At 46.0% G+C, this 57,056-nt stretch carries 59 protein-coding genes, 1 tRNA gene and 1 pseudogene; 48 read left to right on the plus strand and 13 right to left on the minus strand.

The window, feature by feature from the left end:
- Positions 1-153 precede the first annotated feature (153 nt).
- The 22 genes from B0180_RS05540 to B0180_RS05650 all read left to right on the plus strand — a co-directional run bounded on the left by B0180_RS05540 (position 154) and on the right by B0180_RS05650 (position 17,667).
- Positions 154-585 (plus strand): hypothetical protein, encoded by a 432-nt coding sequence (locus tag B0180_RS05540; RefSeq protein ID WP_078256035.1) that lies wholly within the window; start codon positions 154-156, stop codon positions 583-585.
- Between the two features lie 135 nt (positions 586-720).
- Positions 721-1,149 carry an HNH endonuclease gene (locus tag B0180_RS05545; RefSeq protein WP_078256036.1) on the plus strand — a complete coding sequence of 143 codons (429 nt, stop codon included), beginning with the start codon at positions 721-723 and terminating at the stop codon, positions 1,147-1,149.
- A gap of 93 nt (positions 1,150-1,242) precedes the next feature.
- Complete coding sequence (locus B0180_RS05550; protein ID WP_078256037.1) at positions 1,243-1,719, plus strand: phage terminase small subunit P27 family; 477 nt, start codon at positions 1,243-1,245, stop codon at positions 1,717-1,719.
- Positions 1,716-3,455 carry a terminase large subunit gene (locus B0180_RS05555; protein ID WP_078256038.1) on the plus strand — a complete coding sequence of 580 codons (1,740 nt, stop codon included), beginning with the start codon at positions 1,716-1,718 and terminating at the stop codon, positions 3,453-3,455. The genes B0180_RS05550 and B0180_RS05555 overlap by 4 nt, the downstream gene beginning before the upstream one ends.
- Positions 3,452-4,723 (plus strand): phage portal protein, encoded by a 1,272-nt coding sequence (locus B0180_RS05560; RefSeq protein WP_143821280.1) that lies wholly within the window; start codon positions 3,452-3,454, stop codon positions 4,721-4,723. Before B0180_RS05555 ends, B0180_RS05560 begins: the two co-directional genes overlap by 4 nt.
- Positions 4,677-5,405 carry an HK97 family phage prohead protease gene (locus B0180_RS05565; protein WP_233424935.1) on the plus strand — a complete coding sequence of 243 codons (729 nt, stop codon included), beginning with the start codon at positions 4,677-4,679 and terminating at the stop codon, positions 5,403-5,405. Before B0180_RS05560 ends, B0180_RS05565 begins: the two co-directional genes overlap by 47 nt.
- Positions 5,406-5,470: 65 nt before the next feature.
- Complete coding sequence (locus tag B0180_RS05570; protein WP_078256040.1) at positions 5,471-6,718, plus strand: phage major capsid protein; 1,248 nt, start codon at positions 5,471-5,473, stop codon at positions 6,716-6,718.
- A 58-nt stretch (positions 6,719-6,776) separates the two neighbouring features.
- Positions 6,777-7,085: a head-tail connector protein gene (locus B0180_RS05575; RefSeq protein WP_078256041.1), complete on the plus strand. Its 309-nt coding sequence runs from the start codon at positions 6,777-6,779 to the stop codon at positions 7,083-7,085.
- A gap of 161 nt (positions 7,086-7,246) precedes the next feature.
- Complete coding sequence (locus B0180_RS05585; RefSeq protein ID WP_078256043.1) at positions 7,247-7,585, plus strand: hypothetical protein; 339 nt, start codon at positions 7,247-7,249, stop codon at positions 7,583-7,585.
- Entirely contained in the window at positions 7,582-8,007 is a 426-nt protein-coding gene (locus B0180_RS05590; RefSeq protein ID WP_078256044.1) for an HK97-gp10 family putative phage morphogenesis protein, read from the plus strand. The genes B0180_RS05585 and B0180_RS05590 overlap by 4 nt, the downstream gene beginning before the upstream one ends.
- A gap of 2 nt (positions 8,008-8,009) precedes the next feature.
- Positions 8,010-8,357 (plus strand): DUF3168 domain-containing protein, encoded by a 348-nt coding sequence (locus B0180_RS05595; RefSeq protein ID WP_078256045.1) that lies wholly within the window; start codon positions 8,010-8,012, stop codon positions 8,355-8,357.
- A 35-nt stretch (positions 8,358-8,392) separates the two neighbouring features.
- A complete protein-coding gene (locus B0180_RS05600) occupies positions 8,393-8,839 on the plus strand; it encodes a hypothetical protein (protein ID WP_078256046.1) in 447 nt (148 codons plus the stop codon).
- Positions 8,840-8,856: 17 nt separating this feature from the next.
- Positions 8,857-9,186, plus strand: coding sequence for a phage tail assembly chaperone family protein, TAC (locus tag B0180_RS05605; protein WP_078256047.1), 330 nt, complete (start codon positions 8,857-8,859; stop codon positions 9,184-9,186).
- Positions 9,187-9,263: 77 nt separating this feature from the next.
- Positions 9,264-9,521: a phage tail assembly protein T gene (locus B0180_RS05610; protein WP_078256092.1), complete on the plus strand. Its 258-nt coding sequence runs from the start codon at positions 9,264-9,266 to the stop codon at positions 9,519-9,521.
- 102 nt (positions 9,522-9,623) lie between these two features.
- Positions 9,624-10,436, plus strand: coding sequence for a hypothetical protein (locus tag B0180_RS05615; RefSeq protein WP_078256048.1), 813 nt, complete (start codon positions 9,624-9,626; stop codon positions 10,434-10,436).
- 60 nt (positions 10,437-10,496) lie between these two features.
- Positions 10,497-14,117 (plus strand): phage tail tape measure protein, encoded by a 3,621-nt coding sequence (locus B0180_RS05620; protein WP_078256049.1) that lies wholly within the window; start codon positions 10,497-10,499, stop codon positions 14,115-14,117.
- A complete protein-coding gene (locus tag B0180_RS05625; protein ID WP_078256050.1) occupies positions 14,117-14,446 on the plus strand; it encodes a phage tail protein in 330 nt (109 codons plus the stop codon). The genes B0180_RS05620 and B0180_RS05625 overlap by 1 nt, the downstream gene beginning before the upstream one ends.
- Positions 14,447-14,525: 79 nt before the next feature.
- Positions 14,526-14,918 carry a hypothetical protein gene (locus tag B0180_RS05630; RefSeq protein WP_233424936.1) on the plus strand — a complete coding sequence of 131 codons (393 nt, stop codon included), beginning with the start codon at positions 14,526-14,528 and terminating at the stop codon, positions 14,916-14,918.
- Between the two features lie 9 nt (positions 14,919-14,927).
- Positions 14,928-15,596 carry a phage minor tail protein L gene (locus B0180_RS05635; protein WP_078256051.1) on the plus strand — a complete coding sequence of 223 codons (669 nt, stop codon included), beginning with the start codon at positions 14,928-14,930 and terminating at the stop codon, positions 15,594-15,596.
- Between the two features lie 63 nt (positions 15,597-15,659).
- Positions 15,660-16,448 carry a hypothetical protein gene (locus B0180_RS05640; RefSeq protein WP_049237265.1) on the plus strand — a complete coding sequence of 263 codons (789 nt, stop codon included), beginning with the start codon at positions 15,660-15,662 and terminating at the stop codon, positions 16,446-16,448.
- Positions 16,445-16,831: a hypothetical protein gene (locus B0180_RS05645; protein WP_078256052.1), complete on the plus strand. Its 387-nt coding sequence runs from the start codon at positions 16,445-16,447 to the stop codon at positions 16,829-16,831. Before B0180_RS05640 ends, B0180_RS05645 begins: the two co-directional genes overlap by 4 nt.
- A gap of 53 nt (positions 16,832-16,884) precedes the next feature.
- On the plus strand, positions 16,885-17,667 hold the full coding sequence (locus tag B0180_RS05650; protein WP_078256053.1) for a C40 family peptidase: 783 nt from the start codon (positions 16,885-16,887) through the stop codon (positions 17,665-17,667).
- Here the strand turns inward: B0180_RS05650 and B0180_RS05655 are convergent.
- A complete protein-coding gene (locus tag B0180_RS05655; RefSeq protein ID WP_049237269.1) occupies positions 17,652-17,855 on the minus strand; it encodes a ribbon-helix-helix domain-containing protein in 204 nt (67 codons plus the stop codon). The genes B0180_RS05650 and B0180_RS05655 overlap by 16 nt on opposite strands.
- Before the next feature lie 395 nt (positions 17,856-18,250).
- Between B0180_RS05655 and B0180_RS05660 the strand changes: the two are divergent.
- The 10 genes and pseudogenes from B0180_RS05660 to infB form a co-directional block, all read left to right on the plus strand.
- Positions 18,251-18,841 (plus strand): annotated as a pseudogene (locus B0180_RS05660) (tail assembly protein); the annotation flags it as partial.
- A gap of 125 nt (positions 18,842-18,966) precedes the next feature.
- Positions 18,967-24,807, plus strand: a complete 5,841-nt coding sequence (gpJ, locus tag B0180_RS05665; protein WP_078256054.1) for a TipJ family phage tail tip protein — start codon at positions 18,967-18,969, stop codon at positions 24,805-24,807.
- A gap of 11 nt (positions 24,808-24,818) precedes the next feature.
- Positions 24,819-24,989, plus strand: coding sequence for a hypothetical protein (locus B0180_RS10165; protein WP_167366929.1), 171 nt, complete (start codon positions 24,819-24,821; stop codon positions 24,987-24,989).
- Positions 24,990-25,000: 11 nt separating this feature from the next.
- Positions 25,001-25,384: a hypothetical protein gene (locus tag B0180_RS05670; RefSeq protein WP_078256094.1), complete on the plus strand. Its 384-nt coding sequence runs from the start codon at positions 25,001-25,003 to the stop codon at positions 25,382-25,384.
- 1 nt (position 25,385) lies between these two features.
- Positions 25,386-25,685: a hypothetical protein gene (locus tag B0180_RS05675; RefSeq protein ID WP_078256055.1), complete on the plus strand. Its 300-nt coding sequence runs from the start codon at positions 25,386-25,388 to the stop codon at positions 25,683-25,685.
- A gap of 28 nt (positions 25,686-25,713) precedes the next feature.
- Positions 25,714-26,376 carry a M15 family metallopeptidase gene (locus tag B0180_RS05680; protein WP_143821282.1) on the plus strand — a complete coding sequence of 221 codons (663 nt, stop codon included), beginning with the start codon at positions 25,714-25,716 and terminating at the stop codon, positions 26,374-26,376.
- Positions 26,377-26,788: 412 nt separating this feature from the next.
- A tRNA-Met gene (locus B0180_RS05685) sits at positions 26,789-26,865 on the plus strand.
- A 254-nt stretch (positions 26,866-27,119) separates the two neighbouring features.
- Entirely contained in the window at positions 27,120-27,617 is a 498-nt protein-coding gene (gene rimP / locus B0180_RS05690) for a ribosome maturation factor RimP (protein WP_049237764.1), read from the plus strand.
- A gap of 93 nt (positions 27,618-27,710) precedes the next feature.
- Positions 27,711-29,192, plus strand: a complete 1,482-nt coding sequence (nusA, locus tag B0180_RS05695) for a transcription termination factor NusA (protein ID WP_078256056.1) — start codon at positions 27,711-27,713, stop codon at positions 29,190-29,192.
- A gap of 156 nt (positions 29,193-29,348) precedes the next feature.
- Positions 29,349-32,087: a translation initiation factor IF-2 gene (gene infB, locus B0180_RS05700; protein WP_078256057.1), complete on the plus strand. Its 2,739-nt coding sequence runs from the start codon at positions 29,349-29,351 to the stop codon at positions 32,085-32,087.
- Positions 32,088-32,321: 234 nt separating this feature from the next.
- Here infB and B0180_RS05705 read toward each other — a convergent pair whose 3' ends face one another.
- Together B0180_RS05705 and B0180_RS05710 are read right to left on the minus strand one after the other, a co-directional pair.
- Positions 32,322-32,819, minus strand: a complete 498-nt coding sequence (locus tag B0180_RS05705) for a YsnF/AvaK domain-containing protein (RefSeq protein WP_233424937.1) — start codon at positions 32,817-32,819, stop codon at positions 32,322-32,324.
- Positions 32,820-32,962: 143 nt separating this feature from the next.
- A complete protein-coding gene (locus B0180_RS05710; protein WP_192831317.1) occupies positions 32,963-33,811 on the minus strand; it encodes a DUF2382 domain-containing protein in 849 nt (282 codons plus the stop codon).
- Between the two features lie 475 nt (positions 33,812-34,286).
- Between B0180_RS05710 and B0180_RS05715 the strand changes: the two genes are divergently transcribed.
- The 5 genes from B0180_RS05715 (at position 34,287) to pnp (ending at position 39,212) form a co-directional block, all read left to right on the plus strand.
- A complete protein-coding gene (locus tag B0180_RS05715; protein WP_049237760.1) occupies positions 34,287-34,694 on the plus strand; it encodes a ribosome-binding factor A in 408 nt (135 codons plus the stop codon).
- Entirely contained in the window at positions 34,691-35,626 is a 936-nt protein-coding gene (gene truB / locus B0180_RS05720; RefSeq protein WP_420866057.1) for a tRNA pseudouridine(55) synthase TruB, read from the plus strand. Before B0180_RS05715 ends, truB begins: the two co-directional genes overlap by 4 nt.
- Before the next feature lie 172 nt (positions 35,627-35,798).
- Complete coding sequence (locus B0180_RS05725; RefSeq protein WP_078256059.1) at positions 35,799-36,434, plus strand: opacity family porin; 636 nt, start codon at positions 35,799-35,801, stop codon at positions 36,432-36,434.
- Positions 36,435-36,646: 212 nt separating this feature from the next.
- Positions 36,647-36,913 carry a 30S ribosomal protein S15 gene (rpsO, locus tag B0180_RS05730; protein ID WP_049237758.1) on the plus strand — a complete coding sequence of 89 codons (267 nt, stop codon included), beginning with the start codon at positions 36,647-36,649 and terminating at the stop codon, positions 36,911-36,913.
- A 202-nt stretch (positions 36,914-37,115) separates the two neighbouring features.
- Positions 37,116-39,212: a polyribonucleotide nucleotidyltransferase gene (gene pnp, locus B0180_RS05735; RefSeq protein ID WP_192831316.1), complete on the plus strand. Its 2,097-nt coding sequence runs from the start codon at positions 37,116-37,118 to the stop codon at positions 39,210-39,212.
- Positions 39,213-39,315: 103 nt separating this feature from the next.
- Here pnp and rlmH read toward each other — a convergent pair whose 3' ends face one another.
- Positions 39,316-39,798: a 23S rRNA (pseudouridine(1915)-N(3))-methyltransferase RlmH gene (rlmH, locus tag B0180_RS05740; RefSeq protein WP_078256097.1), complete on the minus strand. Its 483-nt coding sequence runs from the start codon at positions 39,796-39,798 to the stop codon at positions 39,316-39,318.
- Between the two features lie 142 nt (positions 39,799-39,940).
- Here rlmH and B0180_RS05745 point away from each other — a divergent pair, with 142 nt between their 5' ends.
- From B0180_RS05745 to B0180_RS05790, 10 genes are all read left to right on the plus strand, one after another.
- Positions 39,941-40,414, plus strand: a complete 474-nt coding sequence (locus B0180_RS05745) for an RDD family protein (protein WP_233424938.1) — start codon at positions 39,941-39,943, stop codon at positions 40,412-40,414.
- A complete protein-coding gene (locus B0180_RS05750) occupies positions 40,414-40,833 on the plus strand; it encodes a YraN family protein (RefSeq protein WP_078256060.1) in 420 nt (139 codons plus the stop codon). The genes B0180_RS05745 and B0180_RS05750 overlap by 1 nt, the downstream gene beginning before the upstream one ends.
- A gap of 67 nt (positions 40,834-40,900) precedes the next feature.
- On the plus strand, positions 40,901-41,653 hold the full coding sequence (locus B0180_RS05755) for a BON domain-containing protein (protein ID WP_078256061.1): 753 nt from the start codon (positions 40,901-40,903) through the stop codon (positions 41,651-41,653).
- Positions 41,654-41,788: 135 nt separating this feature from the next.
- Entirely contained in the window at positions 41,789-42,031 is a 243-nt protein-coding gene (locus B0180_RS05760; protein WP_078256062.1) for a BolA family protein, read from the plus strand.
- 15 nt (positions 42,032-42,046) lie between these two features.
- On the plus strand, positions 42,047-43,309 hold the full coding sequence (murA, locus tag B0180_RS05765) for a UDP-N-acetylglucosamine 1-carboxyvinyltransferase (protein WP_078256063.1): 1,263 nt from the start codon (positions 42,047-42,049) through the stop codon (positions 43,307-43,309).
- Positions 43,310-43,386: 77 nt separating this feature from the next.
- Complete coding sequence (hisG, locus tag B0180_RS05770) at positions 43,387-44,043, plus strand: ATP phosphoribosyltransferase (protein WP_078256064.1); 657 nt, start codon at positions 43,387-43,389, stop codon at positions 44,041-44,043.
- Between the two features lie 5 nt (positions 44,044-44,048).
- Positions 44,049-44,393, plus strand: a complete 345-nt coding sequence (locus B0180_RS05775; protein ID WP_078256065.1) for a gamma-glutamylcyclotransferase family protein — start codon at positions 44,049-44,051, stop codon at positions 44,391-44,393.
- Positions 44,394-44,590: 197 nt separating this feature from the next.
- Positions 44,591-45,898 (plus strand): histidinol dehydrogenase, encoded by a 1,308-nt coding sequence (gene hisD / locus B0180_RS05780; protein ID WP_078256066.1) that lies wholly within the window; start codon positions 44,591-44,593, stop codon positions 45,896-45,898.
- Between the two features lie 88 nt (positions 45,899-45,986).
- The gene (hisC, locus tag B0180_RS05785; RefSeq protein WP_078256067.1) at positions 45,987-47,084 is read left to right on the plus strand and encodes a histidinol-phosphate transaminase; all 1,098 of its coding nucleotides are present in this window, start codon (positions 45,987-45,989) and stop codon (positions 47,082-47,084) included.
- A gap of 132 nt (positions 47,085-47,216) precedes the next feature.
- A complete protein-coding gene (locus tag B0180_RS05790) occupies positions 47,217-48,743 on the plus strand; it encodes a fumarate hydratase (protein WP_049237747.1) in 1,527 nt (508 codons plus the stop codon).
- Between the two features lie 145 nt (positions 48,744-48,888).
- Here the strand turns inward: B0180_RS05790 and B0180_RS05795 are convergent, their stop codons facing one another.
- From B0180_RS05795 to trxA, 4 genes are all read right to left on the minus strand, one after another.
- The gene (locus B0180_RS05795; protein ID WP_078256068.1) at positions 48,889-49,302 is read right to left on the minus strand and encodes an Ohr family peroxiredoxin; all 414 of its coding nucleotides are present in this window, start codon (positions 49,300-49,302) and stop codon (positions 48,889-48,891) included.
- A 210-nt stretch (positions 49,303-49,512) separates the two neighbouring features.
- Positions 49,513-49,881 carry a hypothetical protein gene (locus B0180_RS05800; protein WP_078256069.1) on the minus strand — a complete coding sequence of 123 codons (369 nt, stop codon included), beginning with the start codon at positions 49,879-49,881 and terminating at the stop codon, positions 49,513-49,515.
- Between the two features lie 363 nt (positions 49,882-50,244).
- Positions 50,245-51,513, minus strand: coding sequence for a transcription termination factor Rho (gene rho / locus B0180_RS05805; RefSeq protein WP_078256070.1), 1,269 nt, complete (start codon positions 51,511-51,513; stop codon positions 50,245-50,247).
- Positions 51,514-51,747: 234 nt separating this feature from the next.
- Positions 51,748-52,068, minus strand: a complete 321-nt coding sequence (gene trxA / locus B0180_RS05810; RefSeq protein ID WP_049237741.1) for a thioredoxin — start codon at positions 52,066-52,068, stop codon at positions 51,748-51,750.
- A 181-nt stretch (positions 52,069-52,249) separates the two neighbouring features.
- On the opposite strand from trxA, the gene B0180_RS05815 reads away from it, so the two are divergent.
- Positions 52,250-52,978 (plus strand): RluA family pseudouridine synthase, encoded by a 729-nt coding sequence (locus B0180_RS05815; protein WP_078256071.1) that lies wholly within the window; start codon positions 52,250-52,252, stop codon positions 52,976-52,978.
- A gap of 48 nt (positions 52,979-53,026) precedes the next feature.
- Here the strand turns inward: B0180_RS05815 and B0180_RS05820 are convergent, their stop codons facing one another.
- The 5 genes from B0180_RS05820 to B0180_RS05840 form a co-directional block, all read right to left on the minus strand.
- A complete protein-coding gene (locus B0180_RS05820) occupies positions 53,027-53,353 on the minus strand; it encodes a protein tyrosine phosphatase family protein (RefSeq protein WP_078256072.1) in 327 nt (108 codons plus the stop codon).
- Between the two features lie 139 nt (positions 53,354-53,492).
- Complete coding sequence (locus B0180_RS05825; protein ID WP_078256073.1) at positions 53,493-55,202, minus strand: SulP family inorganic anion transporter; 1,710 nt, start codon at positions 55,200-55,202, stop codon at positions 53,493-53,495.
- Positions 55,203-55,205: 3 nt separating this feature from the next.
- Entirely contained in the window at positions 55,206-55,598 is a 393-nt protein-coding gene (locus B0180_RS05830) for a hypothetical protein (protein ID WP_078256074.1), read from the minus strand.
- Between the two features lie 69 nt (positions 55,599-55,667).
- A complete protein-coding gene (locus B0180_RS05835) occupies positions 55,668-55,988 on the minus strand; it encodes a BolA family protein (RefSeq protein WP_078256075.1) in 321 nt (106 codons plus the stop codon).
- A gap of 31 nt (positions 55,989-56,019) precedes the next feature.
- Positions 56,020-56,844 (minus strand): M48 family metallopeptidase, encoded by an 825-nt coding sequence (locus B0180_RS05840; RefSeq protein ID WP_078256076.1) that lies wholly within the window; start codon positions 56,842-56,844, stop codon positions 56,020-56,022.
- Positions 56,845-57,056 lie beyond the last annotated feature (212 nt).

Below are 57,056 nucleotides of genomic sequence, written 5' to 3' on the forward strand. Positions count from 1 at the left end.
ACCCTTCACACCCTTCACACCCTTCACACTTAATTTTAATAATAACAATATCAATCACTTAGAAAAATCAAAATGCTAAGGGTGTGCTAAGGGTTGCCAGTACCTTTCACAACATCAGATAATACCCATCACACATCATCACAGGGGAATTTTATGAGATATGCCACGCCAAGCCCACCGCGCCACCACTTGATCGCTGCTGCCGAAAGCTTTGCCAAGGTTGATGATTTCGCTGATGCTTGCTATCGCTATTATTTCTATGGTGATCAGATTTGCCGCGCCAAGCTATCATCATGCTTGATGAAGAACATGGCCGAAGAACTTAAAGCAGTGCCAACCAAATATCATCAAGCGGTTGTTGATGCAGCGCTTGAAGAAATCAGCTATCCGCTTAAGTCGGGCGAACGCCCAGCATTCTGCAGCAAAGATAGATCAGCCTGCCTTGGTGTCAGCCGCGCTCAGTATTATCGCATTCATGCTGACCAAGCTATTACAGCTATTATTGCTTACATCACCAATAGCGCCGAAGACGTCGCTAACTGCGTCCGTCAACAGCTGGGCAAAAAATGTGAATTTGGCTATTGACAGAATGAGACACTTTTTGATACTATTTTGCTATGATAGCTGATTAGTATATATTTAACAGCTGTATTAAATTCATTAAACATTAGCAAGCCCTTGCAGCGTCTAGCTGTAGGGGTTTTTTATTGGATAATTACCATGCCCATCGCACCAAGCACATTATGCAAGGCTGCTGGTTGCAATGCCAAAGCAGTTGCTCATGGCAGATGCAAGCTGCATCAGCTTAAGCCAGGTTTTCCAGATGCCATCGTGCCCAAGCAAAGATATAAAGACAAACGACCATCGGCGTCCAAGCGAGGCTATGACAGCAGATGGCGTCATGCTCGCCTAGCATTCTTGGATGATAATCCATTGTGTGTGATGTGCCAAGCCAATGGTCTCTTGGTAGCAGCCACTGTGGTGGATCACATCATTCCACACCGTGGCAATCAAGCCCGCTTTTGGGACATAAGTAATTGGCAAGCTCTATGCAAGACCTGCCACGACCACAAAACAAATACCATCGACCGAAAACTGACCACGGCACTTTTGCCATTGGCGAATAGGGATGGGGGTGTTTCAAAGTAAAATCGCTTGTTGCTAGGAACCCGCCGCCCCAAGCTTTTATTTGCGTGGTCAAAACTCCATAGGGGGTATACCCTAATTTTTAAGGAAAAAATAATGTCACGTCCTCGCAAACCTACCCAGCTAAAAAAGCTGGAAGGCGGTCGCATTCGTGGCGACCGCGAAGTTGCGCTTAAGTATCAAGCGCAGCCAGAACTCAGTTTACCAGCTTGCCCTGATTGGCTGGATGCCAAAGCTAAAAAAATTTGGCATAAAACAGGCCCAGAATTGGTTGCACTAGGATTATTGTCAGTCATTGATGGCGATATTTTTGGTAGCTATGCTGAGACCGCTGCCAGATATGGCGAAGTCTGCGAACGAATTGATAGTCTTGAGAAATGTATGGTGATCACACCAAACGGCTTTGAAGTGCAGTCTGTTTTATTTCAACTGAGAAATACTTTGCAAAAACAATTGGTTGCCTTGGGGCGTGAGTTTGGCATGACACCAGCGGCCAGATCATCCATCAAGGTAGATATAGAACAAGGCGACTTGTTCGCCAACGAATTTGACCAGTTTACTAAAATCTCATGAGTGATATTGTTGCTTATGCCAGCATTGCCAGTGAATACGCCAATGATGTATTAAGTGGCAAGATCGTGGCGTGTAATTATGTGCGTCAGGCATGTCAGCGTTTCATTGATGACTTGGCCAAAACTCAAAAATCTGGTTATGAGTTTGAGTTTGATGCCAAGCGAGTCGAGCGCGCTTGTCGCTTTATTGAGCTATTGCCGCACATCAAAGGCGAGCTTGCAAACAAAGGCGAGCTGATTTTACTAGAGCCTTGGCAAATTTTTATCTTAGCAAATTTGTTTGGCTGGGTTGATTTCGACGGTCGTCGTCGCTTTCGCTTTGCCTATGTTGAAGTACCGCGTAAAAACGCAAAATCAACTTTGGCGGCTGGCATTGCCCTGTATATGTGCTTCGCAGATGGCGAGCAGGGGGCAGAAGTGTATAGTGCGGCGACGACCCGCGACCAAGCGCGCATTGTCTTTGAGACGGCTCAAGGCATGGTGCGAAAACGCCCAGATATGCAAAAAGCTATGGGTATCAAGGTAGAGATGCACGCTTTAAGCTGTATGGCGAGCATGTCAAGTTTTAAGCCTGTTAGCCGTGACTATGGCGGCAACTTGGACGGCTTGAATATCCACTGCGGCATTGTTGATGAGCTGCACGCTCATAAGACCAATGACACTTATGAGGTTATCGCAACAGGTATGGGGGCTAGAACACAGCCCCTTTTGTTTGCTATCACCACCGCGGGCTTTAACTTGGACGGCGTGTGTTATCAGCAGCGGACCCTAGTGACCAAGGTGCTATCTGGGATTGAAAGTCATGACCGCTATTTCGGCATCATTTTTACGATGGATGATGGTGATGACTGGACCAGCCCGAAAACCTGGCAAAAAGCCAATCCTAACTACGGCATCTCAGTCAGCAAAGAAGCGCTGGATGCAGCGTGCCAGCGTGCCAAGATTGACCCTGAAGCCTTGACCGACTTTCTCACCAAGCATCTGTGCGTTTGGGTGGCGGCACGAAGTGGCTGGCTTAACATGGATCTATGGACGAAAGCAGGCGACAGCAGCCTAAAAGAGTCAGATTTTGCCGATGACCCTTGTTTTGTCGGTCTTGATTTGGCAAGCAAGCAAGACTTAGCAAGTAAAAACAAAATCTTTGTGCGCACGATTGACGGCGAACAACATTACTATTGGTTCAGTGATAATTACATTAACCGGGCACGGTTGGACGCCCAGCACCGCAACCAAAAGCTATACCAGATGTGGGAGCGTCAAGGGTGGCTGACTGTGACCGATGGCAATATCACTGACTTTGACCGCATCGAGCGTGATTTGTACAGTGACAACAGTCATTACAATATCATTGAGTGCGGCTACGACCCGTTTAACGCCATGTATTTCGCCATGCGCGCCATGGAAAACAATGTAAACATGGTGGAAGTACCGCAGAATGTGCGTCATTTGTCTGAGCCAATGAAATGGATCTCAGCGATGTTATTGGCTGGTAGGCTGCATCATAACAACAACCCTGTACTCACTTACGGCATGGGTAATGTCACGGTAAAGCCCGACGCCAATGGCAATGTTTTTCCGCGTAAAGAGAGTGATGACAGTAAGATTGACCCTGCCATTGCAGGTATTATCGCTAGCAACCGTGCGTACCACTACGCAGAGACGGGCGATTTGCCAAGTAATGATTTTAGCAGCCAATTAGATGACTATTTGGCAGATTTTGTGAGTATTAAAGCATGAGCGTATTTAACAGCATTAAAGCGTGGTTTGGGCTTGCACCAAGCGATCCTGCCACAGGCAGTCAGTACGCCACGCCCATCACAGGCACACCCAAAACCAGTAAGACAGTCACTTTTGACAGTGCCATGACGGTATCGGCGGTATTTGCAAGTATCAGATTGCTTTCTGAGACTGTATCAAGCTTGCCTCTTGAAATGTATAAAATTGATAAAGATGGCAATCGAGCCAAGGCAGACCATGAGCTGATTAATTTGCTTAGATACAAGCCTAATGCACGTCAGACACGCATTGAGTTTTTTGAGCAGCTTATGCTAAATCTTGTCAGTAGCGGCAATGCTTATATTATCAAGGGTAAGCTGAGTCAAAGCAGTGATCGCATTGTCAGCTTGGATATCGTCAATTCAGCAAATATGGATGTCATTGTGGAGCGTGGCAAGCTGATTTATCGGCGCACACTGACCGACAATCTCAGCGCTGGACTCACGAAAGACTACACGCCCGATGAGATTTGGCATGTCAAGCTATTTGGCACGGGCACGGTCGGCATGTCGCCACTGGCGCACGCACGCAAAGCCGTCGCCGTGGCTGATAGCGCTGATGACAAGGTAACAAGCCTAATGGTCAATGGTGCTAAGCCTACCGGCGTACTGATGACAAAAGGCAATCCGACGGCAGAGCAGCGTCAAGTATTGCGCGAAGAGCTTGGCGGACTGGTCTCGGGTAGCGAAACCAGTATCCCAGTGCTACCGCTGGATATGAAGTTTGAAGCGGTGAGTCTAACACCTAGTGATATTGAGCTGCTATCGACACGCCGATACAGCATCGAAGAAATTGGCAGGATTTTTGGCGTTCCGTCCATCCTGATTAATGACAGTTCGCAGTCGTCGAATTGGGGCACAGGTATCCAGTCGATGATTGATGCGTTTTACAAGTTCAACCTACGGCCGTATCTTGAGAAGCTGGAATTATCCATGCTGACCAATCTTTTGCCACGTAAAGACTGGGGTAAGTATGAATTTGAGTTCGACGCTGATGCGGTGCTCCGTGCGTCATTCAAAGAGCGCGTCGATAGCTACCGCTCAGCGATTGCCAGCGGGCAGATGACCCCAAATGAAGTACGTCATGAAGAAGGGCGACCGCAGAAAACAGGTGGAGATCATCTGTATATGCAGATTAACATGGGCACGCTTGATGCCATCAGCACTAATAGAGAGATTAACGATGTCAACAACCAAGAAACCAGCTTGTCGCAGTCAGATGAGGCGTGATTTACCTGTGCGTCTACTGCCTATGAATGACAGTAACATCCGATTTGTACAGGGCAAAAATCCCCGCGCGACCTATCAATTCACTGGCTACGCCGTCAAATGGGATAGCGTGAACACCTACGGGGAGCAGTTCGCCCGTGGTGCATTCGCTGAGCTGATCAGTCAGGTCAAAGCCCAAGTCAAATCCGTGTATATGTACTATAACCACGGATGGCGCGACTTCGTGGATACGCCGATTCGCCGCCGTATTGGTAAATGGGTGCGACTCGAAGAAGATGATATCGGTCTTAAAGTCACTGGTGAGCTGACCGCCAATCTAGCCATCGCCGAAGATGTCAAAGCGATGATGGCACACGGTACCATTGATGGATTGTCAATTTGCTTTTATCCGGTGGCACCGATGGACTATGATGAGCAAGATGATCGAATTATCATCAAGCGCGCTGATCTATACGAGATTAGCATCGTTGATGAGCCGTCAGATCGTGCGGCACGCATTGAGTCAGATCACAGCATTGATGCCATTGAGAGCGAAGCGGACGCCACACGAATGCTGAGCGCCTTTGGCATGAGCGAAGCACAAGCCAGATCATTTATTGGCAAGCTTGACGACATTCTACACCCTGAGCCATCTCAAGAAGTCGAATCACTCACCCGTGCCTTGGCACATCTTGAGTTATAACCTAGACCAAAACCCCAAGCCCGTCATCTGATGGGCTTTTTTCATACCAACCTTAAGGAAACTTTATGAAAAAAACATCTCTACACACTGCAATGCAAACTCGTGATGGCGGCAGCCCAAGCGACTTTGAAGCTATTGCCAAACAGCTAAAATTACGCCTAACAGAAGTTGATGGCTTGATTGAAAAGCACAAATCAGCGATCGACAGCTACGGCGAAGCCGACAAAGAAACTCGTGACGCACTCAAAGAGCTGACCGCTCAAGTTGAGCAGGCCAATGAGCTATCAGCCCGCCTAACCGAAGTTGAGCAAAAGCTGGTTGAAGGTGTGCTCGAGGGTCGCAATGACCCCAATGACATCGGTGCTTTGTTGGCACGCAATGAAGCGGTGCTAGATCAAGCCAAAGCCATCACCAAAGCGCGCGGCAAAATGGTGCTAGATGGCGAATTTAATGTGCGCAACACGATTGGCTTGGGCAGTATCAGTGGTAAAAATGCGGTGCTTGTCAAAGCTGGCAATGTTGAATTCATGCCGACGGTTGAGCAGCCTCTAACTATTGTTGATCTAATTAACTGGACGCCTGTTAGCGAGTCTTTAATCCCACTGCTTAAAGAGTCAGCGCATACTTTTATGGCTGATGTTGTTGAGGAAGGTAAAGAAAAACCGGAGAGCACACTAAACTTTAAGATTGAAGAGCTGACCGTCTCAGTCGTAGCCCACTGGGTACGCGTTACCAACCAGCTACTTGCTGATATGCCTGCGTTGGTGGCATATATCCGTGGCCGTATGGCGTACGGCATCCGTCTGAAGCTTGAATATCTGGTAATTAACGGCAACACCACGTCATTCAGCGGTCTGCTAAAAGAGGGTAACTCAGTCGTACTACCTGCCGATACAAATGCCATTGACACCGTATCAGCTGCTAAAGCCAAAGCATTTGCTAGTTTCGTACCGCCTGATGTAGTCATCCTAAACCCTGAAGATTGGTCAAAGATTGAGCGCACTAAGGGTACCGACGGCCATTACATCTTTGGCTCACCAGGTGCGACGGTGACACCTGTACTGTGGGGTGTGCGTGTGATCCAGTCTGCAGGTATGCCAGCGGGTAAATACTGGATTGGTAATATCACCATGGCAACTGATGGCTATATTCGGCAAGATGTGGCGGTGGAGCTATCGACCGAAGACCGCGATAACTTTGTCAAAAACTTGGTTACTATCCGTGCTGAGATGCGTGCAGCCTTTGGCGTGCGTATGCCTGACGCTTGCGTCACTGGCGATCTCACTGCAGCATCGGAAGTCGAAGAAGAGTAAAATGATAAAAAGCCCTGTTGATTGACCGACAGGGCTTTTATTGATTGGGAATATATCTATGATTAATCCAGAATTAACCTTGGATGAAGTCAAAAAGAGTCTTGCTATTACGCATACGATTAGCGATGAGTATATTTTAAGCTTAATACCTGTCGCCATACAATTTGTTGAAGATGACATAGATAGGCCGCTTGATGATGAAATCTGCTTGACAGCTACTGGGGAAACCAAAACACCGCTACGCCAAGCAATTTTAATGACGATTGGCACATTGTATGATCATCGTACCAGTCAGCAAGTCGAGCAGATGTATGACAATCCTGCCTATGATCGCTTAGTTCACAAATATCGAAAAATGGGAGTTTAATATGGAATCTTTGTTTTTTTATGTTTTATTGGCTTTAGTGTTAGTAGTGGCAGTTATGTTTTTCGCTTTTCTATTTGTATTTTTGCCTATGTTTGTGGCTGCCAAAAAAGAGCATGAGCGCGAGAGGCGAAAAGTCAAAGAACAAATAGAAAGGAGGCGGTATGGTACGTTTAAGCCGTAATAAACTCAAAACACCGATTAATATCATCCGCATTTCGCCGCCAACACGCAGTAAAACAGGGGCTGTGGTGGCAGGTCAGGATATCACAACTCAGACATTTTGTGAATTACTACCTGTCGGCTCAAGAGAATTTGTGCAAGCCAAAGCTCAGGGCATGAGCATGGATGCTAAGCTACACGTGGACTATGAGACGGACATTATACCGTCTGACAAGGTTCAGGTGCTGGACGGTACTAATATGCTGTACGAAGTGATCGGGCTGATGCCAGTGCCACAAGATAACAAAAAAATCATCATCGCCAAGGCGGTGTATCGATGAAACTTGAAGGCTTCAAAGAACTCAACGACAAACTGCATGAGTTGCGTGATGTGGTTGGTAATAGAGATACTGGCGGTACCTTGTACCAATCTCTGATGTATTCGAGCACCCCTATGCTAAATCAAGCCAAAGCCAACGCCCCATTTTTAACAGGTGTAATTAAAGCATCTCTTAAGCGGAGGAGATTAACAAAGGGGGCGAGTTCTAATATAGATGGCGCAGCCGTCGGTATTTATGTGGCATTAAAGGGTAAGCGTGAAGAGCGTACCAATGCTTATTACTTTATTTTTCATGAAGAATATGGAGCAAGGGGGCGTCCAGCCACCCCATTTATTCGACCTGCATTTCAATCAAACAAAGACAATGCAACTGACCGATTTGCCCAGAAACTTGGGCAACGTATTGATAAGATCATGGGGTAGTCATGCAAGCAAGTGAAAAAATTTATCAGCTGCTGGCTGACTTAGTTGATAAACGCGTTTATCCGCTGTTTGTGCCTGAGGTTGCAGAGAAAGCCGATAGCTATATTGTTTATCAAATTATCAATACCAATCCGGATAACACGCTTGATGGCGTGACAGGTCATGAATGGGTGAGCGTGCAAATCGATGTGTACCATGATCAATATGACAAGATGTTGGCGTTGACAAGCCGTGTCATCGGACGGCTAGACAGCATTACACCAAGCAACTACCTTGGCGTACAGCATCATTATGACAGCGGCCAATACCGTGCCATCTTAGAGTATGAATTTTGGCAAACTTTCTTTTAACCGCCCCAAACAGGGGTTTTTTATGGAGCAAAACCATGGCGACTCAAAACACAGTCGAAAAAACTAAAGACAGCTTTTATCAGGTGCTGGTCTCAGCAACGGGTGCAAGCTCAAGCTTTAAAAAAATTGAACGCTTAACTAAGTGCGGCGTACCATCTGACACCAAAGTGTTAGATGACATCACGGCGACTGATGACCGCAGACAGGTACAAGTACCAGTCGATTACAAAGAAAATTCGGAAGTTGAATTTGAGTATGTGCTCATTCCTGATGATGCCACCCACCAGCTTTTGCAATCATCTTACGATGGCAATAAAGAGCTGTATGTGCAGCTTAAATTTGTCGAAGCGCCGACTGAAAGCCGACAGTTTAAAGCAATCATCAGCGATTTAACCACTGATGCCGAAGATACGACCAAAAAAATTCGCAAAAAAGGCAAATTTTTGATCACTGGCGAAGAAACCAAAGAACTTACTGAGTAACATATTAAAGAGAGAATATGGGTATGAATAAAAAAGAATTGCTTGCCGCCCTTGGCAATTTGGGCGCACCAGCGGCTTATGAACTTGAGGGCGTGGGCACGGTATATATTAAAAAGCTGACAATTGCAGAGCAGAGCAAGCTGTCTGATGAGAGCATAGACAGTATTAAGACATCGCTAAAAATGGTAGCTTTTTCAGTATGTGATGAGAATGGCAAGCGTATTTTTGGCGAAACAGATATTGGTGAGCTTGGCAAAATGCACGCGGATACAATGACTGAGTTAGTTGGAATGATTAATGAAGTTAATGGCTTTGACAAGAAGATTGAAGAGCTAAAAAAGGATTAATTGTCGATTTGGACCGCCGGTTTTTGTTTAAATTGGCGGCTCATCTCGGCAAAACCGTCGGTGAGCTTGCGCATTCTATGAGTTTTTCTGAGTTTATGGAATGGCAAGCTTTTGACATCATTGATCCAATAGGCGGTTTTCGTCAAGACATCCAAACTGCTTATTGGATGTCTAGGCTGTACGGTGATAAAAACCACAGCATGGTTGACTTTATGCCTATAGACCCGAACCCTATGACCGAAGAGCAGCTTGCGGAGCTCAAAAACGCTCAAACTATTGCTGAAGCAAGGGCTGAAGTAATGGAGTTAATTGCAATGTTGAATAATAGGGCTTGAATTTTTCATAATGAGTTAAGTACAATAATTTTAACATTGTATCGAGATGACATTATGAAGAAGTTAAATGTACTTAATAAATTATTGGTCGGATTGATCTGCATGACTTCATTTAATGCAAACGCAGAAAATGTTCACAGTAGTGCAGATATTGATAGTATTGATACCCTGATTGAAGGTTTGATAGCTTCGTCTCAAGCCGCGCAAGTAAGAACCTCAAACGGCGTTAATAATAATGCTATTATTACGCAGAAAAAGATTGTTAACTTTGCCGATCAATCAGCAGATCGAACTAATTTATTATTGGAATTTGACAATACTGATGATAAATTAACACTAATTACTCGATGGAAAAAAGATGCTATATTTCCAAATCCACCTAAGTCAGGAGAGTATTCATCACCAATTTATAAATACAGTCAAGACGGAGTTAGCATTAATAGCACCAAAGATTATATTGAAATTAAGGCAAAAAATTATGCAACGCTAATCAATGCTTTTCCTTATGATTCAAATGGTTTTGGAGCGAGCATACCGATATTTAGCAATACCGGCTTTATTTATCCGAATATCAAGATGGACTATTATAGCTATACGGTTAGATTTAGCTTAAGCACGCTACATATTTTGGATAATTTTGGCTGGTCGGGCATAAAAGAAGAAGGCGATAAAGCATCATGGTTAGAAGCTAATACTGCAAGCGTCATTGGTTATCGCATTGGTCAAGGTGAGTTAAAGCCTATCTTACATGATAGCACCTACTATGACTACAAAGAGTTGCTTGATGCCGATGTATTCACCATCTATGCTAAAGCTGGCGCAGGCGAAGCTAAACTTGCAACTGCTGCTATTTATGTCGATAAGCCACAAGGTCTTGTAAGGGCTTATCGTCGCCACGCATTCCCCTCAAAATAATATCAACTTAAATAAAAACCCTTATCACTTGTTGGTAAGGGTTTTTTTATGGGCTAAGAGATGAGTACTGTATCAAAATTACAAATTGTGCTTGAAGCAACGACGACAGCGTTTGATCGCGGCATGAAACAAGCCTCTGATAATCTTAACGCTTTTGCAAAAAAGAATGAAGAGATACATAACAGGCTTGACAGATTTAGCCGAAAATATGAAAAGGCATTAGGTACATTTCGCGCAGTTGGCGCCGCAAGCGCGGCAGGTTTGGTCGCCATCGGTGCCGGCATCAAATCCACAACTGATGAAGCGATGAAGTTTGAATCAGCCCTTGCAGAAGTTAAAAAAGTCGTGGATTTTGACACGCCCGATGGCTTGGTGAATATGCGACGCGAGCTGGAAAACTTATCAACTCAAGTACCAATCGCTTTCGATGGACTTGCCAAAATTGCCGCGGCGGCAGGTCAATCGGGTATTGCTGCTGATGAAATTGTCAAATTTACTGAAGCAGCGGCCAAGATGGGCACCGCATTTGACATTACTGCTGAAGAAGCTGGTCAGGCCATGGCAGAGATGCGCACAGCATTTAAGATGTCGCAGACAGAAGTCGAAACCTTAGCTGATAAAATTAACTATCTGGGCAATAATTCACCAAATGCGGCTGCAAATATCATGCAGGTTGTCCAAACCATCGGTCCTTTGGGTGAGATTGCTGGTGTGTCATCTGATCAAATCGCAGCCATGGCAGCCAGCCTAACAGGCGTTAAGCCTGATGTGGCGGCCACTGGTCTAAAGAATATGATGATTCAGCTAACCAAGGGCGACAGTCTCGCCAAGTCTGCCAAAAATGCTTTTACCGACCTTGGGTTGTCTTATACAGATGTTGCCAAGGGTATGCAGACAGACAGTGTGGGCACGATTAACAAAGTTCTTGAAGCTATTAAAAAACTGCCTGCAGAAGCTCAAACAGCGAGCATTAACGCTATATTTGGTGCTGAAGCACTGCCCGTGGTATCGCAGCTTGTCACAGGCACCGAGACGCTGACTGGGCATTTGCAAGCGATGGGTGATGCTACCAAATATGCAGGATCTATGAATGCGGAAGCGGCAAACATCAATGCCACAGCAGCCGCACAGATGGAAATGTTTAAGAATGCCACACAGAACGCCAAAGCGGCGATCGGTGATGCGTTTTTACCTGCTTTAGCTGGCATCGTTGAAAAATTAACACCGGCGATCAATAGCATCAAGGAGTTTGCACAGGAAAATCCGAAGTTGATTTCAACCATCACCGCAGTAACAGGTGTCATACTTGGCTTGGGGGTGGCAATCGGTGCCATCGGCTTGGCGGTGCCAGTGGTAACCGCGGCATTTGGTGGGCTTGCTGCTGTTAGCGGTCTGGTGGGCGCAGCCTTGGGCGCTGTTACTTTGCCAATGCTTGCCATTGGTGTTGCTATCGCTGGCGTCATTGCGGCAGGTGTAGCGCTTTATAAAAATTGGGAAACCGTCAAAGCTAAAGCGGCTGAGATTTTTAATAATCTGCCTGCACCGATTAAGACAGCGATTGATAATATCAAAAGCTATTTTAGCGGTATGATGGCGACGCTTGAAGTGGTATTAGATGCTGCCAAGGCATTCTGGCATGGCTTTTCGACGATACCTTTGGCAGCGTTTGAAGTTATCAAAGCATCTGTCAGTTTTGGCATGAGTGCGATTGGTGCAATCATCAAAGCAGCACTGAGCGGATTTGCCACCGCTTTTAATTTAGGATTTGGTCTGATCAAAACCACAGTCAGCACAGTGTTCAATGTCATCAAAGCGCTGATTCGTGGCGACATGGAGGGAGTGAAAGCCGCGATTGGGAATGGTGCTAAAGCAGCAGTCAATATTTTCAAGCAATTTGGGCGCGATGTACTGGCTACATTCAAGACTCTAGGTACCAGCTTGACGCAAGCTGGTCGTGATGCTGTACAAGGCCTAATCAACGGTATAAACGAAAAAATTGGCGCTGCTGTCGCTAAAGCAAAAGACTTGGCAAGCAATGTGAAAAATGCCATCACTAAGTTTTTGGACATCCGGTCGCCATCGCGTGTAATGAAGCAGCTCGGCGAGTGGGCAGCGGAAGGGTTTGCGATTGGTATTGCTAATAAAGCACCGCTTGTGGCCAAGCAAGCCAAAGATCTGGCAAAGCAAGCAAAAGACGCTGTCATCAATGAAGTTGCAGCGCTTAAGCGCGATATTGCGCTATTTAATAATGACAATCCTCTGTTTGCCTTTGGCTATGATAAAGGTGTTGGTAAATATCATAGTGAGGATACAAGTCAGCTTGAACAACTGATTGCGCAAAAATATCAGCTTGAGCGCAATCAAGCAGTGCTTGATGAAATTGATCGTATTCATCAGTCGGTTGTTACGTCTCAGATGAGTCAGCTTGAAATTTTGGATTGGGAGATTACCAACACCAAAAAATATCAAGATGTCAGTCGGGAGGTCTTGGATGATTTGCGCGAGCGCTTAAAAATACAGATCGATGTCAATGCTGCTATGGATGTGGGGAAAATCAGAGACGAAACTCTCATGATTGGTAAAAACGAAATTGAACAGTTGCAACACAAGCTTGCAACGGCTAAAGATTATCGTGACATCAGCCAAAACATCAAAGACATGTATGTCGAACAGTCGCGCGCCAAAATTTTCGTAACCAAGCAATCAGCGGTCCAGCTTGAGCTTGAAAAAAAGCTGTTCATGCTAAGAAATGCTAATAATCCACTTGCTGAAGCGCAATGGTCATTATCACAAAGTGGGCTTACATCCGAGCAGCAACAAGCAATTTTATCCATTGAGGCTCAAAGTCAGCTTGTTGATAAGTTTAGCAAACTGCAGGAAGATCTAAAAGCTGGAACGGTCTTTACCATGCCAACTTTCGGTAATTCCAGCGGTCTGCAGGGTGTAAGTGATGCATTGATAGCTGGTATTAACAGTGCTGCAGAGATGGACAAGCAATATCAAGAACAGCTCCAGATCATCAGTGATGCACGTCAAGCGCAGCTAGATATCAATGCCGATTACGATCAGCAGGAGCGTGATTTGCTTGCGGCGCACTTGGCAGCAAAGCGTGAGCTAACCATTCTTTCTGCCGAGCACATCACAAGCGGCCTATCTTCTGCTGCCAAGTCTATGTTTGGCGAACAGTCTAAAGCATATCGAGCTTTATTTGCACTTGAACAAAGTGTGGCGATTGCAAGAAGTGGCGTAGCAATCCAACAAGCGATTGCCTTAGCATCAGCCAACCCTTTTCCAATGAATTTAGCTGCAATGGGAACAGTGGTGGCTCAGACGGCGAGCATTATCGCGCGGATTAAATCTTTCAAAAATCCTGTCGTTGGTCAAGCCCACGACGGTATCCCCAGCGTACCGCGCGAAGGCACTTGGATTCTTGACAAGGGCGAGCGTGTGGTCAAGCCACGAGATAACGACCGCTTGACCAAGTTTTTGGATAACCCAAATCGCTTTATGCGTGGCGAGTCCAAAGTCATCATCAATAACTATAGCGGTGAGCCTGCCACGGCAACACAAGATCAAAACGGCGATCTGATCGTCACCATCGGCAAGATGGTCGGTGATGCCATTGATTATAAGCTTGCCGAGCGTGATGCTAAATCACACCGCCAAGGCTGGGGGTACTAATGCAGACCTTTGATTATAAGCTCAACATGGGTGCGTCGGTCGAGACCACCCAAACCGTGCTAAAAAACCAGTACAATGATGGCTATGTACAGCGTGTCAGCGTCGGTATCAATAATCGCCGTGAGTCTTGGTCAGGTACCAAGACGGGTGATTATCAGACGGTGATCAAGCCGATCATGGAGTTTATTGATGCACACAAAGGCGCTAAGCCCTTTTACTGGGTCAATCCCTTTGGTGTCAAAAATAAATACATTTGTGAGGGCTATAGCATTAGCCAACGCAAAGGCAGCTTTTGGCAGATCAGCTTAAAGCTTGAACAAGTGTTTTAATTTTAACTCGACGACATCCATGTCGTTTACATCAACCAAGCCCTTGACAACCAAGGGCTTTTTTATATTGGAGGCAGTTATGAGTGATGTAACCACTATCGAAACCGACGGCGAAAGCGTGCAAGTACAGCTAATGAGCCGTGAAGAAGCCAATCTAATCAGCAATTTCATCTCTCAAGTTGGGGTATGGATGGCAAATCATGGCGAGAAAGCAAATCATATCGAAATCGTTTACTACCCAGAAGACGACGGCTTTGAAGTCACGAACAACGAAGAAAACAACGGCTTACTACGTCGTAACCGCGTCAGCGTGTTCCGTGGTGAGCTCATCGCCTGGGCATCACAGCAAACTCAACAGCTCAAAGGTTGGGATGGCTTGCGCAAAATCACCGCATTTGCTGTCGTATATCGCGATGGTGAATTTGGTGTACTGTGCAAGACCGCCGATACACAAATGACCGAGACCGTATAAGGAACAGTGATGGCGTTAAGTGCAGATATCCAAAAACAATCCGTTGAAGGCTTGGTGATGCTCTACTGCCTTGACGCCCGTCGTCAAGGTGGCGATGTGTACTATTTTCACAATCACGATAGCAATGTCATCACCTTCAAGGGTAAAGACTACGCACCAACAGCGGTGCAATCGATCGGACTTGAGACACGTGGCGATGGTAAAGCGAGTACGCCGACCCTGGTGTTTGATAATAAGCTTGGTCAACATTGGGGAGGTATGCATGCTTTAACACTGCAGCGTGGTGATTTTGTTGGGGCGGTGCTCACCGTTTATACCACCCTTGCCAAGTATCTAATGAGCCCAAATCCAGAGTACAAAAAGCAAATTTGGTATGTGGAGCAAAAGAAGCGAGCCAACAGCCAAATTGTAGAGTTTGAGCTATCAAACCCTGTGGACTTCGGTCAATCCCAAATCCCCGTGCGGATGATTGGCCATCATTGCCACTGGGCGATGACAGGCGGTTATCGCGGTGAGTGCTGTGGCTATACAGGCACGGCGATGTACACAATCAATAATGAGCCAACGGACAATCCAGCACTGGATCGATGCAATGGATGGTTTGACGGCTGTGAAATCCGCCACGGCAAAGGCAATTCCTTACCATTTGGTGGCTATCCTGCAGCGGGGTTAATCTGATTGGTTTTGCCAAGTTGATTTATTCATGTTAGAATAAAGAGCCGACCAATATAGAGATATATGATGAGTATTCAGCCAAAAACACGTACACTACAAGCTTTGGAGTATATTCAGGGTTATTGCGGCCCAACCAATCCTGAGCACTTAATGTATATTTCTTGGCTGAGGGATGCTGAAAAACTTTTATCGTCTGATAGATATGCAGCATACACACTGCAAGGCTTTGCCCATTTGTTAATGGGTAATATTGACGCAGCGCTTGAATCAATGCAATCAGCTTATCAAATAAAAAGTGATGGTGATGCAACACAAAACTACATCAACACTTTGCATAAGGCTGGTTGCTTTTTGCAAAGTAACGAAATTTCACTACAAAGCCTACATCGCAATCCCTATTTGACTGGTGTTGTTCCGATGGTGATATATAATTCGATAAATTTGCTAGATGGAGACCCTATCATACAAGCTGTTGACTTATATCAAGGTAGCGAAGCAAGAGACTACCTACTTGACAATAGTCGCTTGGCATTAGAGGAGATTGAATTTAGAATCTCTTTATTGGATCGGCTTGGTATCGGCAAAGAAGCGTTCATTAAAACCATGCAGTTATTGCAGCGTTTTTTATCCAAACACTATGCAGGCTATAATGAGTTTATTGTAGCTGGCGAAGAAACAGAATTTGAGGATGTTTTGCGGATTCGCATGTTTTTATCTGGTGTAAATATTGATGACGCCCTTGATTTGAATGATCTATTTATCGATGAACTGGTTGAAAGTGACACGCTGGAATACGATGAATATAAAAAAATACTGGTCAGTTTTATCCCTGTGCAACAAGGAGCAGGGGTATGAGTATTTGTGTTGATGACTTCTGCAGCTTTATCAATGCTGCTTTTGCCAATATGGATGAAAATTCATCAGAAATTATTCATCGTAGCTATATTAATCGTAGTTACTATGCTATTTTTCATAATCTAAGATTGGCCATGAATAATGCAGGAATTGCTACCGATAAATTCAAAACTGGCTCACATCAAAACCTGTTCTACAGCTTGGATGAGTTGGCAAAAAATGATAAAAATCTACGCAAAATTGCCATCAAATACCGTAACTTTTTGACATTAAGGCACAAAGCGGATTATGCATTGGATGATGATATTGAGTGGCATGATGTTAAGCAGGTTCAAAAATATCTTGATGATTTGCCAAGTATGATAGCTACACACATTAAATAAATCTATTTCTAAAACAAACCACCCTATGGGTGGTTTTTTGTTGGACAAAATAAATGCGACTATCTAAATCCCTCAAAGACGCCATCAAAGCCCATGCACTTGATGCTTATCCGCACGAGTGCTGTGGCTTGATTGTGCGAAATACTTTTGATGGCGAGCTTGACTATATTCGCATGGCGAATATCAGCTATGACCCTGCAAATCATTTTGAGATTGACCCTGCTGAATATGCCGAGATTGAATTTAACTTTGGGATCCAAGCCATCGTACATAGCCACCCAGATGGTGAGCCTATGCCGTCTGAGCCTGACCGTGTGCAGATGGCGTTACACGGCGTGCCGTGGGTGATTGCATCGGTCAATCATGGCGTGGTCAATATCCGCACCCACAAGCCCAAAGCCTACACCGCACCACTGGTCGGGCGTGAGTATGTGCATGGTCTGCAAGACTGCTATAGCCTAGTGCGTGATTATTATGAGCGCGAGTGCGGCTTGACGCTGTCAGATTATCCGCGAGCCGTGGACTGGTGGGAAGATGATCATAGCCCAAGCCTGTATGTTGAAAACTTTAAAACCGAAGGCTTTGTCGAAGTGCCATTGTCCGACATCCAAAAGCATGATGTCATCATCTGCCGTGTCGGACGCACTTATCACCCCAATCATGCCTTGATTTATCTGGGTGATAGCGGTGAGCTAGCGAGCGAAAAAACACCGCCAATCTTTGGCAAAAACCTTGTCATCCACCATCCCCACGGGCGTAACTCCGTACGTGAAATTTTTGGAGAAAACTGGGCAAAACGAGTGGCGATGGTGGTGCGACATCAGTCGATGTTTTGAGCGGCGTACATCTGCAAAGCTTCGGTGACGATTTGGGCTTGAGATTTGCCCGTTTGTTTGGACAATGCTTTGACCAGCGCTACCGTGTCTTCGTGCAGCTTAAACGCTTTATTGACGACGCCACGGCGCGCCATGGATGCTTCGTTGATTTCACGGCGCGTCTTGGGATTTGAGACGATTTTTGGCATAACAATCCTTGATTTTTACGCTAAAATTGATTAAGATTAAGGGGCAGGTTAGGCAAGACCGCTAATCTCACCTAACCCCCAATCAAACTATTAACGGTAGCTTGATTGGCTTGCTATCTAGTACGCATTATTGCTAATGAGTAGCAGGATAACAATGACGATGAGTTGGATTAGAGCCTTCATCGTCTGCTCCTTTTTTGTTGATGGGTGTAAGCCCATCGGCTCATCGAGTAGCAAAACTACCTAAGCGTTATTGCTCCGATGGTTTATATTATAGGGTATCCTACACCAAAAGTCAAATAATTTAGGCAAAAACGCATAAATTATTTGACTTTTTTTACATTCAAAAATCACCGCTTATCATCTGATAGGCGGTTTTTTAATGGGTAAAATTTATGAAAACCATTGAACTACACGGCATCTTGGCAAAGAAATTTGGGCGATTTTTTAGGCTTGATGTCAAAAGTGCCAAAGAAGCCAGCCATGCACTGGCTTGTCAGATCCCTGCTTACAAGGCGTTTATGCTTGAGTCTGAGCGTCTGGGATATCGCTTTGCCGTGTTTAACGGCAAAAAACGCACACAGGCGACCAACATTGGCGAGCGTGAACTTGACTACCGTACAAGCAGCGATCACATCCATATCGTTCCCAGAGTGGTGGGCAGTGGCGGTAAAGCTGCTGGCTGGATTCAGACCATCGCAGGTGTTGCCATGATCGTGGCAGGGATTGTTGGTACGCCATTCACGGGTGGCACATCCATGTCATTGGTCGCAGCGGGTGTGGGGATGCTTGCCAGCGGCGTGGCGACCCTGCTTGCACCGACGCCTGATGTCGCAGTTGATAATGAAGACGGCAACAAGCCGAACAATGGATTTGGTGGCGCTGTGACCACTACCGCACAAGGCAATCCAGTGCCTATCTTGTACGGTCGCAGACTGATTGGTGGCTTTATCGTCTCAGCCGGCATTACCGCTTATGACAAGACGATCGATGGTGGCGTGCGTGTGCATAATCACAGCGGCGATATTAATGCTAAGGGCATTGCTGGCAATATGATCAAAAGATCAATGGCAGAAGTCAGAAAATCATTGTAATTTTTTTGGGGTAAATCATGCAAATTATCGGTGCAAAAAAGGGAAAACAAGCAGCCAAGCCTTATATCATGCCTGACAATATGCAATCAGGCAATGAGGTTGGCGTCGTCTATGGGCTTGGCGAAGGTGAGATTTTGGGCTTGGTCGATGGGGGCAGGTCTATCTATCTAGATGGCACGCCACTGATTAATGACAACGGCGGTGAGAACTTCGCCGGTGTGAGCTGGGAGATGCGTCACGGCACGATTGACCAAGAACACCTGCACGGCTTTCCAGCGGTCGAGAATGAGACTGGTGTCAATGTCGAGCTACGCCATGACCGCCCATTTGTGCGTCAAATCCGCAACACCAAGCTATCAGCAGTGGTCATTCGCTTGGGCTTTGGGGCGATTTTTACCGCCAAGGATAACGGCGATCGTGTTGGTCACACCATTGAATATGCCGTCGATGTACAGACCGATGGCGGTGTATGGCGTGAAGTGCTTGCTACCAAATTTAGCGGCAAAGCATCACAAGGCTACAAACGCAGTCACCGCATTGACTTACCCACCGCTAAGAGCAACTGGACAATCCGTGTGCGTCGCATCACCGCCAATAAAGACAGCGAGATGATTGGCGATCGCATGACCATCGATGCACTCACCGAAGTGCTTGATGCCAAGCTACGCTATCCATGCACGGCACTGATTGGCTTACGCTTTAATGCTGAGAGTTTTAATAATATCCCAAAATTCGCCGCTGAATGCCACGGCATGATTATCCAAGTGCCGAGCAACTATGACCCAGTCAGCCGTACTTACTCAGGATTGTGGGACGGTACTTTTAAGCTTGCCTACAGCAATAACCCCGCTTGGATTTATTATGACCTGTGCACCGCTCGTCGCTATGCACTGGGTGATCGGCTGATTGGCCATCTGGACAAGTGGAGCCTGTATCGTGTGGCACAGTACTGCGACGAAATGGTCGATGATGGCCGTGGTGGTCGTGAGCCTCGTTATGCGTGCAATGTCTATCTGCAGCAGCGTGAAGATGCGTATAAGATTTTGCAAAATATCGCAGGGATTTTCCACGCACTAACATATTGGGATGGTGAGCAAATTATCGTCGATGCTGATTTGCCAAAAGATGTGCTATACACCTTCAGCCGTGCCAATATCATCGGTGATTTTGAGTACTCAGGCACTGCCAATTATGCACGACATACTCAAATCAAAGTCGCTTGGGATGACCCAGATAATGAGTACAAAACTACTTATGAGATTGTCCCAGACCTGCAAGCCATCGCCAAATACGGCGTAAAAACCCTTGATATGTCTGCCTTTGGCTGCACTAGTCAGGCTCAGGCGATACGCCTTGGCAAGTGGGCACTACTGTCTGAAGCACTTGAGACGCAGACGGTGACATTTAGTGTCGGGCTAGACGGCTATTTGCCCCACGTGGGCTCAGTGATTGCCGTGTCTGATCATGTGCTGGCAGGTCGTGACAATGGCGGTCGTGTACAAGCCATCGACGGCAATGTCATCACCCTAGATCGTGCCATCACCAAAAGCTTGGCAAGTGGCGATCTGCTGATGATCAATGGCAATGATGGCGTCACTGAGACACGCACCATTACCGCCATCAATGGCAATAAAATCACCGTGCAGACCGCCTTTGAACGTGCCGAAGTTGATGCCGTGTGGGCGATGGATAGTGCTGATTTGCAGACGCTCAAACTGCGTGTGATGTCGATTGTGCAGTCTGAGCCTGCCAAGTTTACCATCACAGGCGTTGAGTACAACCCTGACAAATTTGTCGCTGCTGAGATTGATATCCGTGCCCAGCCAAAGCCTGTGAGCGTCATCCCAACGGCGGTGATTAGCGCGCCTGAGACAGTGACCATCAGCCAATCGGTGCGTGTCGAGCAAGGTGTCAGTATCACCAAGCTAAGCATTGATTGGTCACAAGTCATCGGTGCGGTGGCGTATCGTGTCGAGTGGCGTACCGATGATAATGCGTGGATTGCACTGCCTAAGACCGCCAGCCAAACCATCGATATTGACAATGTCTATAGCGGTAACTATCAAGCTCGTGTGCGTGCAATCGACGCCTTTGATAACGAAAGCCTAGCCACATCAAGCCAAATTACTACCATCACAGGCAAAGTAGGCAAACCGCCACGCTTGGCACGGCTTACCGCCACTGGCAAGCTGTTTGGCATGGAATTGGCTTGGATATTTAACACAGGCTCTACCGATACCAATTACACAGAAATTCAAGTATCACCAGACGGTCGCTCAAATATCGCTACACTAGGGCAGTTTGCCTACCCAACCAACAGCCATACAATCACTGGTTTGCAAGGCAATTTACGCCAATTTTATCGTGCGCGTATCGTTGATAAATTGGGCAATGTCAGCGATTGGACGGAATGGGTCAGTGGCACAACAAGCGCCGACGCAGGAAAAGTACTTGATATCTTATCTGGTCAAATTAGCCAAAGCCATCTTGATCAGTCACTGCGCACGCCGATTGCTAAGATACCGACGCTTGAAACAAACATCAGCAAAATCAATGTTGATTTGCCAAAGTTAAATCAAAGCATTGCTGATGAGCGCACGCGTATTAACAGCATCAATCAGCAGTTGCCGACGCTTAATCAAAGTATTGCTAATGCTCAAAGCACGCTTAATACTGCTGTTGCTAGTATCGACACAGAGAAAAATCGCATCAGCAGCGCGATTGTTGATATCAATGCGCTTAAGCAGTCTGACGGTGCTAAGACGCAAGAATTGCTTAATCTGTCGCAAACTGTGGGCGGTCATACAAGCTCAATCCGTGAGCTTGGCGTAACCACAGGCGAGCTGTCACAACGCTACACTCAGCTAAAAACTGCATCGGATAATGCTAATAGCGAGATTACAGCGATTAAACAGACGCAAGCAGGGCAAGCGACAAGTATTGATAGACTGGGGGCGAAATTTGACAATTTGGCAGTTGGGGGTCGTAATTTATTGCTTAATACTGGCACTTTTGCGAATTGGCAATTTAATAAACATAACAGCGAAACCGCTATCCGTATTGAACCTGCTAATGGCGTTATTACTTTGACTGGCGAGCAAGCATTTTGGAAACATTGGTATCAACGCAGTAAACAAGGCACGGTTGTCAATAACAATATCGGCACCAATCCGCTTTTAAATGAAATTGTCAATGGTAAAGAATATACATTATCGTATGAAGCCAAAGGCGATGTCCAATTAAGGATTTTTGTACGCCTGTATTATCTAAATGGCATTGCCACCCAAAACCATATTTTTATCCGCCAAGACATCACGGGCGACTGGGTCAAATACAGTCATACTTTTACCCTTAATCATAAAAACGGACACGCTGAACATTTTAATTATTTAGCGTTGTTGTTGGAAAGTCATGCTGTTGGCACACTCCAAATTCGCAATGTCAAACTTGAAAAAGGCACCATCGCAACTGATTGGACACCTGCACCTGAAGACATCGACGCTCAATTTGTACAGACTAACGCAAGCATCAGCACGCTACAGCAGACTGTGACCAATGCTGATAATGCTTTGTCTCAACGCATTGATACGATTGATGCAAGCTATAAGAGTGCTGATAGTACGATTAATGCAAGCTTGACGGCAGAGCAAAAAGCAAGGGCTGATGGTGATGGCAGTTTAGCCAGTCGCATGAGTGCATTAGACAGTAAGTTTACCACTGCTGACAACGCTATCAAAGCCAGTGTTGCCCAAGCACAGCAAACAGCAACTAATGCTCAGCAGGCAGTGGCAACGGCACAAAGTCAGATGAATGCGAAGTTTGATAATTTGGCGGTGGGTGGGCGTAATTATTTGCTCAATAGCAACACCTCAAGAAACAGTCATGGCACAACGTATCTACAGGTCAGCCCATCGCTTGATGTGTCAAAATTAAGACACTTTGTATTGTCTTGTGATGTGTCATACACCAACGCCCACCGTGCTACCACTCAAGGGGCAAAATGGTTTAGGATTGGATTAGAATTGACTTGCACCTATACCGATGGCTCAAGAAAATGGTTTGGGTTGTGGAAGCACAGTATCAATAACGGCGATAGTTTTGATGGGCGTATTAGTGCTTTGTGTACTGTACCGTCTGATAAAACACTTGCTCGTATTGACAATGCGATTATTCAAATTTGGGACATTGTCGCTGACACCATGATTGTCAAAAATCCCAAACTCGAACTAGGTACACTTGCCACAGACTGGTCGCCAGCACCAGAAGACGTGCAAGCCGATATTGACCAAAAAGCAAGCAGTGCAAGTCTTGATGAGTTTAAGTCTGCTCAAGCTAAAGCTGATCAAGCAACAGCAACAAAGATCAGTCAGATCGAGACAGCTTATAAATCAGCTGATAACACTCTGATTGCTCAAATTGCAAGTGAAACAACAGCTCGCACAAATGCTGACTTAGCTTTATCAACTCGCATTGATAACTTAAGTAGTGACTACAACAGCAATAAAGCAAGCGTGACAAGACAGCTTAAGACATTGAGCGATAAAGATGTCTCAACATCAAGTCAAATCGACTCATTGACTGCTAATTACACAACTGTCAATAGCAAAGCTGACAAAGCTCAAAGCACTGCTGATACAGCAAACACTAACGCACAAAATGCTAAACGTGTTGCAGATGATGCACTTGGCAAAGCTAATAGTGCCAATGCTGCAATCGCAGCTGAGCAAAAAACACGTGCTGATGCTGACTCTGCTTTATCAAGTCGTGTTGATAGTCTTGATGTATCGTTTAGTCGCAATCATCAAGCAACTAACGCACGCATTGCGAAAGAAGAACAAGCACGAGCTGACGCTGATAGCGCTTTATCAAGTCGTGTTGATAACTTAAATACAAGTCTTGGCTCTAAAGCGAATGCAAGCGCACTTAATAGCTTGACAACCAAAGTCAATCAAGTCGATAGCAAGCTTACCGCTGAAACAAGCAAAGTCAGCACATTGCAAACCACCGTCAGCGGTCACACATCGAGCATCCAACAGCACGCACAGTCGCTAAACGGCTTGTCTGCCCAGTGGACGCTCAAAGTGCAGTCAGGCGGTGTTGTCAGCGGTATCGGCTTAGCAAGTAATCATGGTGTGTCTGATTTTGCGATCAGGGCGGATAAGTTTTACATTGCAAATCCGCAGGGCGATAAGACGCCGATGTTCTCGACTGTTACAAGAACGACGACGATCAATGGCGTGACAGTACCGCCGGGCAACTATCTTTCTGATGCGTTTATTCGCAATGGGTCGATTACTAACGCTCATATCGCTAATGCTGCAATCACAACAGCAAAAATTGGTAACGCGCAGGTTGATACGCTACAGATCGCTGGTGAAGCGGTTGTTGTTCCGCGCTTGCAATTTAGCGCTGGTGAGCAGCAATTTAGTGGCCAAAATGAAATTGAGCTAAATCGTGTTACGCTTAATGCTCAGGGCGGTTTGGTAATGCTGTCATTCTCTTGCTTGAGAATAGATAAGCTAAATACAAACAAGGTTAATTGGAGTATTATTTTTCGCTTTAAACGCGGCGGAAATGTTTTGAGAACGGTCGAGATTTTACAAGAAGTGGGCATAACAGGCATTCAAAAAATTGGTGTTGGCGGCATATCGCCCATCGGCAACTATGCTGACCACGACCATCAATTAGTACATAGCAGCATAGGGTTTCGTGAAAGAAACTTTATACTAGCACCTTTGGCTGATAGCCCGCCATCAGGCGATCAAACTTATACGATTACAATGCAGCTCAAAGGCTATGATTTTAACGATGTAAAAATCACAGATCGGAGCTTGCAAGCAATGGTATATAAGCGCTAAAAGGAGATGTCATGATAATCAAAATCTATGTTATTGATAAATCTGACGGCAGATGTTTGTATGAAGATACAGGCAATCCTGACTATGTCATCGCAGACTTAGGCGATGACAAAGACTTTACACTGACGCCACCGCCTGATAATTCTAAGCAATGGCGGTGGGTAGATGGGCAGTGGATTTAGAGGGTAAAAATATGATCGAGATACAGGGGGCTTTACCAGCCCCTTTTTTGTTGAGCTGGTTGCCATTTTGGGTGTTTTGCGCCTTTGGTGGCTTTGCTAGTGCGTTTATTATGATTGGAGAGATTGACAACCGTCTGAAATATCCATTCATCTCAAAACCTTTGATTGGCATGATGAGCGGTATGGCGATTGTTTTGTATCTTAATCAAAATGTAGAACCACCACCAAGCACGCTGTTGTTTTGGGGTTTTATCACATCATTAATCAGCACGCCAATCATCACAGGTTTTCTTGTATTTGTGAGCGACCAAAAAAGGCAAGATGCCTTTTATAAATCAGCCCAAGACAAGTTAATGCCTTGGTCCAAGTCCGATAAGTTGGATAAAGGGGGTTAATATGCTGCTTATCAACATTATCATATGTGTGATTGGTTTTACCCTGGGCGGATATACATTTGTTCGCCACTTGAAAGGCTTTAACAAAAAGTTTAAAACACCCACGGCAGATGCTTGGCTTGTCGCTGTTGGCACATTAGGCTGGTCGGTACTGTTATATGCAAGTCTTGACGAGTATGGGTTGACTGCAGTTGATGTATTTAGCCATGGCTTATTGCTTATCTTTTGGGTAGGCAATCTACTCAAAGTACAAAAGCATTGTTTGCGATTTCGCAAAAGATTTAGACGTTCAAGCCCCTAGATGGGGCTTTTTTTTATTGGAGTAATTTATGAGCAGTTATATCAGGCAAATTCAAACAGACCTTAAAAATAAAGGTTTTTACAAAGGGTCAGTGGACGGCATCGCAGGTAAGATGACCGTGCAAGCGGTGCGTGAAGCGCTAAAATTCAAAGAAATCAGCGATGATGATAAGCGCGCCGTCATCGAACAAAACCAATCATCGCCCATGGTCGATGTAGATAAAGACATCGCAAGCTCACCAGCTGCTAAAAATGACAAACTATTTTTCCTTGGCGAACGCAGTCTCAAAAACTTGCAAGGCGTTAACCCCAATCTGGTCAAAGTGGTTAAGCGTGCGATTGAGCTCACCGATACCGATTTTGCTGTCATCGAAGGCTTGCGCACAAAAGCAAGACAAGCCGAGCTTGTCAAAAAAGGTGCGAGCAAAACCATGAACTCAAAGCATCTAACTGGTCATGCCGTGGATATCGCACCTGTGGTCGATGGCAAAATCAGCTGGGACTTTAATCATTACTACCCACTTGCCAAGGCGATGGCGAAAGCAGCAACCGAATTGGGTGTCAAAGTGCGCTGGGGCGGCGCTTGGACAAATATCATGGGCAAATCTGGTACGCCACAGGATTGGGTCAAAGCGTATCGTGCAGGCGGTGGACGGTTTTTAGATGGTCCGCATTTTGAGCTGACATCATAATAAATCACCCCCGACCGTTGTGGTTGGGGGTGATTTTTTTTATGCGTGAGGCAGCTTGCCAAGATGCCAGCGATATGCAATAATAACAGCGATTAACAGCAAGCAAGGTGCGAAGGCACAAAATAATAACAGTACGGATAACAGTATTTAATTATTTTGTGATGATATTTGGAAGATAAAGCATTGTAAAAACAATGATTTATAAAATTATGTCAAGTCCCTCCGATCGCACCAAATTTTAAATCTCCAGCTGAAGTCTTTGGAGATTTTTTTATTTTTATCAATAGCCAAAACTACCGATAGACACAACTGATTCATAGTGTTGCTCGGCAACCAGATCATTCAGATAAAAATTTTCAAAAAAACACTTGACATTACCCAGATATTCTATATAATAAGCATTCTAAATTGATGCGGGGTGGAGCAGTCTGGTAGCTCGTCGGGCTCATAACCCGAAGGTCGTTGGTTCAAATCCAGCCCCCGCTACCACTTTTTAAAATCCTAAGCGTTGCCTGATGGTAATCTTAGGTAGCTTAATTCTTTAGATTAAGCTGTCGGCTGGTATTATGATTGCCCACCAACCTTGTGTTATGTGGGCTTTTTTGTATTTAAAACAAATTCATCACTGAAATAACGCTTCTTGCTCATTATGGGTTATACTATGTTATGACGGCGCTTTATTAGACTGTTGTGATGAGTGACCGCCGTTTTGTAAACATCATTTTAGGAATTATCATTCAATCATGAAACCATCAAGCAAAATTGCTGAGCTGACCGAGTTGATTGCCCCCGCGGTCGCTGCCTGCGGTGTCGATTTATGGGGTATTGAGTTTATGCCTCAAGGTCGCAAATCATTACTGCGTATTTATATTGAATCACTGCCTGAAAATCGAGCGGCAGGCGAGCATGTGACCATCGAGGATTGTTCAGCGGTCAATCATCAGGTTTCTGGTGTGCTTGATGTTCACGATCCAATCGCTGGTGAATATGTCCTAGAAGTGTCAAGCCCAGGTTTTGACCGTCCTTTATTTACGCGTGAGCAGGTGGCAGAGTATGTTGGTGAGACAGTCAATTTGCGTCTGATCCACGCCATTGGCAGCGGCGATACGAAGCGGCGTAAAGTGGTGGGTCGCTTGATGAATGTGGGCGAAGACACTATGACAGTTGTCACCGAAGATAAGCTTGAATTTGACATTGCTTTTGATAGCGTGGATAAAGCGCATTTGGTGTACGAAGACTGATGTATTTGGTCTAATGCCTGCTGAGATTGCATGGCTAAGTGTCAATCATTGCATAAAAATTAATCAATATCAATTAACCCAAAGGATCTACAGATGAGTCGTGAAATTTTGACTGTGGTTGAGACCGTCAGTAACGAAAAAGGGCTAAATCCTGAAGATATTTTTGAGGCGATTGAGCAAGCGCTTGTCGTCTCAACCAAGAAAAAAGTCTATACCGAGCAGCCTGAAGTTGCCATCCGCGTACACATTGATCGTAAAACGGGCGACTATGACACGTTTCGTTATTGGACAGTGGTCGCCGATGAAGATCATGAGATGCCGGCGTGTCAGCTTGCGATCAGCGATTTGGACGAAAATGAATGGCAAGTTGGTGATATCAAAGAAGAGCAGATCGAATCGATTGAATTTGGTCGTATCGCCGCCACGCAAGCCAAGCAGGTGATCATCCAAAAAATCCGTGAAGCTGAAAGAGCTTTGGTGGCTGATGCGTTTGAGTCGCGTATTGGCGAGCTGGTGACTGGTGAAGTCAAAAAACAAAGCCGTGATGCTTACATTGTGGATTTGGGTGAAGGTGGCGAAGGTTATTTGGCAAAAGATCAGACATTGCCACGTGAGACATTGCGTGTCAAAAGCCGAGTTTCAGCCATTTTATATCAAGTCAATCGCGATGGTCGTAGTCCACAGCTGATGCTTTCACGCACTAATAATGAGATGCTGATTGCTTTGATGAACAAAGAAGTTCCAGAGATCAGCGAGCAGATCATTGAGATTCGTGATGTGGCTCGCTTGCCTGGTCTGCGCGCTAAAATCTCAGTAAAAACCAATGACCACCGTATCGACCCTGTGGGTGCGTGTATTGGTATGCGTGGTACGCGTATCCAAGCAGTACAGCAAGAGCTAGATGGTGAGCGCATCGATGTCATCGTCTGGAATGAAGATCCGGCGCAATATATCATCAGTGCGCTTGAGCCTGCTGATGTGAGCGGTCTTGTGCTTGATGAAGATGCCAAAACAGCTGAAGTGATTTTTGCGACCAATGATCAATTAGCACGTGCTATTGGTTCTCAAGGTCAAAATGTTCGCTTGGCTTCTGAACTGACTGGCTATAAGCTGAACATGATTTTGGAATCTGAATACAGCGAGCGCCAAGCTTCTGAAAACCAAGCAGTGATTGACCTGTTTTATGAGCGCTTGGAGCTTGATCGCGATTTGGCGGAAGTGTTGGCGGAAGTGGGTTTTGCCGATATCGAAACCGTGGCATACGCACCAGTAGAAGAGTTCTATGACATTGATGGCTTGGATGATGAAACCATCGCTGCCATCCAAGAGCGTGCCAAAGAAGTGATCATCAGTGATGAGATTGCCAAACAGCAAAATATCAAAGAACCAAGCGCAGAGCTTTTGGCTTTAGAAGACATGACGCCAGCGATTGCTTATAAATTGGCCGAGCGCGATATCATTACGCTGGATGATTTGGCAGAGCAAGCCATTTTTGATATCGAAGATATCGAGGGCTTGGATAGCCAAAGCGCTGGTAAATTCATTATGGCAGCGCGCCAATCATGGTTCGAGTAATCATGGGCGCAGCAGTCGTAGGCGCACAGCAATGAGCGTGCAGCCATTAAAATAATTTTGCCAAGCCTAAAGGTTTGGCAGACAATACACAAAGTGGGCAATGTTTGGTAGCGATGCCAAGCCCACTTGCCAAACCAAAACAACTAGGTGATATGAATGGCAAAAACAGTTAAACAACTTGCACAAATTTCAAACACAACAACCGAAACCATCCTAAAACAGCTTGCCGATGCCGGTCTACCAAGTCGCGGTGAAGACGATCTTGTCACCGATACCGAGCAAGATAAATTAGTGGCTTTTTTAAAGCAAAGCCACGGCGAGCAACCAAAATCTCGCATCAGCCTAAAATCTAAAACCACTTCAACCGCTCAAGTTACAGGAACGTCAGGCAAAGCAAAAACGGTCAATGTCGTGCGCACTAAAAAAGTGGTCTACGAAAAACCAGATCCTGCTAAGATTGAAGCAGAAATCGCCGCTCAAGCTAAGGCTGCCGAAGAAGCACGCCTAAAAGCCGCCGAAGAAAAACAAGCCGCCGAGCGTAGCAAGCAAGAAGCCGCCGAGCGTCAAGCAGCAACTTTGGCTGCGATGCGTGCAAGCAGTGAGCCTGCAAAAAATAGTGAAGCTAACGCCACAGTCGTCGTCAAAAAGGTGAAAAAGCCAGAAGATGCCAAGCCTGCTGACAAAGTAGAAAAAACCGAGAAGAAAAAGACCGTCAAGCCAGTTAAGCAAGAATCTGCCGCTGATAAAAAAGCGCGCGAAGCACGTGAGGCTGAAGAAGAGCGCTTGCGTCAAATGGAGGCAGAAACGCGCCGTAAGGCTGCTGAAGAAGCCCAAAAACGTACGCTTGAGCAGATGAAACAAATGGCATCTCGCTATAGCGAGACTGATGATGGTACTACTGCCGCCATTGTTCGCACCAAAGATGATGCGCCGCTGGCTGATGGCTTGGTGGGCGCTGCTCTTGAAGAATCATTTGAAAAAGAACGCCGCGAAATCAAGCGAGGCGCGGCAGGTACTGCTGGCAGAGGCGCCAAAAAAGGTCGCAAAGGTCAGCAAGAAGAGCGTGAAATCAAAACTCGCTCAAAAGGTTTGAAATCGTCTCAAGCCAATAAGCATAAGTTTGAGATGCCTGTTGAAAAAATTGTCCATAATGTCGAGGTAGGCGAGAGTATCGTTTTATCTGATTTGGCTCAAAAAATGGCAGTCAAAGTGCGTGAAGTCATCAAATCATTGATGAAAATGGGCGAGATGGTACGTGAGTCTGACACCATCGATCAGATGACCGCCGCACTGGTGATTGAGGAGTTTGGACATAATTTCATTCCAGTCAGCGACACGCAGCTTGAAGATGACTTACAAGTGGCGGTTGATGAAAAGTCAGGCAATGTTCAGACGCGCCCACCAGTTGTTACCATTATGGGTCACGTTGACCATGGTAAGACGTCGCTATTGGATAAAATTCGTGCCACCAAGGTTGCCAGCGGTGAAGCGGGCGGCATTACGCAGCATATCGGTGCGTATCACGTCACTACAGACCGCGGCGTCATTACTTTCTTGGATACACCAGGTCACGCTGCCTTTACTGCCATGCGTTCGCGCGGTGCACAGGCGACGGATATCGTGGTGCTTGTCGTTGCGGCAGATGATGGCATGATGCCACAAACTGAAGAAGCCATCGACCATGCGCGTGCGGCAGGTACGCCCCTGATTGTTGCGATTAACAAGATGGATAAAGACACCGCCGATCCTGACCGTGTGATCAATGAGCTATCAGTCAAAGAAGTGATCCCAGAAGAGTGGGGCGGCGATACACCTATGGTCAAAGTCTCTGCCAAATCAGGCATGGGCATTGATGAGCTCTTAGAAGTCATCAGCATCCAAGCTGAGCTGATGGAGCTTGAAGCGCCCGTTGATGGTGCGGCTCAAGGTGTGGTCATCGAGTCACGCTTGGATAAAGGGCGTGGTGCTGTGGCAAGCTTGTTGGTCAAGCGTGGTACGCTCAATCAAGGCGACCTTGTTTTGGCAGGCGAATACTACGGTAAAGTTCGCGCCATGACTGATGAAAATGGTCAGCGCATCAAGACCGCTGGTCCTTCGATTCCTGTTGAGATCTTGGGTCTGCCAGAAGCGCCTGCAGCGGGCAGCGAGTTTTTGGTGGTATCTGATGAGAAAAAAGCGCGTGAAGTTGCTGATTTCCGTGCTGCGCGTGAGCGTGAGCGTGTGCTTGAGCGCCAAAACAAAATGCGCCTAGATACCTTGTTTGAGAGCATGGGCAGTGCAGAGGCAGCGACTTTAAATATTATCCTAAAAACGGACGTCCGCGGCTCTTTAGAGGCGCTGTTAAATGCCCTAGATGAGTTATCGACAGATGAAGTCAAAGTGCGTGTCATCAGTTCAGGTGTCGGCGCGATCACCGAATCTGATGTGATCTTGGCAGAATCAAGTGAAGCGGTGCTGCTTGGTTTCAACGTCCGCGCTGATACTGCAGGTAAGCGTAAGGCTGACGAAGCTGGCTTAGACATTCGCTATTACAGCGTCATCTATGGTCTCATTGATGATGTCAAGGCGGCGATGAGCGGTATGCTTGCGCCAGAGCATCGTGAGCAGATCTTGGGTATTGCTGAGGTGCGCGATGTGTTCCGCTCAAGCAAGTTTGGTGCGGCGGCAGGCTGTATGGTTCAAGAAGGCACAATTTATCGCAACAAGCCAATCCGTGTCTTGCGTGACGATAAAGTTATCTTCACTGGTCATCTTCAATCCTTGCGCCGCTATAAGGATGATGTCAATGAAGTCAAAGCAGGCATGGAATGCGGTCTTGCGGTCAAAGGCTACGAAGTTGCTGTCGGCGATAAGATTGAAGTCTTTGAAATCCATGAAGTTAAGCGTGAGCTATAATGATCACTAATCAGCCAACACTAAGCTAATAGGGGCGGCTGATCAATGGATCGCTCATTAATGCTTAGGCGATAAAAAAGATTGGTAGAAATGACCAATCTTTTTTATTTTAGAGTTATGATTTGGGATTTAATTAAATTTACTCATTGACCAAAGAAACTGTCAGCCACACAGATTGATCGCCTTCATCAAATAAAACAGATTGATCGCCTTCATCAAATAAAAGCTGTCTAATTAGTGATTGGCTTGATCAGTGGTATTGATGCTTTGCTTAAGCATGTCTTCACCTTCTTGAATATCAAGCACTTCTTTTTGAAGTTCCACACTAAAGATTGACTCTCGGCTGATGGTTTGGGTGTCTAGGCGAATTTCTTCAATCGCATGAGCGGTTTTGGTGACTGTCGCCGTCTCACAAGATAGCATAATCTCTATCGGCGTTTGGGGTGTCAAAGTGTGTACTTGACCATTGATCGTGATTTGGACGTGCTCGCCTTTTGTGTGGTCGATGATACTCACCAGATCATCTGCCGTCATCTCATCAAGCTTGGGCGGTGGATCATCTTGCTGATAGGTGATGACAAGATGCTCTTCGGTCAGTGTGATGGGAATGTCGACGGTACGCGTTTTAACTTGCTTGGATAAAACGACTTTCCCTGTATTCACTCTCTCTTTATGCACCTGTGCGCGCTCTTCTAAGAGCTCGAGCATTTGATCATTGTTTTGTGGATTCACGGATTGTCTCCTTGGGCTTGATAATTTTAGATCTTATGTGATGATGGCTTAATTAAGCATTTAAAAAAAAGCCAGAGTGAATACTCTGACTTTTTGATTTTGACTGCTGGGTTAAGCTGGGTTAATAAGTCAAAGCGTGATCATCACAGACCGCGGGCGCGGCGTACTTCATCAGCAGTGATGCCTTCATAGTTGACCACATTGCCATCTCTATCAACCACATTACCCAAGTCATCCACATTAAGCTCTTCGCGCTGAATGGTCTCCAAAATGGTCTCAGTGCGAGTCTCGGAAGTCTTGCCCAAAGTCACTTCTTCGGTGACATAAGTTTGTTTGCTCACATTCGCACGCTCTGCTTCCAACTCAACGCTAATGGTGTCTGCACCTGAATCATTGATACGGCGGTCGGTCGGACGATCCACAGCCGTGCGCTCAATATGTGCGTGCTCTTCTTCTAAGTCCACTTCCACACGACGCTCTTCGGTCACGACATGTTTGCCAAGGCTTACAATACCTGCCACAATGCGATCTTTATTAACTGTCAAGCGCTCTTCTAAAAGCTCAAGGGTATTTGGTGCATTATAGTGGCTTTCGTCTAGATCAAGACGGCTTTCTGCTGGCAGCGTGTCAGCGGTATAAAACGCGCGATCTTTGTTGTACTGCTCATCATAAGAGTAGCTGTAATCACGGTCGTATGGTTCCATGGCTTCGACTTGCTCTTTGGTGAGGCTATCAAAATACACTTCATCACCCACGATGCGCGATAAGCCAGCTGGTACAAGCACTTCTTTTGAAAAGAACCACCCCCCTGCATTTACGACCAAATAGCGAATTTTGCCAGTATCGACTTCAACCAAGGCATCTTCGACATTGCCGAGTTTTTCTTGATTGATGCCATAAGCGGTCTTGCCGATTGGATTGTAATAATCTTGACCCAAAACATCACGATTGGTCGTTTCAATGTCGTATAATCTTACTAATTTACTCATAATATTTTCCTTCCCTTAATTTACTCTTGTTTTGACATCAGTGTGATTCTTAAGTGATGTCTTGATCAGATGCAGCCGACTTCATGACTGACCGCATATTGGCTTTGAATCGCTATGCTTAACAAGATTAATTTGAGTTTCATAGCGCCTTAGCCATGAATTTAGTATGCAGAAATTTCGCCAGTTATACTAAGCGTTTTTTGTCAAGAATGATTGTAGTTCGATAAAACATTTCCCAACCAAGGTAAATCAATGTAAGTTTGAGTAAGTTTCATAATTGCTTAGACAATTATGTTGTAATGATGTTAATGACAGCCAAGTGCAGTCAAGATTCTGAGTCAAAAGCTCATCAAGCCAATATGAATCATTGGTTTCATGCATAAAATGAGCTATACTAACGCCATTTGCAGTAGGTTGGGAAACTGTCAGATCGACTGTTTGATAAAAGTCATTATTAAGAAAAATTAAGAGTATATTTATGAACCAAAGATTACAACGTCTTGCCGATCAGATTCAGCGCACTGTGGCGACTTTGATTCGTGATGAGATCAATGATCCGCGTTTGACGGGTTTTGTGACCATCTCAAGCGTGAAAGTCAGTCCAGATCTGGGCTATGCAGATATTTATGTGACGATTTTGGAGCCAAGTCAAGACGGTGGCATGAACCGTGAAGCGCACCAAGAAAGCCTAAAAGTGCTTAATAGCGCGGCGGGTTTTTTGCGTACTGAGCTTGCACGCACCATGAAAACACGCACCACACCGCGTTTAAGATTTCATTATGACGAAGTCACTGCGCATGGCAATCATATGATGAATTTGGTTGGGCAAGCCATGCAAAAAACCCAAGAAAGTGAAAAAAACTATCTTGATGATGGCGATGAATGATGGGTCAGCCCAGTCAAAAGACGGTGGTTTCAGGCATTTTATTGCTGGATAAACCTGCTGATATCAGTTCACACAGCGCTTTGGCAAAAGCTAAGTATCTGTATAAATCCGATCTTCACGATTCCAAAAAAGCAGGTCATACAGGCACGCTAGATCCGATGGCGACTGGGCTTTTACCGATTTGTTTTGGTGATGCTACTAAGTTTGCGCAATACGGCTTGGACGCTGACAAAGGCTATACTGCGCTCATTCGGTTGGGCGCCAAGACTGATACAGGTGATCGTCAAGGATCGGTCATCAAGACTGCTGCGATCTTAAGCTTTGATCAGTCAAGGCTTGATGAGATCGCCAACACCTTAACAGGTGAGCAAATGCAAGTACCGCCCATGTATTCTGCCCTAAAAAAAGACGGCAAAAAATTGTATGAATACGCCCGTGAAGGCATAGATGTAGAGCGCGCTGCCAGACCCATTGTCATACGCCAATTGACGCTCACAAAACTAGATGATGAAACGGTCGAATTGTCGGTGATTTGCTCAAAAGGCACTTATGTTCGGGTATTGGGCGAGAGCATCGCAGAGCAGTTGGGCACACTTGGGCACCTGATTGGCCTAAGACGCACCGCCACAGGCGGCTTTGATGTGACTGCTGCGGTGAGTCTTGATCGCCTAAGTGAGTTATCTTTGTCCGAAAAAATCGATCGGCTACTGCCTGTGGATGCTTTGATGGCGCATGTGCCGATTTTAAGCGTTGATGATTGTGAGGCCGAGCGGCTAAAATTAGGGCAGAGGCTTAATGTCAAAGACCGTATTGACAGCTTGCCTCAGTTTATTGATACGCTACTTGTGCGACTGTATGCAGAGCAAACGTTTATTGGACTGGCAGAAGTATCGACAAGCGGACGACTACAGCCCAAAAAATTGGTGACATAATCAGTCAAAATGCATCAGTTTTATTATGGTGAACGGTTTAAAGAACTCTCCATTTCTAGAAATTTTTGTAACATTATTGCTGTTCTATAACAATACACATTGACATTAGACCATTTAAATCATACAATGATTTTGCTTATATATGCGTACTTTGTGATGAAAAGGTTAGATAATGAAAAAATTGCTTCTAGTAGCAGCACTGGCAGGTCTATCCACCGCCGCTTCAGCAAATCCTTTAGTTAATAACGGCTATTATGTTCAGGGTGATGTCGGCTATTCTAAACTGAACTTCAAATTTGATGACGAAAAGATCAAAGATGATGATGTTAGCTATACCGTGGCTGTGGGTAAAGATACAGGTATGGTTCGTTACGCTGTAGATTATACTAATTTTGGTAAAATCAAAGGGTCTGGTACTGATGTTACGGAACTGCCTAATGGAGCTGTTAAGAAAGAAGTCTACTGGGGTGAACTAAAAGCACATTCTTTGGGCTTGTCTGCCATCTATGATTTTGAGACAGTATCTGGATTCACACCTTATGTGGGTGGTCGCTTGGGTATTAATCAAGTAAAAGTTGAAGACTCGGAGGTTGTTACAACAACAGCTCCGCTCAGTATTACTCAAGAAACCTATTACGATAGTGAAAAGAAAACCAAAGTAGGTTTTGGTGTTTTGGCTGGCGCACAGTACGCCATCAATCCGCAGCTTGCTGTTGATGCTGGTGTGGAATATAATTACTTGGGTAAATTTGAAGAAGCTAAAGTTCATCAATATGGTGCAAAAGTAGGTCTTCGCTATAATTTCTAAGTAAAATCGTTGATTTTAAACTTACTTAAACCAAACCCGCCGGCACTCAACACCGACGGGTTTTTTGTGAAAATAATAAAAATCAGTAAAACAGCTGACAGTTGCCCAAAAAACTGTTATAATTTGCCATTAAACGCCGAAAAGGCATAGGTAAGCTTTAGCAATGCAATGCTTGCCTGAATATCTCTGCATTGCTTATTGAGGAATTCGTTATGTTGACTAACAAAGATCGTGAAGAAATCATCGCAAAATATCAGCGCGGTGAGAACGACACTGGTAGCCCAGAAGTTCAAGTTGCTTTATTGACTGCACGTATCAATGATTTACAAGACCATTTCAAAGCACACAAAGCTGACCATCACAGCCGCCGTGGTTTGATCCGCATGGTTAACCAACGCCGTAAATTGCTAGACTACCTAAAAGGTAAAGACTTGAACCGTTACACTGATTTGATCGGTTCATTGGGTCTGCGTCGTTAATTCGCTTTTAGCGTTGGGTTGATTAACCTGTGTACGATACCGAAAACGGCGTGCTTTTGCGTGCCGTTTTTTATTCATTGTTTCATGATTTGAATCATCAAGCGCATTCGGCATGAATTTAGAACTCTAAGGCATGACATGACACGATGTTATGCCTTAGGGCTTTAGATTATGCCAATCAATGCCTATCATATAAAAGGATATATTTATGTTTAATACCATTCGTCAAGAATTTCAATACGGCAACCAACAAGTTGTCCTAGAAACCGGTCGTATCGCTCGCCAAGCCAATAGCGTACTTGTGCACATGGGCGGCGTGTCTGTTTTGGTGGCAGTGGTGGTACGCCCTGAAGCCGTTGCCGGTCAAAACTTTTTCCCTTTGACAGTGAATTATCAAGAAAAAATGTACGCTTCTGGTAAGATTCCAGGTGGCTATGGCAAGCGCGAAGGTCGTGCGTCAGAGTTTGAGACACTGACTTCTCGCTTGATTGATCGCCCGATCCGCCCCCTATTCCCAGAAGGGTATTATAATGAAATCCAAGTGACTGCCACGGTCATTTCATCGGATAAATCCCAAGATGCTGACATTGCTGCGATGATCGGTGCGTCAGCAGCATTGGCGATCTCACCTGCGCCATTTAACGGTCCTATCGGCGCTGCTCGCGTTGGTTTTATTAATGGTGAGTATGTCCTAAATCCAACCTTGGCAGAGATGAAGCAAAGCGACTTGGATTTGGTGGTTGCAGGCACGCAGTCTGCGGTGTTGATGGTTGAGTCAGAAGCGCGTGAGCTATCCGAAGATCAAATGCTTGGCGCAGTGCTTTATGGACATGGTCAGCAGCAAGTGGTGATTGATAATATCAATGCCTTCGCCCAAGCCGTAGGCAATGCCAAGCAAGAATTTGTTGCGCCTGCCATTGATGAAGCGCTCAATGAGGCTTTGAAAGCTCAGTTTACCGATAAGGTCAGTGAGGCTTATACCATCACTGTCAAACAAGATCGCTATGCTCGTTTGGATGAGATCAAAAACGAAGCCCTAGAAGCGTTGGCAGGTGAGCCTGAGAGCGAAAATTATGAAGAAAAAGCAGCAAGCGTCAAAGAGCTGTTTGAAGAGCTAAAATATCGTACCGTGCGTGATAATATTCTATCAGGTAAGCCGCGTATTGATGGTCGTGACTTAGAGACAGTGCGCGCGCTAGATATTCAAGTGGGCGTGTTGCCTTATACGCATGGCTCGGCACTATTTACCCGCGGCGAAACCCAAGCTTTGGTTGTAACCACTTTGGGTACGACACGTGATGTGAATTTGGTTGATACCCTGGCAGGCACCAAGCAAGATCACTTTATGCTGCATTATAATTTCCCGCATTATTCTGTTGGCGAAACAGGTCGTGAAGGTGCGCCAAAACGCCGCGAAATCGGTCATGGTCGTTTGGCACGCCGTGGTGTCCAAGCCATGCTTCCAGCTGCCGAGCGCTTCCCATATACCATTCGTGTGGTCTCTGAAATCACCGAATCGAACGGCTCATCATCAATGGCATCTGTCTGCGGTGCGTCATTATCATTGATGGATGCAGGCGTGCCTCTAAAAGCGCCAGTGGCAGGCATCGCGATGGGCTTGGTCAAAGAAGGCGAGCGCTTTGCTGTGTTATCGGACATCTTGGGTGATGAAGATCATTTGGGCGATATGGACTTTAAAGTGGCTGGTACCACCGAAGGCATCACCGCACTTCAAATGGACATCAAAATCGAAGGCATCACTGCCGACATCATGGAGCAAGCCCTTAAACAAGCGCATGCAGGACGCATTCATATCCTAAATGCCATGAATGAAGTGATTGCCTCAAGCCGCACTGAGATCAATGCGCATGCGCCTAATTATGCAACGGTCAATATCAACCCTGAAAAGATCCGTGATGTGATCGGTAAAGGCGGTGCAACCATCCGTCAGCTAACCGAAGATACTGGCGCGACCATCGATATCGATGATAATGGCACAGTGCGCATCTTTGGTATGGATAAAGCCTCAACACGCGCCGCTATCGCACAAATCGAAGCGATCACTGCCGAAGTTGAAGTGGGTGCAGTGTATGAAGGTACAGTTGCGCGCATCGTTGATTTTGGTGCTTTTGTGACCATCTTGCCAGGCACAGACGGCTTGGTGCACATCAGTCAGATCTCTGATGAGCGCGTCGAAAATGTTGGTGATTATCTCAAAGAAGGTCAATCTGTCAAAGTTCAGGTTCAAGACATTGACAACCGTGGTCGTATCAAATTGACCATGAAAGGCGTTGAATAAACAGCCTTAGTGTTACATCGCCTTAAAAACCGCTCCATTGAGAGCGGTTTTTTTTTGATTTTAATCACAGATAGGGACATTGCCAAGCAAGATTTGAATGGCTTTAGCCACCGCGATGATAAGGATGGTTATTAATAATACTCATCGCACGGTACAGCTGCTCCATGACGATCACGCGCACTAAAGGATGCGGCAAGGTCAGCTCAGATAGCGACCATTTAAAATCTGCCACTTGCAATATCTCAGATGAGACGCCATCAGCACCACCAATCACCAAAGCGATATCTACGCCTTCTTGCATGGCGACATCAAGCTTATCACTCAGGCGCTCGGTGGAGAGCATTTTGCCTTTCACCTCAAGCAGCCATAAAAGCTCTTTTGGGTGCTTGGCATTTAAAATGGTCATCGCTTCGGCAGATTTATATTTTTCAATCTCGGCAGGCGATGGATTTTTGCTGCGCTTAGCAGGTGGCAGCTCCACCATCTCAACGCTCATCATTGGCTGAATGCGCTTAAAATATTCCTCAAATCCCGTCTGTACCCACTGGGGCATCTTATGCCCAACGCTTAAAATTCGTAATTTCATAAGAGTCTCATGCTGATTTGATGTCATTTTACCCAAAATCTGCCAAAAATTCACCGTAAAATCACATAACTTATGGCGAAAATCTCAAAACTTTGTTATGCTAGAATTATTTTATTTAGACATACAGGCATTTGAAACTATGATGGCAAACACTCACTCTATAGCGCACGACCCACGCCATGACGACTCAGAGTTTGAGTATGCAGGATTTTGGATAAGATTTGCAGCATATGTTGTCGATAGCCTTATTTGTATGGTGGTACTGGCGCCTTATTGGTTTTACACCTATGGGCAAATGATGGATATGCCCGTTGATCAGATACAGCCTTATACCGCTTGGGATCTGATCGTGTCATTGATGATGCTTGCAATCTTTATTTGGTTTTGGGTCAAAAAAGGCGCAACGCCAGGCAAAATGCTTTTTGGGCTGCAGATTCGTGATGCCAAAACAGGACAATTCATCAGCGTGCCAAAAGCGCTACTGCGTTATTTGATTGGTTATACCATTTCAGGGCTTGTTTTTGCTTTGGGATTTATTTGGATTGCTTTTGATAAAAATAAGCAAGGTTGGCATGATAAAATCGCCAGCACTGTTGTGGTCAAGCGCATCCGCTGATGGATAAGGCGCTGTCCAAAACTGCCAAGCGTAGGCAAGGCGATGCCTTTGAAAAATTGGCTGCAGCACTCATTTCAAAAGCAGGATTAAAAATCGTTCAGACGAATTTTAATGTCCCTGGTATTGGTGAGATTGATATCATTGCTAGGGCGACTCTACAATCGAATGTGTCGCATTCCAGAGGTACTACGCCAAAATTTTGTACGGTGTTTGTTGAGGTGCGTAGCCGAACAAGTTCTGTGTATGGCACAGCGCTTGAGAGTATCACTCCAAAAAAGCAGGCAAAACTCTACCGAACCGCTGAGCAGTTTTTGAGGGATCATCCTGAGTATGCCGATGATGAATATCGTTTTGATGTGATTGTGTTTGATTTGATGGATGGTTTGGTTTGTCATGAATGGCTAACCGATGCCTTTTGATGAACCATAAAATTCAAGAAAAGTTGATTGACTGCGGGATAAATCCGCAGCGATAGGAAAGGATGTTATGAAAAAATTACTGATCGTTTTGATGGCTACGGCAGCGCTTGGCTTGACAGCGTGCACCACTCACAGTACCCAAAGTGTCGGCGCTGATGCGATGGGTCGCACCATTCCTGAGCGTATCAGTGACAGCAGTATCGAGCTTACCGCACGCCGCAATCTTGCTACCATCCCAGGGGTTAGCCCAAATGCAGTGCGCATTGATATTGCCAGTTTTCGCCGAGAAGTTTTATTGACTGGTGAAGTGCCAAGCGAGCAAATCAAGATTGAAGTTGGGCGCACGATTGACTCAATGAGAGACGTGGAAAAAGTCTTTAATTATTTGACTGTCGTTGAGACCCCAAAAAGTCAAAGCCATACCCTGCAAGAAAATTACTTGCGCTCGAAAATCAATGCTCGACTTTTGACCAATCGAGACATTAAGTCTTCACAATACAGAGTCATCGTACGCGATCGCACCGCCTATGTCATGGGCTATTTGACCCCTGATCAGCAAGGCTACATTTTAGAAGCCATCCAAGCGACACCTGGCATGGAAGCTGCAGTGACCTTGACGACTTTGGTCAGTGCTCAGGAGCTTGAAAATTATGCCAATGAGGTCGCCGCAGAGGCATATGTCAGCGATGATGGTTATGGTGGCGTGGTGACCGAGCCTGATGTGGTGGAGGGTGGTTACACCTTGCAAGAAATTTATACACCCAACGCCAGTAATGCAGCGCCTGTCAATACAGCGCCTGTATTTGAAATTCCCCAATAGTTTTTGTATCACATCCATGTAGTGGTCATTTGGCGACATATTTGGCAGCGTGTGATGATAAATTTTGCCAGACTTTGATATAATAACAGCAATTATTTAGGCGGCATTGACCGCCCTTTGACAACGAGAAAATCTATGAATGCACAAGCTTTAATTGAGCTACTTCGCCCACATTTTACCGATGCCCACATTGATGCGGTGAATGAAGGTAATAAATTTGAATTACTGATCGTTGATGAGGCTTTTGAAGGTAAGCGTTTGGTGGCGCGTCAGCAGATGATTTATGCACTTGTTAATGAACATATCCAAAGTGGCGCTATGCACGCTTTGACGATTTATGCGCTTACGCCTGCAGAATACGCCGCCAAAAAAGCTTAAGCTAAGGGATCAGTTATGGATAAATTTAAAATCACAGGTGCAAGCCGTATCGCTGGCGAGGTGACCATTTCAGGTTCAAAAAATGCCGCGCTGCCACTGCTGGCAGCAATGCTACTGCCTAATGGTGAGACGGTGCTTCATAATGTGCCAACACTCAAAGATACAGCCACTTTGATTGAGCTGATCGCAGGCACTGGCGTCAAAATTCGCAAAGAAGGCAGCACGGTCACAGCAGATGCCAGTGTCGTGACAGATTATTACGCGCCCTATGAGCTGGTGCGTACGATGCGCGCATCGATTTTGGTCTTAGGTCCGCTGCTTGCGCGCTTTGGTGAGGCAGAAGTCAGCCTACCAGGTGGCTGCTCGATCGGCTCAAGACCTGTGGATCAGCATCTCAAGGCGCTAGAAGCTTTGGGTGCGACCATCGAAGTTGAAAATGGCTATGTCAAAGCCAAAGCACCCGCAGGTGGTCGGTTGATCGGCTGTGATTTTAGCTTTGATATGGTGACGGTTGGCGGCACCGAAAACATCATCATGGCAGCAGCGCTCGCTCGTGGTACCACGCGCTTAGAAAATTGTGCCACCGAGCCTGAAGTGGTAGATTTGGCTAATATGTTGGTTGCCATGGGCGCTAAAATCAGTGGTATCGGCACAACGACGATGATCATTGAGGGGGTTGAGAGCTTGTATGGGTGTGAGTACAGCGTGATCGCAGATCGTATCGAGACAGGCTCTTATTTGGCAGGTGCGCTCATGAGCCGCGGCGATGTGTTGGCGCTCAATACATCGGCAGAGTTTTTACATCCTGTGCTCAAAAAATTTGAAGCCATGGGAGCGACCATCACCACAGGAGATGACTGGATTCGTGCAGTGATGACCACGCGTCCAAAAGCGGTTGACATCCGCACCCAAGTACATCCAGGATTTCCAACCGATATGCAAGCACAGCTGATGGCGGTGTGCTGCTTGGCAGAAGGCACAAGCACGATTATTGAAAACATCTTTGAAAATCGCTTCATGCACGTGCCAGAGCTTCAGCGCATGGGGGCAAATATTCGCATCGATGGTCATACTGCCATCGTTGAAGGTGTCGAAAAGTTCATGCCAGCCCCTGTGATGGCGACCGATTTACGAGCATCTATGTCGCTTGTGATGGCGGCAGCGTGTGCTGAAGGTGAGAGTATCATTGACCGCATTTATCATATCGATCGTGGTTATGATGATGTGGAAAATAAACTGCGTGGGTTGGGCGTGAATATTGAGCGTATCAAAGTCTAAAGTTATAAAGACTTTGACGCCATTTTCACCAAATCACACCCAATCTTTTACTATTTAAACGGTGGCACCGGCAATTGATGACAACCATGACAGAAAATTTTTCAGGCTTAACCATTGCCCTGTCAAAAGGGCGAATTTTGGATGAAACTTTGCCTTTATTTGCTAAGGCAGGCATTGTACCGCTCGAAGACATTAATAAGTCTCGAAAGCTTATTTTTCCTACCACGCATCCTAATGTTCGTTTACTGATTTTGCGAGCTTCTGATGTGCCAACCTATGTAGAGCATGGTGCGGCGGACATCGGCGTCGCGGGCAAAGATGTCTTGATGGAATACGATGCGCAGATTTATGAGCTGCTTGACTTAGACATCGCCAAATGCCGTCTAATGACCGCAGGTGTCAAAGGCGCGGTGCTACCCAATCGCCGCTTGCGTATCGCCACCAAATATGCCAATGTAGCCCGCAGCTATTTTGCGTCTCGTGGTGAGCAGGTGGACATCATCAAGCTGTACGGCTCGATGGAGCTTGCGCCTTTGGTGGGATTGGGTGATTTGATTGTGGATGTGGTGGATACGGGTAATACCTTGCGCGCCAATGGTTTGGAGCCTTTGGAGACCATTTGTCAAGTGTCATCGCGCTTGATTGCGAATCCTGTCAGCCATAAGCGCAAATTGGTGCAGATTGAGCCAATTTTACAGATTTTGGAAAAAGCAGTCCTGGAACAAGGCGCTTAAAGATCATGGAGCACCTATTTGTTTATGGGACGCTCGCCCCTGGCAAATCTAATCATCACATCATGACGCCGATTTTGGGTACTTGGCAGCAGGCAGTGGTCAAGGGCGTGATGGATGAGATGGGTTTTGGTCTGACAGGCGGCTATCCTGCTTTGGTGATTGATGATACCGCTGAGTTGGTGCAAGGATGGCTATTTGGTTCTGATAGGCTTGATGTGCACTGGGATCGTCTAGATGCTTTCGAAGGTGAAGCATATCAGCGCGATCAGGTAACTGTAGTGACTCAATCGGGTCGGTCTGTCATGGCTTATGTTTATACCTTGCATGACACATTGCGTGGTGAGATTTAGCGATTTTTAGTTAGAAAATGCTAAAAATAGGTATCTAAGCTTAAGGCTTGGGTAAAATGCGTCTTTAGCAAAGCCATATGATTAGTTTATGATCTAACCTGATCTGGATTGGATCCAAGTTTTGCTTATTTCATCAATTGACCAAGCTTTGGTCGTGATAAATTTATATTGATTTTATATGTATTAAATGAGTAGCCATGCCAAACATAAAAATTTTAAACAGCCAAGATGATAACTTTGACAGCCAGTTAAAAGACTTGCTTGCTTTTGAGACGGTAACCGACAGCACACTGATTGCCACGGTCAATGACATCATCGCTAAGGTGCGAGAAAGCGGTGATGAAGCGGTGCTAAGCTATACCCAACAGTTTGATAAGCACCCCGCTGTCAGCATGGATGAGCTGTTTGTCAGCGCTGATGAACTAAAAGCGGCATTTGATGGCTTAACCGATGATGTCAAGCACGCCTTAGAATACGCCGCCAAGCGGATTTTTGACTTTCATCAGCATCAAGTGGAGACAGGCTTTCGTTTTACTGACCATTTGGGCAATATTTTGGGACAAAAAGTCACGCCCCTTGACCGGGTGGGCATTTATGTGCCGGGGGGATTGGCAAGCTATCCGTCCAGCGTGCTCATGAACGCCATACCTGCCAAAGTCGCAGGTGTCAGACACATTACCATGGTTGTCCCCGCCCCAAGTGGTGAACTTAATCCCTTGGTGCTCGCGGCGGCACATCTGGCAGGCGTGGACAGCGTGATTACCATTGGCGGAGCTCAGGCGGTGGCAGCACTAGCTTATGGCACTGATAGCATATCTGCGGTGGATAAAATCACAGGGCCTGGCAACAAATACGTCGCTGCCGCCAAGCGTGCGGTATTTGGGCAAGTGGGCATTGACATGATTGCAGGACCGTCAGAAGTGCTGGTCTATGCCGAGGGCGAGCCTGATGATAATGCTGAGTGGCTGGCGATGGATTTATTGTCGCAAGCTGAGCATGACACAGTGGCACAGGCGATTTTTGTGACCACGTGCCCCAAGCAGTTGCAAGCGGTCAAAGATGCCATTGATGATGCCTTGGCGGTTTTGCCAAAAGCCGATATCGCCAAACAGGCGCTTGCCAGTCGCGGGGCATTGATTTTGGTCAAAGACCGAGCCGAAGGCATTGATGTCATTAATCAAGTTGCCCCTGAGCATTTGGAGCTGTCATTGGATAACCCCGAAGAAGTAGCGCACTATGTACGCCATGCCGGAGCGATTTTCTTAGGAAGACATACGCCAGAAGCCATTGGCGACTATTGTGCAGGCTCTAACCATGTCTTGCCGACATCAGGCACGGCACGGTTTAGCTCGCCGCTTGGGGTGTATGATTTTACCAAAAAAACATCGCTCATCTATTGTACGCCAGATGGGGCAAGACCTTTGGCAAAAACGGCGGACATTTTGGCAGTGCAAGAAAACTTAGATGCTCACGCCCTGTCAGCGCGCTATCGCCATGATGGGTGAGATTTATTAATCATTGACATAATCAAAGTTTTAAAGCTGATTAAATTACATCATAACTTTTAAAATCTAAGGGAAGCTTCGGATAATCATGAGTATTGACAATCGTTTGTGGAGCGCTAAGGCAAAAACTCTTAGCCCTTATGTGCCTGGCGAGCAGCCCAAGCATGATAATTTGGTCAAGCTAAATACTAACGAAAATCCCTATCCACCAAGCCCAAAGGCGGTGATGGCGATGCAGGCGGTGCTCAGTGATGAGGCGCGTATGCTTCGCTTATATCCAGAGCCTGAGTCGGATGAGCTTTGTCAGGCTTTGGCAGGGTATTATGGGCTTAAGCCAGAGGAAGTGTTTGTTGGTAATGGGTCAGATGAAGTGTTGGCGTTAGTATTTGCGTGCTTTTTTACCAAAGAGCGTCCGCTGCTCATGCCAGACATCAGTTATAGCTTTTATCCTGTGTATGCCGATACCTTCGGCGTGACAACCCAAAGCATCCCACTCAAGGACGACTTTAGTATTGATGTGGAAGACTATCATAAGCCTTGTGATGGGGTGATATTGGCAAATCCAAATGCACCGACAGGGCGCCTGTTATCCATCGAAGATATCAAAAAGCTCATCGCCATGCACCCTGATGCGGTGGTGGTGATCGATGAAGCATATATTGATTATGCCGATGATGTCAAAGAAGCCTCTGCGATACGCTTGATTCGCCAGTTTGATAATTTGGTGGTTACCCAAACCTTCTCAAAATCTCGTGCCTTGGCTGGCTTGCGCGTGGGTATGGCATTTGCTAATCCAAATTTGATCGCGGCTTTGACGGCGATGAAAAATAGCTTTAATTCTTATCCGCTTGACCGCATCGCCCAAGCAGGCGCCAAAGCCAGCGTCGAAGATGTGGACTATTTTGAAGATCAGCGCACCAAGGTGATCAAGCTTCGTCAGGCGCTCACCCAAGACTTGCAGGCGCTTGGCTTTACAGTACTGCCTTCAGCGGCGAATTTTGTCTTTGCCACCTTAGCTGCTCATGACGCAGCAGACATCAGCGATCGTCTGCGTCAAGAAGGCGTGATTGTGCGTCATTTTAAGCAGCCGCGCATCAAAGACTATCTGCGCATCAGTGTGGGCACACAAGCTCAAAACGAGCGACTGATCGAAGTACTGACTCAGATTTTGTCAGTTGATAATTAATTACTGACCTGCTTGATCGGCTTGCCCATAAAGGCTTGCCAAGATTTTAAAATTTTAAAGTAGCTTAAGATTACTTAAGCAAATATTAGCCGTTTGCGTGCTTAGCACCAAATTAGCCAAAAGGAAGTCACCATGACCGTCATTAAGCAAGATGATTTTATTCAAAGTATTGCCGATGCTTTTCAGTACATCAGCTACTACCATCCTACAGATTATATCGAGGCGTTGGTTGAGGCCTTGGAGCGTGAAGAAAACCCCGCTGCCAAGGATGCCATGACCCAAATTTTGGTCAATAGTCGTATGTGTGCCGAAGGGCATCGTCCGATTTGTCAGGATACAGGCATCGCGACGGTATTTTTGAAAGTTGGCATGAATGTGACTTGGGATGCCACCATGAGCGTCGCCGATATGGTTAATGAAGGCGTGCGCCGTGCTTATAATCATGCGGATAACACGCTACGCGCTTCGGTGCTGGCAGACCCAGCAGGCAAGCGCCAAAACACCAAAGACAATACGCCAGCGGTCATCCATATGGAGATTGTGGCGGGTGATAAAGTGGAAGTGACTTGTGCTGCCAAAGGTGGCGGCTCTGAAAACAAATCAAAGCTTGCCATGCTAAACCCATCGGACAGCATCGTGGATTGGGTGCTTAAAACCATCCCGACCATGGGCGCAGGCTGGTGCCCGCCTGGGATTTTGGGTATTGGTATTGGTGGCACGCCAGAAAAAGCAGCGCTGCTTGCCAAAGAGTCTTTGATGAGTCACATCGACATTCACGAGCTCAAACAAAAAGCCGACTCTGGTGCTGAGCTGTCAACCACCGAAGCATTGCGCTTGGAGCTTTATGAAAAAGTCAATGCTTTGGGCATCGGCGCACAAGGTTTGGGTGGATTGACAACGGTGCTGGATGTTAAGATTCTTGATTACCCAACACATGCCGCCTCAAAACCTGTGGCAATGATTCCAAACTGCGCCGCCACACGCCATGTAGAATTTGAGCTTGATGGCTCAGGTCCAGTTGAGCTGGTGCCGCCAAGTTTGGATGTGTATCCAGATGTGACTTACAATCCTGAAAATGGCAAGCGAATCAATGTCGATACATTGACCAAAGAAGAGGTGGCAACTTGGCAAACAGGCGATGTTCTGCTTCTGAGTGGCAAAATCTACACAGGTCGCGACGCTGCGCATAAGCGCATGACTGATATGCTTAATAATGGTGAAACGCTGCCAGTCGATTTCACCAATAAGATCATTTACTATGTTGGTCCGGTCGATCCTGTGGGTGATGAGGTGGTGGGTCCGGCAGGTCCTACGACAGCGACACGCATGGATAAATTTACCCGTCAAATGCTAGAGCAAACTGGGCTACTTGGCATGATTGGTAAATCAGAGCGTGGCGAGGCGGCTTGTCAGGCAATTGCTGATAATAATGCAGTTTATCTGATGGCAGTGGGCGGCTCGGCATATTTGGTTTCAAAAGCCATCAAAAATGCAAAAGTGGTGGCATTCCCTGAGCTTGGCATGGAAGCGATCTATGAGTTTGAGGTCAAAGACATGCCAGTGACAGTCGCTGTAGATAGCAGCGGCAGCTCAGTGCACGCTACTGCGCCTAAGATTTGGCAAGCCAAAATCGGCAAGATTCCTGTGGTGGAAGCTTAATTTCTTAAGCTGATTTTACTGTATTGCCCTAGGTGTCTCCTGGGGCAATTTTTTATAGCTAAAATTACGCATAAGCCAAAGATAAAACCGCTCAAATCAAGCGACTGATTTGAGCGGCATACCAAAGTCAAATTATTTAACCAAATTATTCCACCGAAGCACTGAGCTTCATGTCGATATTACCTTCAACCGCTTTGGAATAAGGGCAGACGGTATGAGTTTTTTCAACCAGTGATAATAGCTCATCTTCGGTAATGTCACCACTAGTTGCGACCACATGGATGGCGCCGGTTAAAAAGAAGTTGGAATCGCCTTCTTTATTTAGCTCAATGGTGACTTGAGTTTTACTGTCAAATGTTTTACCGGCAGATTTTTTGACCAAGCCCAGTGCGCCATCAAAACAGGCGGCATAGCCCATGGCAAAAAACTGCTCAGGGTTGTTACCGTCTTTATTGCTACCCGGTTGAACCATATTATAGCTGTTATCGTCGTCTGATAAAGTCGCTGTACCTGTTCTAGCGCCGACAACACTTGCCGTAGTTTCATAAATTTTGCTCATTTGGCTCTCCTAACTCATTGTCCTTGGGTAAATTGGCATGACTCAAAAATCATGCTTTGTGTTTTGATTGTAGCAAAATTCCCTGCCAAGCCAAGTAAAAAAATGTACTTTTTTACTTACTGTTTTATGTTGAGCCAAAAAAAGAGAACTCCGTAGAGTTCTCTTTCATCTGAAATCAGATAATTTGCTTCAGCTATCAGCTGTATCAAATTATTTAGATTGTTCAGTCGCTTCAGTAGCAGCTTCTTGAGCAGCTTCAGCGTTAGCTTGAGCTTGGTCAGCAGCAGCTTGAGCTTGAGCAGCTTCAGCAGCAGTAGCATCGCTGGTCATAGCGTCAGTCGCTTCAGCAGAAGCTTCGTTAGCAGCTTCAGTTGCGTCTGCAGCAGCTTCAGCAGCAGCGTTAGCAGCGTCTGCAGTAGCTTCACCAGTAGTTGCAGCAGCTTCATTAGCAGCTTGTTGTGCGTCTACCGCAGCTTCAGCAGCAGTGTTAGCAGAATCTTGAGCTTGGTCAGCTGGCTTTGAGCAAGCAGTTAGAGCTAGAGCAGCGATCAATGCAGATGCGATTAGTTTGGTTTGCATAATAAACTCCAATAGATGAGTATTTGACAGAAAAATACCTACGGAATATCAATTAAGCATTTTTAATTTAAAAATGCCAATCTTCTATCCATAGGTCGATACACATTTGTATCAGTATACAACAATTTAGCAAAGATAAAAATAGAATTTTGTTAAACTATATATGAAATATGTAACAAAATATACTTTTAACTTTGCTTATGCCACTCAAGCAAGCGGCAATTATATTGCATCAGGCTTCGGTGTTAAAAATATCTTAGCATACATTTTTTAATATTACAATTCAATGACACAAAATATTTTTAGATTTACGCTGTGATGCGTGCCCAAAGCCTAGTGCTTGGCACATCTGTGTCTTTGGATTCAGCTTTGAGCCTTTTTAACCATTTGTTCAAAAAACTCTTCATTGGTTTTGGAGTCTTTTAGGCGCTCAAGCAAAAACTCTGTGGCTTGCGAGTCTTCCATCGGCTGCATCAATTTACGAAGGATCCAAACGCGGCGCAAAGTTTCTTCATCAAGCAAGCGCTCTTCTCGGCGAGTGCTGGATTTTTTGATATTAATGGCAGGGAAGATGCGGCGCTCAGCCAGCTCGCGCTCCAAGGTGATTTCTTGGTTGCCTGTACCTTTGAATTCTTCAAAAATGACGCTGTCCATCTTTGAGCCTGTATCAATCAAGGCGGTTGAGATGATGGTTAGGCTGCCGCCTTCTTCCACATTTCTGGCAGCGCCAAAAAAGCGCTTGGGGCGCTCAAGTGCATGAGCGTCCACACCGCCTGTCAGTACCTTACCACTTGAGGGGATAACAGTATTATAAGCGCGTGCTAAGCGTGTGATAGAATCAAGTAAAATGACCACATCTTGCTTATGTTCTACTAAGCGTTTGGCTTTTTCGATGACCATCTCGGCAACTTGAATGTGTCGCTGCGGCGGCTCATCGAAGGTGGAGGCAACCACTTCTCCGCGCACGGTGCGCTGCATTTCGGTCACTTCTTCTGGGCGCTCATCAATCAATAAAACAATCAGATGGCACTCAGGATGATTTTTGGTGATGGCTTGCGCGATGGTCTGTAATAGCACCGTTTTACCTGCTTTGGGCGGCGCTACGATGATAGAGCGCTGACCTTTACCAATCGGTGCGATCAAGTCAATGATACGCCCAGTTAAGTCTTCGGTCGTGCCGTTGCCTGTCTCAAGCACCAGCTGCTTGGTAGGAAAAAGCGGCGTCAAGTTTTCAAAAATCAGCTTGTGGCGACTACGATCAGGCGTATCAAAGTTAATTTCACTCACCTTTAACAGAGCAAAATATCTTTCTGAGTCCTTGGGTGGGCGGATCTGCCCTGCGATGGAGTCGCCAGTTTGCAAATTAAATCTGCGGATTTGGCTTGGGCTGACATAGATGTCGTCTGGCCCTGCCAAGTATGAACCTTCGCTTGAGCGCAAAAAACCAAATCCATCAGGCAAAATTTCAAGCACGCCATCGCCGTAAATTGCTTCGCCATTTCTGGCATGTGTCTTCAAAATGGCGAAAATGATGTCTTGTTTGCGACTGCGAGCCATATTGTCCAGACCCATGGATTCAGCGATCGCAAGTAACTCGCCAACGGATTTTCTTTTTAGTTCGGTTAAGTTCATAGATAGGTAAGATGTGTGAATGATCAGCCTAAAAAAGCAGAATGATAGATTTGCATGAGGTAGAAAAAGAAAAATGCAATCTGAGAAGGTGATTGCAGGTGCGCTCATATTAAGCGCAAATCAAGCGTTTGTCAAGAGTTGAGCGGCAAACTTAGGTGAAATTCTCAAAAATTTTATCCAAAAATAAACCTGATTTGAAAATGATCAAATCAGGTTTTAAGATGAATCGGTCTATTATAAATGCTTGTCAAGCAAAGCGGCAAACTCAGATTTTGGACGACCACCGACCACAGTGTCAACTCGCTCACCATTTTTAAAGACAAATAACGTTGGGATGCTACGAATACCAAAACGCGCTGCAGATTGCGGGTTAGCGTCGACATCGACTTTGACGATCTTAACACGACCGGCATAATCTTCGGCAAGTTCTTCAAGTACAGGTGCGATGGCTTTACATGGACCGCACCACGCCGCCCAAAAATCAACCAAAACTAATTCATCAGAACCTAAAACATCAGCATCAAAGCTGGCATCAGTGGCATTAATAATTGACATAATTTGCTTCCTTTTTAACAGTGGATAAATGGCGATTGCCTATGAAGCATTATGTGGTTTATTGCAAAAAAATTCAAGATGTCAGCTTGGGCGCTAAGTCATGATATAATAATAGCCTTTCTGCCCCAAGCCCTGAGTGGGCGATTGAATTTATCAAACTTACTGATTGAGCAAATAAAAGATGACCTTAACTGATGCTGATATTCTTCGCATGAATGCGCTAGAGCTTGCGCAAGATGACTTATTTTTTCACGAATTTGCCAAATCAATCACGATTTATGAAGATGAGGACATTTGGGTGCTAGATAAGCCAGCTGGGCTTTTGAGTGTCGATGGACGCGTGCTAAAGGTCAGTTTGCAGTCGCGACTTTTGCGCGTTAATCCCAACATTAAGCTCATTCATCGACTGGATATGGATACCTCAGGGCTCATTATTTTTGCCAAATCCAGTGAGGCTCAAACGCACATCAGTAAGCAGTTCATTGACCGCATTCCCCAAAAAGAATATCAAGCCGTTGTGTTTGGAACATTGATGACAGACGATAAAAAGGGTGTCATTGATGTGCCTGTGCGCTATGAGCCAACAACCAAGCCGCGTCATATTGTCGATATGGATTGGAATAAGCGGGCGCTGACCCATTATGAAGTGTTACATCATGAGCTGCGCTGTGATGAGAGCGGCAGGGCGCATCCTGTGACTCGAGTGGCGCTCAAGCCCATCACAGGGCGTAGTCATCAGCTTAGGGTGCATATGGTACATCTGGGTCATGTGATGATCGGTGATCCCATTTATGCTGAAGATGTGGCGCTTACACTGTCAAATCGCTTAAATCTACACGCTCACAAGCTTCGCTTAAAACACCCAACGCATGGCATTTGGATGGATTGGACCAGTCCAGTGCCATTTTAAGGATATATATTTTGATAGGGTGATGACCCAAAGATCATTACAGCCTTATCAGATCAAACCCGAGACGACCGCGCATTGATACAGACGCTTGGCGCGTGAGCCTGTACCACAAAATACCATCACAGGTTTTGGCGCATCTTTAATCAGATCAGCGAACGCTTGGGCTTGGGTGAGATGGATGTCGTCAATATCAATCGGCAGGGTGTGATAGCTAAGTCCAGCGATTTCGGCACTTTGAGCAATGTCAGACCCTTTAGGCTGCCCATCAATTTCGTCATCAAAACGCAGATTAATCAAACTTTTAAAGCCCAATTTGGCAAGTCCATGACATTGCTTGGGATGGATTTGTTTATAAAGGGTGATTTGACTGTGCATGAGTGAATCCTTGATATTTGTTTTGAATTTATGATACCTAATGCCAAGATGACTTGCAATTGTGATTTGGCATAAGCTTATGACAGTATTTAGCGATTACAGCTGTCATTTTTTCAAAATGGAATAAGGTAGGGCTGGTTCAAAGGTCTGTGCTGGGCTTGGTCAGGCTTTGAACTGCTTGATTGGCACTTAAAAAAATACGCCCTGACAGATCTTCAACCATCGGACTTGTCTTTAGAATATCCATCACAGGACCCTTGACTTCAGCCAAATGTAGGCGCTGACCACGCTCAATGCAGCTTTGATTGAAGGTGATAAGCATCTCTTGGGCGGATAAATCGACGTGATTGACTGCAGTCATCATCAGGACAATGTCATGAATGCTGGGGTCGTCAGACAGCTGGGTTAAATTGGCAAGAACGGACTGAGCATTACCAAAATACAAGCTTTCATCAATGCGCAAAAGCAGCAGCCCATCAAAAGTGGTTGCTTCGTGCCGCTCAATATTACGAAAATGTTCGCTGTCACCGACGCGCCCCACAATGGCGATGTGTACTTGATGTGTGCGATAAATCATCGCGGCAAAACTTGCCAAAAGTCCGACAACCAAACCGCTATTTAAACCAAAAATAATCGAGGTAAAGAAGGTGATACCAAAACAAATGGCATCGAATTTATCCAGCTGCCACGCGCTGATAAAAGTTTTGGTATCAACCATCGAGATGACAGAGCTGATGATCACTGCTGCCAAAATGGCATAGGGCAGACCTGCCAAATAGCGCCCCAAAAAAAGCAAGATCATTAGCACGCCCAAGGCGCAAATGATGGACGCTAACGGTGTTTTGGCGCCCACAGACAGGTTTAGGCTGGTGCGCGAGATACCGCCTGCGACCGCAAAACCACCAAAGGCACCGCTGGTGATGTTCGCCAAACCCAAGCCCCCAAGCTCTTTGTTGGCATCGTACGGCTCACCGCGTATCCGTGCCTGCTGTGCTGAGATCGTACTTGACGAAATAAAAGCGATCAGCGCGATCAAAAGCGCCGAGGGTAATAAATCTAATAAAGTGGTTACAGAAAAATTGGGAAAAGCGATTTTGGGTAAACCTGTGGGCAAAGGTTGTAGCAATCTGATCTGCATTTGCTCAAATCCCATGCGATGACTAAGCCAAATGGAGAGAGCGACAATTAAAATGACAAAAAAGCGATTGCCAAAGCCGCGCCACTGAGTCGGCAGCCAGCCCCAAATCATCGCCTCACCATAACGACTGATGATCAATAAAAGGGTGGCGCTAACCCCAAGTAAAACTGTCGGTAGATGGATGGGCTGAGTACTGGCATAAACACTTAAAAACAGGTCGATCAAGCTGTCAGCATTTAAAGGGACGCCGATGATGTGCTTGATTTGACTAAAAATAATTAATACTGCTGCCCCACTGATAAATCCTGAGGCGACGCCACGACTGACAAACTGCATAATCCAGCCCAGACGAATCAGCCCAGCGATCAATAAAATCCCGCCTACCATAAAGGCAAGAATAATGGCAAGTGAGGTGTATTGTAAGCTGCCGGCGGCATAGCCAGTCAGTGCTGATGCGGTCATGATGGCGGTAATGGCCACTGGACCGATAGATGAGACGCTGCTGGCGCCTATCCATGCGTAGACAATCACAGGCGCGATGGCAGCATATAGCCCCATAATGGGTGGTAGACCTGCCAAGGCAGCATAGCCCAGACTTTGAGGGATAACCAGCACTGCCATCATAAGCCCAGCAGGGATGTCAGATAGAGCCGTGCGCGGATGCTGAATGAGCTGCAAAACCCAATGAGGTAGTAGATTTTGCACTCTCATCAATTATTCTCCGTAGATTTTCACACCTTGGGCAAACGCACATTGTTTTTGGCGAGCGGCAAGAATCATGGCATCATGCTCACCATATAAGCGAGAGAGTGTCTCTTTTTTGGCGGCGCGCTGTCTGCTATTGGTGCCCACGCCCCAGCTGATGCTTGGATAGATGCCGTGGCGGCTGCCTGTCACACCGATCCCAATGCCAGAGGCGGATAAACCAATTTGCTCATTTTGAGCTCTTTCGACCAAAGTGGTGACGCGGCGCACTTCTGACTGCAGCTGAGTGCAGTCATAGCTGTGATACATATTGGGATTGACATACTGCGGCGTGATATTGCCAGTAGTGGCACAGCCTGCCAGCGCGACAACTGAGGCTGCGGTGATCATGAATTTTTTCATCATAAAATCCCTATTAAAATCAATTTTTAGCCTTAACTTAATCATAGATCATAACGCCAAGGCAAATTATCAGCGACGAGAAGCGCACAAAGGGCTGTCAGGTGCTTGCTCAAGCTTCGCCCATTCATCAGGCGTATAGGCATGGATGGCAAGGGCGTGAACCGTGCCGCCGCCACTCGTCAAAAAAGGCTGAGCCAAGGCATAGACTGCCTGATGGCGAGCAGCCAAGCGCTGCCCCTCAAACGCTTCACTGACAATCAAAAGCTTAAAGTGGCTTTCTTTGCCCTCAAAATAGCCAGCATGCATGTGACTTTCGTTCTGCAATGACAGTGTGCTGGGGCTAAGCGCTTGTAGTGCTGCACTCAGCGCCGCTGCTGTTGGGTTATTCATCATATCACTTAACTAAGTTTAATTTGATCAATTAGCGTCTGGGTGCTGCCTGATACAGTGGCATGACCGTTGGCACCAAGGCTTTTAGATTGCTAATGCGATTGGCAGAGCTTGGGTGTGTGCTCAAAAACTGCGGCACGCTGCCACCACCAGCTGACTGCATTTTTTGCCACAAAGTGACCGCAGCATTTGGATCGTAGCCTGCACGTGCCATCAGCTCAATGCCAATTTTATCAGCTTCTGCCTCTTGGGTGCGCGAGTGCGGTAGGTCCAGTCCCAGCTGACCTGCCAAGCCTACCAGCTGTGCTTGACCGCTTGATAGCCCAAGCGCGCTCACTGCGATACCCAGAACGCCTTGGGTGGCGACGCCTCGGCTGGCTTTTTCGCGAGAATGCTCACGCAACGCATGCGCCATCTCATGCCCCATGATGGCAGCGATTTCGGCATCGGTCAGCTTCAGCCGCTCAATGATGCCAGTATAAAAGACAATCTTGCCGCCTGGCATGACATAGGCATTGATTTGATTATCGGTGATGGCATGCACTTTCCAATCCCAGCTGGTCGCATCTGGACGCAGCGCTGTCGTCTGTGGAATCAGATGATTGGCAATGCGGCGAAGGCGCTGAACTTGCGCATAATTATTATCAAGCTTGCCTTTGGCGCGCGCTTCATTGATGGTTTGTAGATAGGCTCGATTGGACAGCTGCATGATCTCTTCACTTGAAACCAATAATAGCTGTTTTCGGTCGGCACCCACCACGCCTGCGCTGGTGGTGCTAGAGCAGCCAGCAATCGGTGCGACAGTGGCTGCAGCCAAAGTCACTGCCAAAACATTTTTTTTGATGAAACTTTGCATACTCGTCCCTCGTAGAATGCCTGTGATGTCTTAAAATCGTAACGCTTGTAGTGATTATAAACCAAAGCCCTTTATAAGCCTAGCGATCTAAACAAAAAATTCACAAATTATCATTATTCATAGAATCACTATTTCAGTCGCTATTTTTTAAAAGCCAGTTTATTTAAAGCTCGCCTGACTTGCCTGCCAAAAGCCTTGTCATCAAATTGTCA

It is taken from the genome of Moraxella canis (assembly GCF_002014965.1).
GTDB lineage: Bacteria > Pseudomonadota > Gammaproteobacteria > Pseudomonadales > Moraxellaceae > Moraxella > Moraxella canis.

What these genes read in the sequence shown, in the direction of transcription:
- B0180_RS05540 (WP_078256035.1), top strand. Translation starts at nt 154, where the DNA reads ATGAGATATGCCACGCCAAGCCCACCGCGCCACCACTTGATCGCTGCT.
- B0180_RS05545 (WP_078256036.1), top strand. Translation starts at nt 721, where the DNA reads ATGCCCATCGCACCAAGCACATTATGCAAGGCTGCTGGTTGCAATGCC.
- B0180_RS05550 (WP_078256037.1), top strand. Translation starts at nt 1,243, where the DNA reads ATGTCACGTCCTCGCAAACCTACCCAGCTAAAAAAGCTGGAAGGCGGT.
- B0180_RS05555 (WP_078256038.1), top strand. Translation starts at nt 1,716, where the DNA reads ATGAGTGATATTGTTGCTTATGCCAGCATTGCCAGTGAATACGCCAAT.
- B0180_RS05560 (WP_143821280.1), top strand. Translation starts at nt 3,452, where the DNA reads ATGAGCGTATTTAACAGCATTAAAGCGTGGTTTGGGCTTGCACCAAGC.
- B0180_RS05565 (WP_233424935.1), top strand. Translation starts at nt 4,677, where the DNA reads ATGTCAACAACCAAGAAACCAGCTTGTCGCAGTCAGATGAGGCGTGAT.
- B0180_RS05570 (WP_078256040.1), top strand. Translation starts at nt 5,471, where the DNA reads ATGAAAAAAACATCTCTACACACTGCAATGCAAACTCGTGATGGCGGC.
- B0180_RS05575 (WP_078256041.1), top strand. Translation starts at nt 6,777, where the DNA reads ATGATTAATCCAGAATTAACCTTGGATGAAGTCAAAAAGAGTCTTGCT.
- B0180_RS05585 (WP_078256043.1), top strand. Translation starts at nt 7,247, where the DNA reads ATGGTACGTTTAAGCCGTAATAAACTCAAAACACCGATTAATATCATC.
- B0180_RS05590 (WP_078256044.1), top strand. Translation starts at nt 7,582, where the DNA reads ATGAAACTTGAAGGCTTCAAAGAACTCAACGACAAACTGCATGAGTTG.
- B0180_RS05595 (WP_078256045.1), top strand. Translation starts at nt 8,010, where the DNA reads ATGCAAGCAAGTGAAAAAATTTATCAGCTGCTGGCTGACTTAGTTGAT.
- B0180_RS05600 (WP_078256046.1), top strand. Translation starts at nt 8,393, where the DNA reads ATGGCGACTCAAAACACAGTCGAAAAAACTAAAGACAGCTTTTATCAG.
- B0180_RS05605 (WP_078256047.1), top strand. Translation starts at nt 8,857, where the DNA reads ATGGGTATGAATAAAAAAGAATTGCTTGCCGCCCTTGGCAATTTGGGC.
- B0180_RS05610 (WP_078256092.1), top strand. Translation starts at nt 9,264, where the DNA reads ATGAGTTTTTCTGAGTTTATGGAATGGCAAGCTTTTGACATCATTGAT.
- B0180_RS05615 (WP_078256048.1), top strand. Translation starts at nt 9,624, where the DNA reads ATGACTTCATTTAATGCAAACGCAGAAAATGTTCACAGTAGTGCAGAT.
- B0180_RS05620 (WP_078256049.1), top strand. Translation starts at nt 10,497, where the DNA reads ATGAGTACTGTATCAAAATTACAAATTGTGCTTGAAGCAACGACGACA.
- B0180_RS05625 (WP_078256050.1), top strand. Translation starts at nt 14,117, where the DNA reads ATGCAGACCTTTGATTATAAGCTCAACATGGGTGCGTCGGTCGAGACC.
- B0180_RS05630 (WP_233424936.1), top strand. Translation starts at nt 14,526, where the DNA reads ATGAGTGATGTAACCACTATCGAAACCGACGGCGAAAGCGTGCAAGTA.
- B0180_RS05635 (WP_078256051.1), top strand. Translation starts at nt 14,928, where the DNA reads ATGGCGTTAAGTGCAGATATCCAAAAACAATCCGTTGAAGGCTTGGTG.
- B0180_RS05640 (WP_049237265.1), top strand. Translation starts at nt 15,660, where the DNA reads ATGAGTATTCAGCCAAAAACACGTACACTACAAGCTTTGGAGTATATT.
- B0180_RS05645 (WP_078256052.1), top strand. Translation starts at nt 16,445, where the DNA reads ATGAGTATTTGTGTTGATGACTTCTGCAGCTTTATCAATGCTGCTTTT.
- B0180_RS05650 (WP_078256053.1), top strand. Translation starts at nt 16,885, where the DNA reads ATGCGACTATCTAAATCCCTCAAAGACGCCATCAAAGCCCATGCACTT.
- B0180_RS05655 (WP_049237269.1), bottom strand. Translation starts at nt 17,855, where the DNA reads ATGCCAAAAATCGTCTCAAATCCCAAGACGCGCCGTGAAATCAACGAA.
- gpJ (WP_078256054.1), top strand. Translation starts at nt 18,967, where the DNA reads ATGCAAATTATCGGTGCAAAAAAGGGAAAACAAGCAGCCAAGCCTTAT.
- B0180_RS10165 (WP_167366929.1), top strand. Translation starts at nt 24,819, where the DNA reads ATGATAATCAAAATCTATGTTATTGATAAATCTGACGGCAGATGTTTG.
- B0180_RS05670 (WP_078256094.1), top strand. Translation starts at nt 25,001, where the DNA reads ATGATCGAGATACAGGGGGCTTTACCAGCCCCTTTTTTGTTGAGCTGG.
- B0180_RS05675 (WP_078256055.1), top strand. Translation starts at nt 25,386, where the DNA reads ATGCTGCTTATCAACATTATCATATGTGTGATTGGTTTTACCCTGGGC.
- B0180_RS05680 (WP_143821282.1), top strand. Translation starts at nt 25,714, where the DNA reads ATGAGCAGTTATATCAGGCAAATTCAAACAGACCTTAAAAATAAAGGT.
- rimP (WP_049237764.1), top strand. Translation starts at nt 27,120, where the DNA reads ATGAAACCATCAAGCAAAATTGCTGAGCTGACCGAGTTGATTGCCCCC.
- nusA (WP_078256056.1), top strand. Translation starts at nt 27,711, where the DNA reads ATGAGTCGTGAAATTTTGACTGTGGTTGAGACCGTCAGTAACGAAAAA.
- infB (WP_078256057.1), top strand. Translation starts at nt 29,349, where the DNA reads ATGGCAAAAACAGTTAAACAACTTGCACAAATTTCAAACACAACAACC.
- B0180_RS05715 (WP_049237760.1), top strand. Translation starts at nt 34,287, where the DNA reads ATGAACCAAAGATTACAACGTCTTGCCGATCAGATTCAGCGCACTGTG.
- truB (WP_420866057.1), top strand. Translation starts at nt 34,691, where the DNA reads ATGATGGGTCAGCCCAGTCAAAAGACGGTGGTTTCAGGCATTTTATTG.
- B0180_RS05725 (WP_078256059.1), top strand. Translation starts at nt 35,799, where the DNA reads ATGAAAAAATTGCTTCTAGTAGCAGCACTGGCAGGTCTATCCACCGCC.
- rpsO (WP_049237758.1), top strand. Translation starts at nt 36,647, where the DNA reads ATGTTGACTAACAAAGATCGTGAAGAAATCATCGCAAAATATCAGCGC.
- rlmH (WP_078256097.1), bottom strand. Translation starts at nt 39,798, where the DNA reads ATGAAATTACGAATTTTAAGCGTTGGGCATAAGATGCCCCAGTGGGTA.
- B0180_RS05745 (WP_233424938.1), top strand. Translation starts at nt 39,941, where the DNA reads ATGGCAAACACTCACTCTATAGCGCACGACCCACGCCATGACGACTCA.
- B0180_RS05750 (WP_078256060.1), top strand. Translation starts at nt 40,414, where the DNA reads ATGGATAAGGCGCTGTCCAAAACTGCCAAGCGTAGGCAAGGCGATGCC.
- B0180_RS05755 (WP_078256061.1), top strand. Translation starts at nt 40,901, where the DNA reads ATGAAAAAATTACTGATCGTTTTGATGGCTACGGCAGCGCTTGGCTTG.
- B0180_RS05760 (WP_078256062.1), top strand. Translation starts at nt 41,789, where the DNA reads ATGAATGCACAAGCTTTAATTGAGCTACTTCGCCCACATTTTACCGAT.
- murA (WP_078256063.1), top strand. Translation starts at nt 42,047, where the DNA reads ATGGATAAATTTAAAATCACAGGTGCAAGCCGTATCGCTGGCGAGGTG.
- hisG (WP_078256064.1), top strand. Translation starts at nt 43,387, where the DNA reads ATGACAACCATGACAGAAAATTTTTCAGGCTTAACCATTGCCCTGTCA.
- B0180_RS05775 (WP_078256065.1), top strand. Translation starts at nt 44,049, where the DNA reads ATGGAGCACCTATTTGTTTATGGGACGCTCGCCCCTGGCAAATCTAAT.
- hisD (WP_078256066.1), top strand. Translation starts at nt 44,591, where the DNA reads ATGCCAAACATAAAAATTTTAAACAGCCAAGATGATAACTTTGACAGC.
- hisC (WP_078256067.1), top strand. Translation starts at nt 45,987, where the DNA reads ATGAGTATTGACAATCGTTTGTGGAGCGCTAAGGCAAAAACTCTTAGC.
- B0180_RS05790 (WP_049237747.1), top strand. Translation starts at nt 47,217, where the DNA reads ATGACCGTCATTAAGCAAGATGATTTTATTCAAAGTATTGCCGATGCT.
- B0180_RS05795 (WP_078256068.1), bottom strand. Translation starts at nt 49,302, where the DNA reads ATGAGCAAAATTTATGAAACTACGGCAAGTGTTGTCGGCGCTAGAACA.
- B0180_RS05800 (WP_078256069.1), bottom strand. Translation starts at nt 49,881, where the DNA reads ATGCAAACCAAACTAATCGCATCTGCATTGATCGCTGCTCTAGCTCTA.
- rho (WP_078256070.1), bottom strand. Translation starts at nt 51,513, where the DNA reads ATGAACTTAACCGAACTAAAAAGAAAATCCGTTGGCGAGTTACTTGCG.
- trxA (WP_049237741.1), bottom strand. Translation starts at nt 52,068, where the DNA reads ATGTCAATTATTAATGCCACTGATGCCAGCTTTGATGCTGATGTTTTA.
- B0180_RS05815 (WP_078256071.1), top strand. Translation starts at nt 52,250, where the DNA reads ATGACCTTAACTGATGCTGATATTCTTCGCATGAATGCGCTAGAGCTT.
- B0180_RS05820 (WP_078256072.1), bottom strand. Translation starts at nt 53,353, where the DNA reads ATGCACAGTCAAATCACCCTTTATAAACAAATCCATCCCAAGCAATGT.
- B0180_RS05825 (WP_078256073.1), bottom strand. Translation starts at nt 55,202, where the DNA reads ATGAGAGTGCAAAATCTACTACCTCATTGGGTTTTGCAGCTCATTCAG.
- B0180_RS05830 (WP_078256074.1), bottom strand. Translation starts at nt 55,598, where the DNA reads ATGAAAAAATTCATGATCACCGCAGCCTCAGTTGTCGCGCTGGCAGGC.
- B0180_RS05835 (WP_078256075.1), bottom strand. Translation starts at nt 55,988, where the DNA reads ATGAATAACCCAACAGCAGCGGCGCTGAGTGCAGCACTACAAGCGCTT.
- B0180_RS05840 (WP_078256076.1), bottom strand. Translation starts at nt 56,844, where the DNA reads ATGCAAAGTTTCATCAAAAAAAATGTTTTGGCAGTGACTTTGGCTGCA.